The organism is Frigoribacterium sp. VKM Ac-2530 (assembly GCF_015350835.1).
Lineage (GTDB): Bacteria > Actinomycetota > Actinomycetes > Actinomycetales > Microbacteriaceae > Frigoribacterium.
Map to the genome: position 1 here is coordinate 1,076,924 of NZ_JADKSE010000002.1, position 55,621 is coordinate 1,132,544.

Here is a 55,621-nt window from a genome sequence, read left to right on the forward strand (position 1 = left end):
CGATCGCCTGCAGCGCGTCGAGCAGCGCCAGGGGCTCGAGCGTCGTCTCGACGAGCGCGACGGCGTTCAGGTAGGTGGGCTTGCTCTCGTCCGGGCCGGCGAGCGTCACGGCGACCGACGACACCGGCGAGGAGGCGGCGGTCACGGTCACGCCCGGGGTCGCCGCCAGCGCGGCGACGGCGTCGCGCAGGAGCTCGTCGCGGTCTCCCAGATTCGAGCCCAGCGCGACGACGCCGCGGCGCACGACGGGCGCGGCCCCGGGTCCGTCGACGGGGGCGGCCCCGGGCGCATCGACGGGCGCGACCCCGGCCCCGCCGCTCGATCCGCTCGCGCCGCTCACGCGCGCTCCCGCACGACGGTGATCGACACGTCGCCGAAGGGCACGGTGATCGGGGCGCTCGGCTTGTGCACGGTCAGCTCGACCCGCGCGGCGGCGGGGTGGCTCAGCACGAGGGCGGCGAGGCGCTCGGCCAGGGTCTCGATCAGGTCGACGGGGTCGCGCTCGACCGCGGCCACCAGCTGCTCGGCGAGGACGCCGTAGTGCACCGTCTGCGCGAGGTCGTCGTCGTCGGCGGCCGGTGTCGTGTCGAGGTGCACGACGGCGTCGATCACGAACTCCTGCCCGTCGCGGCGCTCGTGGTCGAAGACGCCGTGGTGGCCAGTGGCGCGGACGCCGAGCAGCCGCAGCACGTCGAGCCCGACGGGTGCCGTGCGGATCGACGGCGTCTCGTCGGGCGCGCGCCCGGCACCCGCCGCGCTCACGCGTGCCTCGCTGAGCGGGCCGGGCCCGACCCGCGCTGCCACGCCTGCCAGACGTCGAGGGCCGCACGCGTCGACGCGGCGTCGTGCACACGCACCGCCCAGACACCTGCCTGCGCGGCGAGCACGCTGATGACTGCCGTGGCCGCGTCGCGGTCGCGGGGCTCGGCGCCGTCCGGCAGCAGGTCGCCGAGGAACCGCTTGCGCGACGCGCCGACCACCATCGGGTGGCCGAGCCGGCCGAGCTCGTGGAGGCTGGCGAGCACCTCCCAGTTCTGGTCGGCGTCCTTCGAGAAGCCGAGGCCGGGGTCGAGCACGATCTGGTCGCGCTCGACGCCGGCGTCGACGAGCTCGTCGACGCGGCGGCGCAGCTCGTCGCGCACCTGGCCGGCGACGTCGTCGCCCCGCATGCCCGCGGTCGCGTCGGCGAGGTGTCCCCGCCAGTGCATCGCGACGAACGGCCGGCCGGTGTCGGCGGCGACCTGCGCCATGTAGCGGTCGGCGAGGCCGCCGGAGACGTCGTTGATGACGTCGGCGCCCGCGTCGACGGCGGCGAACGCGGTGGCGGCGTTCATGGTGTCGATGCTCAGCCGGACGCCCTCGGAGGCGAGCTCCCGGATGACCGGCAGCACCCGTCGCTGCTCCTCGACCGGGTCGACGCGGCGGGCGCCCGGCCGGGTGGACTCGCCCCCGACGTCGACGATGTCGGCCCCGGCGGAGACGAGCTCCCGAGCGTGGCGCAGAGCGTCGTCGAGGCCGACGTAGCGGCCGCCGTCGCTGAACGAGTCGGGCGTGACGTTCAGGATGCCCATCACGAGCGTCCGCGAGACCGTCACGGAGCCGTGGTCGTCCCGCGCCGCGCCGGTCGGGCGCACGGAGGCGGCGGGTCGCTGGACCGGGATCGCCCGCGTCGCGACGTCGCTCGGGTCGACCTCGTGGGCGCGTCCGCGTGCCCGGCGGCGTGCCCGGGGGCCGGAGGCAGCAGGAGCCGCGGCGGCCTCGTCGTCGGCCTCGAGCCGGAGCAGCTCGGCCCGGTCCTCCGGAGGCGCGGCGTGGGAGGCGACACGGGTGCGCTCACGAGGTGGCCGGCCGGGCTCGTCGAGCTCACGCGCAGGCGCGTCGACGACGCCGGGCGCCGCGTGCGACCCGGACCGCGTGCGCGTCGCGTCGCCGCCGGGGAGCGGGCCGTCGTAGCGACCGCCGACTACGAGGCGTCGCCCGGAGACGTGCCCGGAGGCGGCCGTCGGGGCAGGTGCCCCGGACTCGGCGGGAGCCGTGGAGGTCCTGGGCGCGACGGCCGGCGGCACGCCTGGACGGGCACCCGTGGGCGGGGTCGGCACGGGCGGGTGCTGGCGGGCTGCATCCTGGGCAGCCGACGACCGCGCGGCCGGGGCCTGCGCCGTCGGTGCCTGCGCCGGCGCCGACGCGGCCGACGACTGCGTCGCCGGGGTGTGGGTCACGGGCGGCAGCTGGGCGGGCGGCCGGACGGCGGCGCGCTCGTCCAGCGACAGGGCGAGACGACGCTCGGCACCGGCGGCGGGGGCGCTGGCCGGAGGAGGCGCGTCGACGACGACCGGGTCCGGGTACCGCTCGCGACCACGCGGCCGCTTCCAGGCACGTGGCTCGGACGTTGCGGACGACGAGCGGTGGTCGCCGTCGGACGGCGAGTCGGTCACGGGACGGTTCCTCCGATCAGGGCCACGGGTCGAGAGGCAAGGCTACCGACCCGGGCGAGCGCCGTGCGCCGCCCGGATCGGCCTGCGTGCCTAGGCCGTGGCGATGCCGGGGGTGGTGCGCGGCGGGCGCTTCCGCGACGGCGCCTCCTCGGGCTCGGAGCCCACTCCGCCGTCGACGGCCTCGGCGTCGACCGGTGCCTTGGTGGGCATCGGGATCGCGGGGCGGTCCGACACGGGACGCTTGTCGCTCGAGAGCCACTGCGGGCGCTCGGGCAGCTTCTTGACGTCCTTGAAGATCACCGCGAGCTCGTCGTGGTCGAGCGTCTCCTTCTCGAGGAGCTCGGCCGCGAGGTGGTCGAGGATGTCGCGGTTGTCGTTGATGACCGCCCAGGCCTCGTCGTGCGCCTGCTCGAGCAGCACGCGCACCTCGGCGTCGACCGTCTCGGCGATGGTCTCGGAGTAGTCGCGCTGGCCCATGTCGCGGCCCATGAACTGCTCGCCGGAGCCCTGGCCGAGCTTGACCGAGCCGACCTTGTTGCTCATCCCGAACTCGGTGACCATCTTGCGGGCGGTGCCGGTGGCCTTCTCGATGTCGTTCGAGGCGCCGGTGGTGGGGTCGTGGAACACGAGCTCCTCCGCGACGCGGCCGCCCATGGCGTAGGCCAGCTGGTCGAGCAGCTCGTTGCGGGTGACGGAGTACTTGTCCTCGAGGGGCAGCACCATCGTGTAGCCCAGGGCCCGGCCGCGCGGCAGGATCGTGATCTTGGTCACGGGGTCCGTGTGCCGCATCGCCGCCGCCGCGAGCGCGTGGCCGCCCTCGTGGTACGCCGTGATGAGCTTCTCGTGGTCGTTCATGATGCGGCTGCGGCGCTGAGGGCCGGCCATGACGCGGTCGACCGCCTCGTCGAGGGCGCGATTGTCGATCAGCTGCGCGTTCGAGCGGGCCGTCAGCAGGGCCGCCTCGTTGAGCACGTTGGCGAGGTCGGCGCCGGTGAATCCGGGCGTCTTGCGAGCGAGCACCTCGAGGTTGACGGAGGCGGCGAGGGGCTTGCCCTTGCCGTGCACCTCGAGGATCTGACGGCGGCCGTCGAGGCCGGGGGCGTCGACGCCGATCTGACGGTCGAAGCGGCCCGGACGCAGCAGGGCGGGGTCGAGCACGTCGGGACGGTTCGTCGCCGCGATCAGGATGACGTTCGTCTTGACGTCGAAGCCGTCCATCTCGACCAGCAGCTGGTTGAGGGTCTGCTCGCGTTCGTCGTTGCCGCCGCCGACGCCGGCGCCGCGGTGACGGCCGACGGCGTCGATCTCGTCCACGAAGATGATGGCCGGCGAGTTCTGCTTGGCCTGCTCGAAGAGGTCACGCACTCGGCTGGCGCCGACGCCGACGAACATCTCGACGAAGTCGGAGCCCGAGATGGAGAAGAAAGGCACGCCTGCCTCGCCGGCGACGGCACGGGCGAGCAGGGTCTTGCCGGTGCCGGGAGGGCCGTAGAGCAGCACGCCCTTGGGGATGCGGGCGCCCACGGCCTGGAACTTCGCGGGCTCCTTGAGGAACTCCTTGATCTCCTCGAGCTCCTCGATGGCCTCGTCCGCGCCGGCGACGTCCGTGAACATCACCTGCGGCGTCTCCTTCGACGCGAGCTTCGCCTTGGACTTGCCGAACTGCATGACCTTGCTGCCGCCTCCCTGCATGGACGACAGGAGGAACCAGAAGATGACGCCGATGATGAGGAACGGCAGGAGCACGCTGAGCAGCGACACGAACCAGCTGGTCTGCGTGACGGTGTCGTCGAAGTCCTTCAGGTCCGCGTCGTTGATCGCGGTGACGACCTCGTCGCCGCGGGGCGTCGAGTAGTAGAACTGCTGCTGCGCGTCGCCGTCCTTGAGGACGAGGTCGACCCGCTGCTCGTTGCTGAAGATCGTGGCCGACGAGACCTTGTCGTCGTTCAGGGCCTTGAGCCCCTCCTGCGTCGACACCTGGGTCGTGCCGGAGGCGCTGATGACGCTCCAGCCGATGCCGATGCCGATCACCGCGATCACGATGTAGATGATCGGTCCGCGGAACAGTTTCTTGAAGTCCATGTCAGTACGGGCGACGCCCGACACCTTTCTGCAGGAAGAACGTGAGCGAAAGGCTACAACGGGCCGCCTAGGGGCCTCATGGGTGTTCGCTCATAGCGGGCTGCCCGCTCCCGTACTGGGGTGATCGACGCCACGCCGCGTCGCACCCCGCAGTGGACGATGCACCCCGACGTTTCGAGGTGCATCGTCCACTCGAGGGTGCACGGTGCCCCCCGGGCGAGCCGATTCAGCTGTAGACGTGGGGTGCCAACACCCCGACCCCGCGCAGGTTGCGGTACTTCTCGGCGAAGTCGAGGCCGTAGCCGACGACGAACTCGTTGGGGATCTCGAAGCCGACGTACTTGACGTCGACGTGCACCTTGGCGGCCTCGGGCTTGCGCAGCAGCGCGAAGATCTCGACGGAGGCGGCGCCGCGGCTCTTGAGGTTCTCGAGCAGCCACGAGAGCGTGAGGCCCGAGTCGATGATGTCCTCGACGATGATCACGTCGCGGCCGTGCAGGTCGGTGTCGAGGTCCTTGAGGATGCGGACCACGCCCGACGACTTCGTGCCCGAGCCGTAGGACGAGACGGCCATCCAGTCCATCTGCGCGTTCAGCTTGAGCTCGCGCGCGAAGTCGGCCATGACCATGACGGCGCCCTTGAGCACGCCCACGAGCAGCGGCTCGCGCCCGGCGTAGTCGACCTCGACCGCACGGGCGACCTCGGCGATCGCCGCGTGGATCTGCTCCTCGGTGTACAGGACGCTGGTCAGGTCGCTCTCGATGTCGCTGAGTTCCATGGTCGGGCGTTCTCCAGTCGTGAGGGGGAGGGAGGGGCGGGGCCTCAGGAGGCGGCGGTCGCGGCGAAGTGCAGCGCGCCTCCGGTGCGGACAACTGTAACGCCCGGCAGGGACACAGCCCCCTGGCCGTGCCAGTCGGTCACGAGCCGGGCGACCTCGAGGGTCTGCGCGCGGCTCAGCGTCAGGGCGAACTCGCTCTCGACGGCCAGGCGGATCAGCCGCTGCCGCAGCGCCGCGGGGTTCGCGGCCAGCGACCGGACGTCGAGCGAGATGCCGGCCTCGGCGTGGTCGGCCATCTCCTCCGCCTGCTCCTCGGCGAAGTGGTCGAGCGCCTCCGAGTCCTCTCGCAGCTGCGCCGCGGTGCGCACGAGCGCCTCGGCGACGCCGGGCCCCAGCTCGCGCTCGAGCACGGGCAGCACGGTCGTGCGGACGCGCACCCGGGCGTACGCGGGGTCGTCGTTGTGCGGGTCGTCCCACGGCTCGAGGCCCAGGTCGGCGCAGGAGGCGCGGGTCGCCTCGCGCCGGACCGCCAGCAGCGGTCGTCGCCACCGCCCCGACGCGGCCTCCATGCCCTGCAGGCTCGTCGGGCCGCTGCCGCGGGCGAGGCCGAGCAGCACCGTCTCGGCCTGGTCGTCGAGGGTGTGCCCGAGCAGCACGGCGACGGCGCCCGTCTCGGCGGCGACCGCCGTGAGCGCGGCGTAGCGGGCCTCGCGGGCGGCGGCCTCGGGGCCGCCCTCGCCGCCGACGTCGACCCGCCGGACGACCACGGGCGCGAGCCCCAGGGCCGAGGCCCGGGCAGCGGCGGCCTCGGCCACCTCGGCCGAGCGCGGCTGCAGGCCGTGGTCGACGACGACCGCACCGGCCGTGAGCCCGGCGCGAGGGGCCTCGAAGGCGGTGGCCGCGGCGAGCGCGAGCGAGTCGGCGCCGCCGCTCAGCGCCACCAGCACCAGGTCGCCGGTCACGAGGCCTGCGAAGGAGGCGCGGACGGCACGTCGGACGTCGGCGACGGCTGGGGTCAGGCGCGGTCTCTCGGGCATCTTGTAACGTTACCGGCAGCCGCCGACCGGCCTGGTCGGCGTGCCCCCGAGACTGAACCAGGAGCACCCATGGCCGCGTACGACGCCGTGATCGAGATCCCCAAGGGAAGCCGCAACAAGTACGAGGTCGACCACGAGACGGGTCGCGTCTACCTCGACCGCGTGCTCTTCACCGGCTTCGTCTACCCGACCGACTACGGGTTCTTCGAGAACACGCTCGGGCTCGACGGCGACCCTGTCGACGTGCTCGTGCTGCTCGACTACCCGCTGTTCCCGGGGGTGGGCGTCAAGGTCCGTCCCGTCGGCGTCTTCAACATGACCGACGACGGCGGCAGCGACGCCAAGGTCATCGCGGTCCCCGCGAAGGACCCGCGCTGGGAGCACATCCAGGACGTCACCGACGTGCCCGAGTTCCTCCGCAAGGAGATCGAGCACTTCTTCGAGCACTACAAGGACCTCGAGCCCGGCAAGTGGGTCAAGACCGAGGGCTGGGGCGACGCCGCCGAGGCCGAGGCCATCGTCGAGGCCGGCATCGTCAAGCTGGCGGCCGAGGGCCACTGACCCGCGCCTCCCGCACACGACGAAGGGCCCGACGCACGAGCGTCGGGCCCTTCGTCGTCGCCCGTCGGGCTAGAGGCGGATGCCCCGAGCGGACATGAACGGGACCGGGTCGGCCGCGACGCCTCCCTGCCGCGTCTCGAAGTGCAGGTGGCAGCCGGTCGAGTTCCCGGTCGAGCCGACGGTGCCGATCCGCTGGCCGACCTCGACGCGCTGGCCGACGGACACCATGATCCCGCCGTTGACCTGGTGGCCGTAGCCGGTGCTGACGCCGCCGCCGTGGTCGATCTGGACGAAGTTGCCGTAACCGCCCATCCAGCCCGCGTAGCTGACCGTGCCCGCGGTGGCGGCGAAGATCGGCGTGCCGCAGGCGGCGGCCAGGTCGGTGCCGGCGTGCAGCACGTACGCGTGGGTCACAGGGTTGACGCGCATGCCGAAGCCGCTGACGACGTTGCCGCCGGAGGGGCGGGTCCAGCCCGCGCTCGAGATCACGCCGGCCGGGGTGCCGTTGGTCGGGCTGCCGTACTTGGCCGCCTCGGCTGCCGCGGCGGCCTCGGCCGCCTTGCGCGCCTCCTCGCCCGCCTGGAACTCGGCCTCGGTGGTCTGCAGGTCCTGCTGCAGGATCGCGAGCTGCGCCTCCAGCCGGGCCTTGTTGTCCTCCTGCTCGGCGAGCGCGTCGGCGGCGGCCTGTGCTGCCTCGTTCGCGGCGGCCAGGGCGACCCGTGCCTCGTCGGCGAGCTCCTCGAGGGCGGCGGCCGCGACGGCGGCCTGGTCGCTGAGCGACTGCGCGGTGTTCCTGTCCTGCGTGGCCTGCGAGTAGATGCCGTCGGCCTGCTCGGTGAGCTTGCTCATCGCGCCGAGCTTGTAGAGCAGCTGGCCCGCGTCGCCCGGGTCGGCGATGAGGCTGCTGCTGATGCCGTCGTTGCCGCCGGACCGTCCGAGCTGGGCGGCGAGCTGGCCGGCCCGCTCCTCGCTGGCGGCGGCGACCTTCGCGGCGTCGTCGGCCTGGGCCTGCAGCTGGGCGGTGCGGAACTGCGCGTCGTCGTAGGCGGTCTGCGCCGCCTGGAGCGCGTCGCCCTTCTGTCGGGCGTCCTCGTTCTTCGCGTCGAGATCGGCGTCGAGCTGGGTGAGCAGGGCCTGGAGCGTGTCGATCTCCCCCTGCTTCGCGGTCGTGTCGCCGCGGGCGGCCTGCACGTCGGCCCAGGACGGGTAGTCCGCCGCGTGGGCGGCCTGCGGCGACGCGACGCCGGCGCCGACGAGCAGGGCGACGGCCGCGAGGGCGGCGGCGACGCGCGCGCCGTGCGTGCCGCGGTGGACGGCGAGGGCCGAGGAGGCGCGGTGGCGGAGGGTGCGGCTGGAGGTCATCGAGGTTCCGATTTCGTCGTGCACGAGGTCGAGCTCGCCCGGGAGGCCCGAGCCGTCCGATCGTCCGCCGATCTCGCGACCGACGAACTGTGGAGTACAGGTCGAAGGTAGACGGCCCCGTGCCGACCCGCCAGCAGGTCGCGCCCGGCGGCGAGTCGTGTCGAGCAGCGGCCAGCACGGGGCCCGTCGAGACCGTTTTGCGCGGAGGGTCTCCGATCTGTATGCTTGCTCCTCGGTTGCCTGTGGTTCCTCGTGGACCACTCGGCCCCATCGTTTAGTGGCCTAGGACACCGCCCTTTCACGGCGGCAGCACGGGTTCGAATCCCGTTGGGGTCACGGTCCGACCGAGAAGCTCCGGTTTCTCCTTCTGACCAGGTCCAGGTAGTGTCTGTGACACGACGCAACATCAGCACCACGCAACATCAGAATCACCAGTTTGGCCCTGTAGCGCAGTTGGTTAGCGCGCCGCCCTGTCACGGCGGAGGTCGCCGGTTCAAGTCCGGTCAGGGTCGCCAAGGCGAGTCACTCGTCTGGAGGGCACGTCCCTCCGAGAGACCAGCTCACGAGCTGGACTCCACGGCTGGGTAGCTCAGTTGGTAGAGCGTTCGACTGAAAATCGAAAGGTCCGCGGATCGACGCCGCGTCCAGCCACATCACGAAGCCCCCGGTGAAGCCGGGGGCTTCTTGCGTCGCTCTCCGGTCGTGGACGCCGTGGTGGCCAGCAGTCCCGGACGCCAGGACGATACGCTCGAGACAGATGCTCGACAGCACGCACTCTCCCACCGCACCGACTGACGATCGAGAGGTCCACGGATCGATGCCGTGCCCCGCCACGCAGGCCTCCGCGACAGAGGGCCGCGCACAGGCAGGACCCGTGTCGCCTGAGGGCCCGGCGTCGCCGATCGATCCGGCGTCGCTGACCCGTCCGGCGTCGCCCCTCGGCTCGGCCTCGGCAGGAGCCGCGTGAGCATCGGCCACGACCCGGCCGTCGTCCCCTCGCGCAGCCGCTGGCTCGACCCGCTGCTCGCCGGCGTCGCGGCGCTGGTCGTCGGGTTCGCCGCCGCCTGGGTCCCCTCCTACTGGAGCGACGAGGCGACCACCCTCCAGGCCGCGCGCCTCCCCCTGCCTGCCCTGCTCGCGTTCCTCGACCAGCGCGACCTCGTGCACGGCGCCTACTACGTCTTCATGCACTTCTGGACGGGCCTGCTCGGCGAGAGCACGCTCGTCACCCGGCTGCCGAGCGCGGTCGCGGTCGGCGTCGTCGCGGCCGGCGTGCTCGTGCTCACGCGCATGCTCACCGACCGCCGCACGGCACTGCTCGCCGCCGGCATCTCAGCGGTGCTGCCTCGCCTCACGCTCGAGGCGACCGAGGCACGCCCGTACGCGCTCACCGCGGCCGTGGCCGTCTGGCTCACCGTGCTGGTGCTCGTCGCCTCCCGCCGGCACCAGAGGAGGTGGTGGATCGGCTACGGGGCCGCCCTCGCCGGCGCGATCGTCACCTTCGTCCCGCTCGGGCTGATCGTCGTCGTGCACGGGGTGTTCCTCGTCCTCGCACCGGCCCAGCGCCGGCGTCGGGGAGCCCGCCACCGCCTCCTCGGCTGGTCGATCTCGACCGGGTCGGCCCTGCTCGCCTCGGCGCCGGTGATCGGCACCGTGCTCTCCGAGCGGACCAGGCTGCTGACGGCCGACGACCCGTCGACGGGCTCCGACATCACCTGGTACAGCGTGCTCGTCGAGCCGTGGTTCGCGACGTCGGTGACGTGGGCCGCCATCGCCGTCGTGCTGCTGATCCTGCTCGGCACGCGCCTGCGGGACAGGTCGCGCACCCCCGGCAGCGTCGTGCTGCTCGGGGCGCTCTGGGCCGCGATCCCCGCGGGCCTCCTGCTCGTCCTCGGCGTCGTGCTCTCGCCCGTGTACCAGGCACGGATCGTGACGTGGTCGTCACCCGGCATGGCCCTGCTGCTCGCCGTCGCGATCACCGGGTTCCGGCGTCGGCGGATCAGCATCGCCCTCATCGCGCTGCTCGTCGTGGCCTCCGCTCCGACCTGGGTCGCTCAGCGGCTGCCGGCGGCCAAGGGCGGCGGTGCGGACCTCGCGCAGCTCTCGACGTACATCGAGAGCCAGGCCCGACCGGGCGACGCGTTCCTGCTCGACGCCACCGGGACGGTCTCGACGAGGCCGCGTCAGGCCCTCTACGCCTACCCCCAGCGCTTCGACGAGCTCGACGACCTGGCCTTCGTCCGCAGCGGCATCCCTGAGGGGCGCTTCACCGACGTCACGCTCGACCTGGAGGACGCCGACGACGCCGTCGTGCTCCGCGAGCGCCTCGACGGCGTCGACCGGCTCTGGATCGCCCGGCTGCAGACCGACGCGCTCGACGACGCCGACCGGCGCACGCTCGGCGGTCTCGGCTTCACGAACGCCCAGGAGCACCGCACGGCGCGCAGCGTCGTCTACCTCTTCGTCACGCCGACCGGCCGCGGCTGAGGCGCGCGCTCAGCCCCGGCGCAGGTCGCGCAGCACCGAGCCGAGGGTCGACACGAGCTCGTCGACCTCCTCCTCGGTGATCACGATCGGCGGCGCGAGCCGGATGGTCGAGCCGTGCGTGTCCTTGGCGAGGACCCCGCGGCGCATCAGCTCCTCGCAGACCTCGCGGCCGGTGCCGACGGCCGGGTCGATGTCGATCCCCATCCACAGGCCGGCCCCGCGCACGGTCACGACGCCCGAGCCGACCAGGGCCTCGAGGCCGTCGCGGAGGCGCGTGCCGAGTCGCGTCGCGCGCTCCTGCCACTCGCCGGTCGCGAGCATCCGCACCACGGCGAGGCCGACCGCCGCGGCGAGCGGGTTGCCGCCGAAGGTCGAGCCGTGCTCGCCGGGCCGCAGCACCCCGAGGACGTCACGGTCGCCGACCACGGCGCTGACGGGGACGATCCCGCCGCCGAGGGCCTTGCCCAGCAGGTACAGGTCGGGCACGACGTCGACGAGGTCGCAGCTGACGGTGGCGCCGGTGCGCCCGAGCCCCGACTGGATCTCGTCGGCGACGAAGAGCACGTTGCGCTCCCGGGTGATCCGGCGCACCTCGGGCAGGTACGACGCGGGCGGCACGACGACGCCGGCCTCTCCCTGGATCGGCTCGATCAGCACGGCGACGGTGTCGTCGTCGATCGCGGCCTCGAGCGCGGCGGAGTCGCCGTAGGGCACCGTCACGAAACCGGGGGTGTAGGGACCGAAGTCGGCCCGCGCCTCCTCGTCGTCGGAGAAGCTGATGATGGTCGTCGTGCGCCCGTGGAAGTTGCCCGCGGCGACGACGATCTTCGCGGCCCCGGGCCGGACGCCCTTGACCCGGTAGCCCCACGCACGGGCGACCTTGATGCCCGACTCGACGGCCTCGGCGCCCGTGTTCATCGGGAGCACCATCTGCTTGCTGAGCAGGGCGGCGAGCTCGGCGGCGAAGGGGCCGAGCTGGTCGTTGTGGAACGCCCGGCTCGTCAGGGTGACGCGGTCGAGCTGCTCCCGCGCCGCCGCGACGAGCGTCGGGTGGCCGTGGCCGAAGTTGACGGCGGAGTACGCCGCCAGGCAGTCGAGGTACCGGCGCCCCTCGACGTCGGTCACCCAGGCGCCCTCGGCCGTCGACACGACGACGGGCAGCGGGTGGTAGTTGTGCGCCAGCGAGGCGTCCTCGACGGCGATCGCCGCGGCGGTGGACGAGGAGGTGCGGGTCGTGTCGGTCGTCATCGTCGCAGCTCCAGGGTGCAGCACTTCACGCCGCCCCCGCCGAGCAGCAGCTCGGACAGGTCGACGCCGATCGGGTTGTAGCCGCGCTCGCGCAGCTGGCGCTCGAAGCCGGTGGCGGCCGCGGCGATCACGACGTTGCAGCCGTCGCTGTACGAGTTGAGCCCGAGGATGGAGGCGTCCTCCTGGCCGACGAGCACGGCGTCCGGGAACCGTTCGCGCAGCACCGTGAGCGACGGCTCGTCGAAGGCGCTCTCGAGGTAGGCGATGTTGTGGACGCCGTCGACGGGCTCGGGGTCGAGCACGGCGATCGCCGTGTCGAGGTGGTAGAAGCTCGGGTCGACCAGGGTGAGGCCGACGACCTCACGGCCGAAGACCCGGGCGACCTCGGCGTGCGAGTCGGACGCGCTGCGGAACCCGGTGCCGGCGAGGACGACGTCGCCGACGAGGAGGAAGTCGCCCTCGCCCTCGTTGACCTCCTCGGGCACGACCACCTCGAAGCCGGCCGCGGCGAACCACTCCATGTAAGCCGGCCCCTCGGGCTGGCGCTCGGGGTAGGTGAAGCTCGCCCCGTAGGCCTTGCCGTCGAGCACGAAGCCGCCGTTGGCCGAGTAGACCATGTCGGGCAGGCCCGGCAGCGGGTCGATCAGCTGCACGTCGAAGCCGAGCCCGAGGTAGGTCTCGTAGAGTGTCTGCCACTGCTCGACGGCGCGTAAGGTGTCGGTCGGCACCTGCGGGTCCATCCACGGGTTGATGCGGTAGCTGACGGTGAAGTGCTCGGGCCGGCACATCAGCACGCTGCGGTGCGACGCGCGTCTGGTCGGCGGCTGCGGGGCCTCGGGAGAGGGCTGGACGGTCTCGGCGGCGATGCTCACGGAGTTCAGTGTCACACCGACAACGCGCACGTTGGCTGCTCTCCACGCAATGATCGTGCGCCTGGACCACCCTGCGCGCAAGAAAATAGCGTACAGTGCCCGATGTGGACAATCTCGACTACGGCATCATCGACCTGCTGAGGCAGAACGCCCGCGCGGGCTACGGCGACATCGGGTCGTCGGTGGGCCTCAGCGCCTCGGCCGTCAAGCGCCGCGTCGACCGCCTGGTGGCGGACGGCGTCATCAAGGGGTTCACCGTCCAGGTCGACCCGGCCGTCGAGGGCCTCGGCACCGAGGCGTTCGTCGAGCTGTTCTGCCGCGGCACGGTCTCGCCCGCCGAGCTGCAGCGCATCCTCAGCACGGTGCCCGAGGTCGTCGACGCCGGCACCGTCACGGGCAGCGCCGACGCGATCGTGCACATGCGCAGCCGCGACATCCCCTCCCTCGAGGAGGCTCTCGAGCGGGTGCGCAACGCCCCGAACGTCGACCACACCCGCAGCGCCATCGTGCTGTCGAAGCTGATCAGCCGCCGCACCGCCTGAGGCCCCGCGACCTGGCCCACCGCCCCCGGGCCCAGGCCGCTCAGATCCTCAGGTCGCGCAGCTCGGGGTCGACGAGCCCCGACCGGTGGGCCGTGACGGTCACGCTCTGCTCGCGCACGAACGTCAGCAGCTCGACCCGGCCCTCGTCGGTGACGTCGCCGCCGTGCACCACGACGTCGACGCTGCCGCCGACCGCGCGGGCCAGCGCCCGGGGGTCGCCCCCGATCAGCCGCACGTGCAGGTCGCGGTACGCGGCGACCGCGACGTCGTCGGGCGGGGGGACGTCGCCGTCGCCGTCGCCCTCGACCTCGGCGGCCGGGTCGCGCGACCCGGTCGCTCGGGCGAGCAGGCTGAGGTCGTCCAGCTCGTGGGTCGCCTCCCGCGCCTGGAGCAGACCGGCGGAGGCGCGGGCCAGGAAGGCCCGGTCGCCCTCGACCACGACGGCGCCGACCCGCATCGGCGACGCCGGCGAGTGCAGCAGCTGGACCAGCGAGGCCGGCACGGGCACGGCCGAGCTGACCGTCACGGGCGCGCGCACCCGGGCCGCGGCGACGAGGAGGCGCACGAGGTCGGACAGGTCGGCGTCGGACGACAGGCGCAGGAGCACGGGCCGCGGCCGGTAGCGTGTCACGTTGCGCTCGACCCGCAGGTCGGAGTCGTCGTGCGCCACACCGACGTGGGCCTGCCAGGCGCGCTCGTCGCTCACCGCGCCCGACCGGACGCGGTCGAACTGCTCGAACGACAGGGACGACCGGGCCGCCTCGATCACGGGCACGACCACGTCGGGGACACCGGTGAGGCGCAGCGACGGGTGGGGCTCACGCGACAGCCGCCACCACGAGCCCTGCGCGAGCAGGCCGTCGGGACCGCCCGGCGCGACCGCGGGGCCCACGACGGAGCGCCCCCACGAGGCGGCCGGTCGACGACGCACGACCATCGGCGACGTGGGTCGCCCGACCACGAGCGTGCCCGCCCGCACGCGCCGGAGCCACGTGTCGACCTCGTCGACGTCGAGGCTGTGGAGGGCGGCCGAGCCACCGGCGCTCAGGCTCTGCTGCAGCTCGATCGCGGCGTCGAGGTCGTCCACCTCGACCAGGCAGAGCACCGGCGCGGCGGCGGCAGCGGTGCGGGCTGCCCCCTCGGGCGTCACGCCGACCTTGACGCCGGGCGACCACAGGCCGCCGTCGTCGTCGAGCTGCCGGGGCTCGACGAGCCAGCTCTCGCCGGGCGCCAGGACCGTGAGCGCCTCGAGCACGGCGCCCTCGGCCGGGTCGATCAGGGGGCCGACCTGCGTCGTCGCGTCGTCCGGCCAGCCGGTCCGCAGGCTCGTCGCCGCGTCGGCGAGCTGGCGACGGAACCGCTCGGCGTGGGCGACCGAGCCGACGAGCAGCGCGGTGCGCGACGCCGACGGGGCCTGGCCGGCGAAGCGGAAGGCGCCGGCCACGAGGTCGGCCGCCGCGAGGTCGGCGTCCGCGCTCGGGGTCACGACCGCGACGGCGGCCACGGCCACCTCGGCGACCAGGTCGAGGTCCGGTCGCCACGACCGCAGCTGACGTGCCTGGTCGAGCGAGCCCGTCAGCCGCACCCAGTCGACGGCAGGGTGGCCCACGAGGCGGCGACCCGCCTCGGAGTCGAGCTCGAGGTCGACGAGGACGAGCAGCGATCGCGGCACCCCCGCGCCCCAGAGCACCTCGGCCAGGACGGCCGCGGTGCGGCGCGACTCCCGGACCGGGCAGAGCACGACCGCGCTGCCCGCGGCGAGCGCGGCGAGGACGGGCTCCGCCGCGGAGACGAGGGGCGCACGCCACGAGGGGACGACGACCGTCAGTCGAGGAGGCGCGTGCCGGGCGCCGAGGAGGCCTGCCTCGCCGCGGGCGAGGCCTGCGTGGTGCCGCGCCGAGTCGACCGCGGCGCTGACCTCGGGGTCGGCGCCGTCGAGCACGGAGCCGGTCTCGCTGACGAGCACCTCGATCAGGGCGGCACGCTGACGTGCGACGCCGTCGGCCGCGAGCTCGAGCAGCTCGGCGCGCGTCGCCGGGTCTTCCCGGCCCCAGGCCGCACCGGCCTGGGCGGCGTCGGTCACGAGCTCGTCGACGAGGGCCGCGCCGTCGTCGCCGTCGACCTGGGCGGCCTCGATCGCGTCGAGACCGGCCTCCGACCGCCGGGAGGCGGCGAGCACGCGCCGTGCCCACGCACGGTTGCCCTCGAGCCCGGGATCGGTGTCGGGCTCGTTCCGGAACGAGGACGAGCCGTCGAGGTCGAGGTCGGCCTCGGCGAGGTGGGGGCGGGAGCGGTCCTGACGACGGGCGGGGGGCGGCACGTCGCCCTCGTCCGCGGCCTCCGCCGTGGCGGCCGCCTCGCGGTAGCGCACGGCCTCACGGTCGAAGGCCGCCCCCTGGGGGGCGAGGTCGGCCGTCGCGGCGAGGGGCGAGCCCGGTGCGGCGACCTCGGCGAGGCGCCGGACGACGTGGTCGGCCGCGGCCTCGAGGTCGCCGTGCTGCACGATCGGGGCCCGCACGACCAGGTCGCCGACCTCGGCCCGCACCGCCCGGAGGAGCCCCCGCGACGTGCCGAGGGGCATCTCGATCGTGAGGTGCTGCGTCACCTCGCGCCGCTTCGCCAGCGTCCAGGCGTGGGCCACGACGAAGGGGTCGTCGGTGACGAGCCCGAGGTGGGCGAACTCGGCCGACACCGGACGGAGGGCGTGGTCGAGCACCCGGAGGAGCGCCGCGTCGGCCTCGGCCCTCGACGTGTGGGTCGCGACCGGCCAGTCGTGCAGCGCGGCGTCGACGGCCTCGAGCGCGACGCCGCCGACGGTCAGCCGGACGCGGATGGGCGATCCGCCGCGGGCGACGCGCCCGCGAGCCCAGTCGGTCAGCAGCCGCAGGGACGCCAGGGCGTCGGGCACGTCGGCCTGGATCTCGATCCCGGCCTCGAGGTCGGCCAGCTGCGGCTGGTCGAGGAGCCGGGTGAAGACGTCGATGGCGAGGTCGAGGTGCCGGTGCTCGCCGACCTCGAGGTCGATCGTCTTGGGCGGGTCGGACGCGAGCGCCAGCTCGTACAGCGGGGTGAGCGCCTCGACCGCGGCGGCGGCGCGCTCGTCGGCGCCCCAGGCCGCGCCCGTCCCGACCGCGGAGGCGACGGGCACGGAGACGTGGCGCACGTCGTCCCGCTCGAGCAGGGCACGAGTCGCCTCGACCCTGCGGCGCGCGGCAGCCTCGCCGAGCACGGGCTCGCCGAGCAGGGCGAGGTCGAGGCGAGCGCCGTCGGCCGCGGCCGCGAGGGCCGGGCCGAGCTTGTCGGGGGCCGCCTCGACGACGAGGTGCTGCACGAGCCGACGGAGGGCCCTCCGCGCGACGGGCACGACGGTGCGCGGCGCCAGCGGGCCGAACCCGCCGCCCGCGGCGACGGCGGCCTTGAGCTGCCACGGCAGCGACGCGGGCATGTCCCGGCTCAGGCGGTCGAGCTGCCGTGCGGCCACCGCAGGGTCCTCAGGACGCACCACGCGGTCCGCGAAGGCCACGGCGAAGGCGAGCCCGTCGGGGTCGCGGAGCAGCGCCGCGAAGCGCTCGGCCGCGGCGTCGCCGGGGACCGAGGACGCGACGACCAGCCACCGACGCACCGTGTCGACGACCTGGGAGGTGAGATCGGCGGCGCGCACATCGGACATGGGTCGAGGATAGGCCGGACCCCCGTCCCTACACTGGGCGAATGGCCGAGCGACTCTCCGACGACGAGTGGGCCGTCTGGGACGCCTTCTACTCGATGCGCCGGCGGCTCGACCGTGCCCTCGAGCTGCGGCTGCACGACGACTCCGGCGTCTCGGCGCCCGAGTACGAGATCCTGGTGGGCCTCGGCCGCAGCGACGACCGACGGCTGCGGGTGCGCGACATCGCCGAGCAGATCGGCTGGGAGAAGAGCAGGGTCAGCCACCAGGTCACGCGCATGGAGAAGCGCGGCCTGGTCCGCCGCACCGACTGCGCGTCCGACGCCCGGGGCACCTGGGTCGAGCTCACCGCCGACGGGCGCCGGGCGATGCTCGCGGCGACCCGGGGGCACACCGCCGCGATCCGGCGCTACTTCGTCGGGGCGCTGGACGACGACGCCGCGACCCTCGAGTCGTTCTCACGGCGCGTGCTCGAGGCCATCGGCGACGACGCGTCGCCCGACCACGCCGCCTCGCCCGACCACGCCGCGTCGGGGGACGACCCCGGCGTCGTGGCCCGCGCCTCCTAGTCCGCACCCGGGCCCGACCTCGCCTGCCGGGCGGCTCAGTGCCGGCGGTGGTCCTGGATCGTCATGCGGGGCCCGAACCTCGGCTTCGCGAAGCCGCTGGCCCCGATGAGGCGGACGACCCGCTCGCGGTGCCCGCGCCACGGCTCGAGCAGCTCGAGCATGCCGTCGTCGTCGACGGGCCGGCCGATCAGCGCCCACCCCACGAGGGCGGGGAGGTGGTAGTCGCCGACGCTCGGCGAGTCGGCGTCGCCCAGCGCGCGCTGCGTGGTCTCGGCCGAGGTCCACACGCCGACGCCCGGCACCGAGCGCAGCCGGGCCTCGGCCTCGGGCCCGCCTCGGCCCAGGTCGACCACCCGCTCCAGCGAGGAGGCGACGGCACAGACCCGCATGACGGTCGCGGACCGCTGCGGCCCCACCCCCGCCCGGTGCCACTCCCAGCTCGGCACACGACGCCACGTCTCGGCCGACGGCGGCACGACCATCCCCTCGGGGGCCGGCCCCGGGGCAGGGTCGCCGTGCGCCCGGACGAGCTGGCGCCAGGCGCGCCACGCCTCGGTGCTCGTCACCTTCTGCTCGAGGACGGCCGGCACGAGCACCTGCACCACCTGGCGGCCGCGGGTGAGCCGCAGCCCGGGCGACCGCCGGAGGGCCTCACGGAGGAAAGCGTTGCCGGAGACGTCGAGGCCGCCCCAGTCGTCGCCGTGGCCGAGCAGCTCGGGAACGCCCTCGATCAGCCACTCGGCACCCGGGCCCCACGCCGTCGCGCGCACCTCGGACCGTCCGCCCGCGAGGCACAGCGTGCCGGGGCCGGAGGGCGTCCGGACGGCACGCCACACGCGCTCGCCCTCGACGCGCCAGGCAGGGTCGCCCGCTCCCCTCGCCAGCGTCCGCAGGGTCGCCCGGACGTCGACGGGGTCGGCCGGTCGGTAGACCGTCTCGACCGGTCGGAGGGGGGCGGCGCCGACGGACGCCTCGGGGACCAGGACCACCCGGCGATGCTAACCCGCGCCTCCGTCAGCCCTGGTGGCGGCGCACGCCCGTGTGATATTTTGCGTACTCCACATTGGAGGAACATGCCTGTGCCGGCCTACGCCACCCGCCATCCTCGACGTCTGCTGCGCGACCTCACGTTCGAGACGATCCGCGACGCCATCGTCGACGGCACCCTGACCCCGGGCGAGCGGCTCTTCGAGGACGACCTCGCCGCGTGGCTCGGCGTCTCCAAGACGCCCGTGAAGGAGGCCCTGGCCCGGCTGTCCGCACAGGGCCTCGTCCAGATCGAGGCCAACCGCTTCACCCGAGTCGCGACCGCGGACGACCTCGACCTGCTCGACACGCTCGAGCTGATCGGCGTCCTGCACGGCGAGGCCGTCCGGTCGCTGCCGCGCGCCGCCTCCGAGGGGGCCGCCCAGCGCGCCGACCGGGCGCTGGCCGTCCTCGACGCCGGCCCGACCTGCCTCGGCCTCGTCGAGGCCAGCGGGGCGTTCCTCGAGCTGGCCCGGAACCCGCTCGTGAGGCGCGCGGCCGAGCCCCTCGACATCCGGGCCGCGTTCCTGTGCCGCCACCTCGCCGTCGACTGGTCGCGCGCCTCCCTCGCGGGCCGCCTGGCGGACCTGAGCCGGTCGCTCGGCTCCCGCGACTGGCCGGGCACCGCCGACGCGCTCCAGCGCGTCTTCCGCAGGTCGTCGCTGCACGACGCGATCATCGCCCTCCCGGCCGCGCCCCCGCCGGTGGCCGACGAGGCGGGCGGTCAGCGCGCACGACCCGGGGGCCCCGGCGCCGTGGCCACCACCTGACTCGTCAACCTCGAGACCACCTCGCCCCACGCGCGGACGTCACGCCCCGAGAGGGCCGCGGCCGCCGACCCCACGAAGTCGTCCCACACGGACAGCTCGAGGACGCATCGTCGCGACAGCAGACCGTGCGCGAGGCGCAGCTCTGCGTCGTCCAGCGCCGCGGTCAGGACCTCGCCCGGCGATCTCGCCGCGAGCCCGCCGACGGCGACGCCCAGGCAGCACAGCAGCGCCGCGGTGACGGGACGACCGGAGGCGCGTCGCACCACGGGCCGGACTGCGCCGAGGCCCGAGACGATCGCGTCCAGGGACCCCGGGGCGAGCCGCGGCAGGACCACGGCGGCGGCGACGCCGTGCAGGGAGGCGACCACCGAGGCGCTCTCGCCCAACGACGAGTCGTCGAGACGCCGCACCCTCGTGTAGCGGTTCGCCGAGAGCTCGACGAGGCCGACGCCGCACAGGCGGTCGAGGGCGCTGCGGATCGGCGTGCGAGAGACGCCCAGCCAGCCCACGAGCTCGTCGTCGCGAAGACGCTCGCCGGGCTCGAGCGTGCCGTCGAGCACGGCGTCGCGGAGCACGCGGAACGCGTCCTCGCTGAGGAGCCGGCGTTCGTCGACGACGGCGAGCAGGACCGGCGCGGAGGACGTCACCGTCGCCACCAGGACGGGCGCGGCACCTCGAGGGCGGGGCGCTCCGTCGCCGTCCGGCGTGCGAGACCGTCGATGGCGGAACGCAGGAGGCGTGGGTCGCCGGCGACCACGGCCGCGTCCACCTCGGCGAGGCACGCGGCCAGCGGGCCGACGTCGAGGCACCGCCCGAGCACGGCCGCCTGGTGGTGCAGCCGCGCGCCGAGGTCGCGGAGGAGCTGCCCCGTGACCTCGGGCAGCTCGCCGCCCTCGAGCTGCGCCACGCAGGCGAACGCGGCGTCGACGACGGCGCGGGAGTCACCGGCCCGAGGGCTCGGCGACTCGCGGAACGCCGCGACGGCGGCGGCGCAGCGCTCGAGCGCACGGCGCGCGTCGTGCGACGCCCCGGGGGCGAGGAGCCCGCGCCCGGGGTGAGGCAGCTCGCGCCAGAGCCCGCAGAGCACCACGACGAGCTCGGGGACGACGGACGGGCGGAGCCGGGCCACGCGCGTCCAGCGCTGAGGGGACGCCTCCACGAGGCCGATCTGCTCGAGCCGGACCAACGCGGAGCGGATGGGCGTCCGCGACACCCCCAGCCACACCTCGAGGTCCACGTCGCGCAGCCGGGCGCCGGCGGGCAGGTCGCCCGAGAGGATCGCGGCGAGCAGCCTGTCGTGGACCTCGTCCTTCTGCAGGCGGCGGGCGATGAGCTGCTGTCGTTCGTGCGGAACGGGCACGACGCCTCCTCGTGTGTGGTGTGTGACGTGTACAACACTAGGGCACAGATGCCCTGACGAGGAGGCGCCGCGCTCGTCCTGCCGCACCGGTCCCGTCGACTACGATCCAGCGGTGTCCGTCTCGAAGATCGTCCTGTTCTACGTGTTCGTGCCGCTGGCCGACCCCGACGCCGTGCGGCTCTGGCAGCGCGACCTGGCCGAGTCGCTCGGCCTCCGGGGCCGGGTGCTGCTCTCGCCGGACGGCGTGAACGGCACCCTCGGCGGCGAGATGTCCGCCGTGAAGCGCTGGCTCCGCAAGACCCGGGAGTACGCCCCCTTCCGCGACCTCGACGTCAAGTGGAGCGACGGCGGCGTCGACGACTTCCCGCGGCTCTCGGTGAAGGTCCGCGACGAGATCGTGACGTTCGGCGCCCCCGACGAGCTGGTCGTCGACGGGTCGGGCGTCGTGGGCGGCGGCACGCGCCTCACGCCCGAGGAGCTGCACGAGCTGGTCGCGCGCGAGGACGTCGTCTTCCTCGACGGCCGCAACGAGTTCGAGTCGCGCATCGGCCGGTTCCGCGACGCCGTGGTGCCGGACGTCGCGACGACCCGCGAGTTCGTGGCCGAGCTCGACAGCGGCCGGTGGGACCACCTCAAGGACGAGACCGTCGTCACGTACTGCACGGGCGGCGTGCGCTGCGAGGTCCTCAGCTCGCTGATGAGGTCGCGGGGCTTCGGCAGGGTCTACCAGCTCGACGGCGGCGTGGCGCGCTACGGCGAGCGCTACGGCGACGACGGCCTGTGGGAGGGGTCGCTCTACGTCTTCGACCGGCGCGGCTCCGTCGAGTTCAGCGACCACGCCGCGGTCGTCGGCCGCTGCTCCGTCTGCGGGGAGGCGACCAGCCGGATGCAGAACTGCTCCGACCTGCAGTGCCGCGAGCAGCTGGTCGTGTGCGAGCCGTGCGCGGGACGCGACGTCGTCCTCTGCGACCCGCACCGCGCCTCCGGCGACCGGACCCCTCCCCGGGCCCCCGGCGTAGCGTCTCCCGCATGACTGAGACCAACGACATCTCCCGCGTCGCCGAGGTGCTCGACGCCGGGCGCATCGGCATCCTGACCACCCGCAGCGGCCACGGCCGCCTCGTGAGCCGTCCGCTCGCGATCGTCGACCGCGACTTCGACGGCAGGGTGTACTTCTTCACCCGCGACCCCTCCCCCAAGGTCGACGACATCAAGGCCCACTCGCAGGTCAACGTCGCCGTCGAGACCGGCAAGGGCTGGCTCTCGCTCGCCGGCGAGGCGTCGGTGACGAAGGACTCCGCGCTGGTCGACGAGTTCTGGACGGCCGGCGCCGAGGCGTGGTTCGACGAGGGACGCGACGACCCCACCGTCGCGCTGATCGAGGTCGACGTCGACACGGCCGAGTACTGGGTCAGCAACGAGCCGAAGGCCGTGACCCTGCTGAAGTACGCCAAGGCGGCGCTGACCGGCGGGCACCCGAAGAACGTCGCGGACACGGGCACCGTCCAGCTGTAGCCAGGGTGCCGGGCAGCGCCCGGCGCACCCCGACGGGCGCACGGTCAGCCGCAGGTGACCGTGCGCCCGTCCGCGTCGACGTAGTCGCCCGGGCCGAGCTGGGCGCAGGTCGACGAGAGCCGCGTGACGTAGTCGAGGGCGGAGATGCCCCACACGAGGGTCGCCACGACCACCACGCCCGAGATGACCATGCCCACCAGCGCCAGGGTCGGGGCGTGGCCCGCCTGTCGCGACCGCCGCGCCGAGATCAGCCCGAACACGAGGCCGAGGGGGGCGGCGAAGACGCCGAAGACGACCGAGGCGATCGCGAGGCCGCGACCCGGGTCGTCGCTGCGGGGAGGCCGGCTGTCCCAGAGGTCGTCGTCGTCGAACGACGTGAAGAACGAGCCCTGGCCGCCTGGGGCGTGGGGCGAGGAGGCGCCGGCCGACGGGCTCGTCGGCTGCGGTGCCCAGAGGCTCGCCTCGTCCGACGGGGCCGGCGCCGGGGCAGGAGGCCAGGCCGCCTCGGGGGCGGCGGCGGCCTCGTGGCGGGCCCGCGCCTCCTGGTGCAGGGTCGGAGGCGGCCCCACGACGGACTGCCCACGCTGCTCGCCCGGCACCGGCCGTGCGAACCGCGCCCACGGCGACGGGGGCCGCGGCGGGGGATGGTCGGTCATGCACCGAGGGTAGTACGCGGGCTCGCGGCGCCGGCCGCGCGGGGGCGGGCGCGTGCGCAGGGACCCGCGCACGCAGCCCCGTGCGCCATGATGGGACGCACCTCGGCCCGACCCCGGGCCCGACATGCGACGGAGCGACACGATGCGGATAGGGATCCTCACCAGCGGCGGCGACTGCCCCGGACTCAACGCGGTCATCCGAGGGGCGGTGCTCAAGGGGACGCAGATCCACGGCCAGGAGTTCGTCGGGTTCCGCGACGGCTGGCGCGGGGTCGTGGACGGCGACGTCATGCCCCTCACCCGCAAGGAGATCCAGGGCATCGCGAAGCAGGGCGGCACGATCCTGGGCACGAGCCGCACCAACCCCTTCGAGGGCGCGGGCGGGGTCGAGCGCATCACCGAGAACCTCGAGCGCTTCGGCATCGACGCCATCATGGCCATCGGCGGCGAGGGCACGCTCGCGGCCGCGAAGCGCCTGACCGACGCCGGCCTGAAGATCGTCGGCGTCCCCAAGACCGTCGACAACGACCTCGGCGCCACCGACTACACCTTCGGCTTCGACACCGCCGTGCAGATCGCGACCGACGCCATGGACCGCCTGCGCACCACCGGCGACTCGCACAGCCGCTGCATGGTGGCCGAGGTGATGGGCCGGCACGTCGGGTGGATCGCCCTGCACTCGGGCATGGCCGCCGGCGCGCACGCCATCCTCATCCCCGAGCAGGCCACGAGCATGGACCAGATCGTGGCGTGGGTGCAGTCGGCCTACGACCGGGGCCGCGCGCCGCTGGTCGTCGTCGCCGAGGGCTTCGTGCCCGACCACGAGAGCGACGCGCACTCCGAGCGCGGCCTCGACGCGTTCGGCCGCCCGCGCCTCGGCGGCATCGGGGAGGCGCTGGCGCCGATCATCGAGGAGCGCACGGGCATCGAGACGCGCGCGACCACCCTCGGCCACATCCAGCGGGGCGGCACCCCCACCTCCTACGACCGCGTGCTCGCGACCCGCCTCGGCATGGCGGCCAGCGACTCCGTCGTCGAGGGCCGCTGGGGGCGCATGGTCGCCCTGCGCGGCACGGACATCGTGCACGTGTCGTTCGAGGAGGCGCTCGACAGCCTGAAGACCGTGCCGCAGCACCGCTACGACGAGGCCGCGATCCTCTTCGGCTAGGGCGCGGGTCGCTCCTCCCCCGGGGTCGCGAGGCGTCCGTCCGTCCGTGCTCCGCCGCGCAGGCGATGCGCGAGGCGTCCGGACCTGTCAGTCTCGACGCATGATCACGTTCATCGTCGTGGGGGCGGTCGGGCTCGTCGTCCTCCTCGCCAGCATCGTCGTCGGCGACCTGCTCGACCTGTTCGACGTCGGCGACGGCCTCGTCTCCGGCGTCGCCCTCGGCGCCGCCCTGTCGATCTTCGGGCTGGCCGGGCTCGTGACCACCCAGGCCGGTCTCGACACGGTCTGGACGTACGTGGTCGCCGTGCTCGTGGCGGCGGCCGCGCTCGTGCTCGTGCAGCTCTTCGTCCGCCGGGTCACCCGACGCGAGAGCGGCGGCCACTGGTCGCCCGTCGGCTTCACCGGCACCACCACCGAGGCGACCACGCCGAGCGGCGGCGAGGTCCGCCTCGACGACGTCCGCGAGCTCGAGCGGCGCCTCGCGTACAGCGACGCCCCGATCGCCCGCGGCGTCCGCGTCCGGGTCGTGGCCGAGGCCGGGCCCCGCGTGCAGGTCGAGCCCGTCGACGCCGCAGGCCCCGTCGCCCCCTAGGCCCGTCGCCCCGAAGCCCCGCCGCGCCGCAGCCGCGGGCCTCTCCTCGCCGCACCGGCGCACCCCGACCAGCACCGCTCCAGCCCTGCACCACCCCGCCCCTTGGAAGGAAGCCCTGTGGACTTCATCACCGGAAACACCAGCGTCGTCGCGGTCGTCGTCGCCGTCGTCATCGTGCTCGCCCTGCTGTCGTTCGTCGCCAGCCGCGTGCGCCGCGTCCCGCCCAACGAGGCGCTGATCGTCGTCGGCCGCGGGGCCGAGCGCTCCGAGGGCGGCGGCATCTCGAGCCCCCAGAAGGTGATCATCGGCGGGCGCACGTTCGTCTGGCCGATCTTCCAGGAGGGCTTCACGCTCTCGCTCGAGCAGTACCAGACCCCGGTCGAGGTGCAGGCGATCGACGCCAACTACATCCGCACCGCCGTCAAGGCCACCGTCAACTTCAAGGTGACCGGCACCGAGGACGGCGTCCGCCGGGCGGCCCAGCGCTACCTGCTGCAGCAGCAGCAGCTGCCCGTGATCGTCCAGCAGTCGCTCGAGGGCTCGATCCGCGGGCTGATCGGCGGCCAGCCGGTCGACGACCTCGTCAAGAACTTCTCGCGCCTGGCCGCGGACGCCGTGAACGAGACGAAGGGCGAGCTCGCCGAGCTCGGCCTGCAGATCGAGACCATGAACATCCGCGAGATCGAGACCCCCGGCAGCACGTACCTCGCCGACCGCGGGCGCGCGGAGGCGGCGGTCGCCAAGCAGAACGCCGACGTGGCCGAGGCGGAGGCGGAGCGCATCGCGGCCCTGGCCCGCATCGGCAACACGCAGCAGACGGCCGAGCGCCAGCTGCAGCTCGACGTGCGCCAGGCGCAGATCAAGGCCGAGACCGACCGTGCCAACGCCGAGGCGTCGGCCGCGGGCGAGCTGGCCCGCGCCACGCAGGACAAGCTCGTCGCCGAGCAGGAGAGCATCGCCGTCGCCGAGCAGGCGAAGGTCAACCAGGAGCGCCTCAACATCGACGTGCGCCAGCCCGCCGAGGCCGCCGCCTACGCCTCCGTGCAGAACGCCGAGGCCGAGCGCGACGCGGCCAACGCCGCCGTCGAGGCCGAGGCCTTCCGCCGCACCCAGCTGGCCGACGCCGCCCGTGCGGCCGCCGAGAACGAGGCCGCCGCCGTCGAGGCCGCCGGTCGCGCCGAGGCTGCCGCGATCAGGGCGAAGGGCCTCGCCGAGGCCGAGGCCGTCGACGCGCTGGCCGAGGCCCAGGGCAAGTTCGGCCAGGCGGCGCTCGCGTCGCAGGTCATCTCGCGCCTGCCCGAGATCGCCCGCGAGATGGCCGCCCCGATGGGCAACATCGACGCCCTGACGGTCGTCTCGACCGACGGCGCGAACCAGCTCACGAAGTCGGTCGCGAACAACATGACCCAGCTGCAGGACGTCGTGAAGGCCACCACCGGGCTCGACCTCGTCGGCGCCCTGGGCGGGTTCCTGGGCGCCCAGTCCGGCGCGTCCGCCGCGGCGTCACCGCGCACGACGACGCCGCCGGTCGACCAGCCGTAGGGCGCCGAGGCCGCGTAGCGTGACGGCATGCGTGCCGTCGTCGTCGAGAAGGGTCGGCCTGCTGCCCTGCAGCAGGTCGACCGGGCCTTCCTCGGGCAGGGAGACGTCGTCGTCGACGTCGCCTGGTCGAGCCTGAACTACAAGGACGGCATGGCCCTCTCGGGCGATCCCGGCATCGTGCGGACGAGTCCGCTCGTGCCCGGCATCGACCTCGTGGGCACCGTCGCCGAGTCGTCCTCACCCGACTGGTCGCCGGGCGACCAGGTTCTGCTCAACGGCGCCGGCATCGGCGAGGGCCGCCACGGCGGCTACGCCGAGCAGGCCGTCGTCGACGCCGCGTCGCTCGTCGCGGTGCCGCCGGGCATCTCGCCCCGGCAGGCCGCCGCCGTCGGCACGGCCGGGTTCACCGCGATGCTCAGCGTCCTGCGCCTCGAGCGCGACGTGCGTCCCGGCGACGGCGACGTCGTCGTGACCGGCGCCGCCGGCGGCGTCGGGTCGGTGGCGATCGCGTTGCTGAGCGGTCTCGGGTACTCGGTCACCGCCTCCTCGGGGCGGGCCGACGAGCAGCGCGACTACCTGACGCGCCTCGGCGCCGCGGACGTGATCGACCGCGGCGAGCTCGACCAGCCCGGCCGGCCCGTGCAGTCGGCCCGCTGGGCCGGCGGGGTCGACTCCGTCGGCAGCCACACCCTCGCGACCGTGCTCGCACAGACGGCCTGGGGCGGCACGGTGACCGCCTGCGGGCTCGCCCAGGGCAGCGACCTGCCCACGACGGTGCTGCCGTTCGTCCTGCGCGGGATCTCGCTGGTGGGCGTCAACTCGGTCGACGCCCCCGTCGAGCTCCGTCGCGAGGCCTGGCGGCGCCTCGCCGCCGACCTCGACCTGGGTCTGCTCGACGAGCTCACGACCGAGGTCGCGCTGGCCGACGTGGTCGACCACGGTCCGCAGATCGTCGCAGGATCCGTGCGCGGCAGGATCGTCGTGGACGTCCGCCGCTGACCTCCCGGGGGCCGCGTCGCTGTGGTCCCCGTCCACGCACCGCCGCTAGACTCGCATGATGTATCGGAATGTCCGATGCGTCCCCGCAGCACCCCCAGCACTCTGCAGCACCCCGCCCACCACGGCGGCACAGCGCCAGGCACAGGGAGCCACGCCGTCCGCCCCTTCTCTCGACATGGAGCAACCCGGATGCCGATCCCGAAGACGACCGACCAGCCGCAAGCACCCCGTCGCCTCCTGCGCGACGTCGTCTACGACAAGATGTTCGCGGCGATCATCGACGGCACCCTCGAGTTCGGGGAGCGCCTCAACGACGACCAGCTCGTCGCCTGGCTCGGCGTCTCCCGCACCCCCGTCCGCGAGGCGATCGCGAAGCTGGCCGAGCAGGCGCTCGTCGACATCGAGGCGAACCGGTACACCCGCATCGTCGACCCCACCTTCGACGAGTTCGTCGACACGATGGACGTCGGCTACGCCGTCTGGTCGCTGCTGCTCGAACGTGCCGTGCCGAAGCTCACCAGCGCCCAGCGCGACGAGATCGTCCGCCTCCTCGACGCCCGTGCCGACGCCTTCGCCGCCGAGCAGGACGAGGACGTCGCGGGCATCGTGCGGATGAACGCGATCCTCCTCGAGGCGGCGGCCAGCTCGTCGCTCGTCCGCCTCTGGGCCAGCGGCGGGCCCCGCCTCCTGCTGCTCTCGCGCCGCCCGGTCGCGAACGCGGTCTTCGACCACGCGCAGGCACGCGCCTTCACGGTCGAGCTGCGCGACGCGGTGCGCGACGGCGACGCGGACGCGGCGGCCGCGGCCGTCCGCCTCCAGCCGTCCCACCTGCAGGGCTGGTTCGACGCCGTCCGCGAGGCGGGCGTCTACCGGGCATGACGTCGAGCGCGTCGAGCGCGTCGCGCTCCGTGCTCGACGTGCGCCCCGTGCTCGACGTGCGTTCCGTGCGGGTCGTGCGCCAGGGGCGCGACCTGCTCCACGACGTCTCGCTGCGGGTGCGGGCCGGCGAGCACTGGGCACTCCTCGGTCCGAACGGCGCCGGCAAGACGACCTTGCTGGCGCTCTCCGGCGCGCAGGGCCACCCCACCTCCGGCACCGTCGACGTGCTCGGCCGGCGCCTCGGCCGGGTCGACCTCCGCGAGCTGCGCCAGCACGTCGGCCACGTCGACCCACGTCACCGGATGCTCGGGGACAACACCGTCCGCGAGGTCGTCCTCACCGGCGCGACGGGCAGCAGCGACCCCGCGATGCGGTGGACGCCGACAGCTGCGCAGGTGGCGCGTGCCGACCAGCTGACCGCCTCCGTCGGCCTCGGGGCGCGCCGCGACAGCCGCTGGAGCGTCCTCTCCCAGGGTGAGCGCGGCCGGGCGCTCATCGCCCGGGCGCTGCTGGTCGAGCCGGCCCTGCTGCTGCTGGACGAACCGGCCACCGGCCTCGACGTCGCCGCCCGCGAGCACCTGCTCGACACCGTCGACGGTCTGCGCCGAGAGCGCCCCGAGACCGCGTCGGTCACCGTCACGCACCACCTCGAGGACCTGCCGGCGAGCACCACCCACGCGCTCCTCCTGCGCGACGGGCGCGTCACGGCCTCGGGCACGGCCGAGTCCGTGCTCACGTCGGAGCTCGTCTCGGCGGCCTTCCACCACCCGTTGACGATCGACCGCGTCGACGGGCGCTGGCTGGCGCGCACGCGCCGCCGCTGAGGGCGTCGCGGCCCGAGAGCCGCGGCTACGCGCCGGGGGCCGTGGCCGCCGCGGCCGCCCGCGCCGCAGCCGGCACGGCGTCGAGGATCCGCGACACCGTGGCGTCGTCGTGCGCGGCGGTGACGAACCACGCCTCGTACACCGAGGGAGGCAGGGCCACCCCGGAGTCGAGCATCGAGTGGAAGAACGCCGGGTACCGCCAGGTCTGCTGCGCCCGCACGTCGTCGTAGTCCCGCGGCGGGGTCGCCGTGAAGGCGAACGAGAACAACGAGCCCGCGTGCTGCACGCTGTGCTCGACGCCCTCGGCCGACAGGGCCGCGGAGACCTCGCGCGACAGCGTGTCGGCGACGGCGTCGAGCCGGGCGTAGATCTCGGGGGTCGCCAGGCGCAGGGTCGCGATGCCCGCCGCGACGGCGACGGGGTTCCCGCTCAGCGTGCCGGCCTGGTACACCGGGCCGGTGGGGGCGAGGTGGTCCATCACCTCGGCGCGGCCGCCGAGCGCGGCGAGGGGCATGCCGCCGCCGATCACCTTGCCGAAGGTGACGAGGTCGGGCTGCCAGCCGGCGCCGTCGGGCACGACCTTCGACGCCTCGAGGCCCCACCAGCCGGCCGGGCCGACGCGGAAGCCCGTGAGCACCTCGTCGACGATCAGCAGCGCGCCGTGGCGGCTCGTGATCTCGGACAGGCTGCGGTTGAAGCCACGGTCGGGCGCGACCACTCCCATGTTGGCGGCCGCCGCCTCCACGATGACCGCCGCGATGCGCGGGCCGTGCTCGTCGAAGACGGCCCGGACGGCGTCGAGGTCGTTGTAGGGCAGCACCAGGGTCTGGGCGGCGGTCTCGGCGGTGATGCCGGCCGAGCCGGGCATCGAGAGCGTGGCGACGCCGGACCCGGCCTCGGCCAGGAGCGAGTCGGAGTGGCCGTGGTAGTGGCCGGCGAACTTCACGAGCAGGTCGCGACCGGTGTAGCCCCGGGCCAGGCGGATGGCCGTCATCGTGGCCTCGGTGCCGGTCGACACCATGCGGATCTTGCCGATCGGGCGGGCGTCGCCGACGGCCACGCGCTCGCGCACCAGCTCGGCGAGCTCGGTCTCGGCGGGCGTCGACGCGCCGAACGACAGGCCGCGGGCCGCCGCCTCCTGCACCGCGCGCACCACCTCGGGGTGCGCGTGCCCCAGGATCGCGGGGCCCCACGAGGCCACCAGGTCGACGTACTCGCGCCCCTCGGCGTCGGTCACGTGCGGCCCCTTCGCCCCGACGAGGAACCGAGGCGTGCCCCCGACGCTGCCGTAGGCGCGCACCGGGGAGTTCACCCCGCCCGGGATCGACTGCTTGGCGCGGGTGAAGAAGTGCTCGTTGGCGTGGTCGCCCATCAGATGTCTCCCTTGCGCAGGCGGGTGGCCAGCTCGGTGGCCCAGTAGGTGAGGATCGCGTCGGCACCGGCGCGCTTGATCGACAGCACGCTCTCGTACGACGCGGCGTCGAGGTCGATCCAGCCGTTCGCGGCGGCGGCGTGCATCATCGAGTACTCGCCGCTGATCTGGTATGCCCAGACGGGCACCGGGCTCATCGCCGCGGTCTCGGCCAGCACGTCGAGGTAGCTCATCGCCGGCTTGACCATGACGATGTCCGCGCCCTCGGCGATGTCGAGCTCGACCTCGCGGATGCCCTCGCGACCGTTGGCCGCGTCCTGCTGGTAGGTGCGCCGGTCGCCGACGAGCGTCGACTGCACCGCCTCGCGGAACGGGCCGTAGAAGGCCGAGGCGTACTTGGCCGCGTAGGCGAGCAAGGCCGTGCCGCCGAAGCCGGCGTCGTCGAGGGCCTCGCGGGCCGACCCGATCTGGCCGTCCATCATGCCGCTCATGCCGATCAGCTGCGAGCCGGCCTCGGCCTGCACGACCGCCATCTCGTCGTAGCGGACCAGCGTCGCGTCGTTGTCGACCGAGCCGTCGGCGGCGAGCACGCCGCAGTGGCCGTGGTCGGTGAACTCGTCGAGGCAGAGGTCGGTCTGCACGACGAGGGCGCCCTGCGCCGCGTCGACCGCCACGCGCGTGCCGACGTTGAGGATCCCCTCGGGGTCGGTGGCGCCCGACCCGACCGCGTCCTTCTCGAGCGGCACGCCGAACAGCATGACGCCTCCCACCCCGGCCGCGGCCGCCTCCTCGACGGCACGCGGCAGGCTCGAGAGGCTGTGGTGCACGACGCCCGGCATCGAGCTGATGGCGACGGGCTCGTCGATGCCCTCGCGCACGAACATCGGCAGCACGAGGTCGGCCGGGTGCAGGCGCGTCTCGGCGGTCAGGCGGCGGAGGGCAGGGGTGGCGCGCAGCCGGCGGGGCCGCACGCGGGGGAACTGGGACATGGTCCTTCTCGGGTCGTCGATGGTCGTCGATGGTCGTCGATGTCGGGACCCCGGCACGGTCGAGCCGAGGAGGCGCGGTGCGGGCACCGCGGGAGGGTCGCGTCAGCGACCCCCTCCGTACGCGTCGTCGAGGTCGACCTGGCCGCCCGCGACGGCGTTCTCGACCACCGCCTCCACCAGGGCCGCGGCGGAGCGCGTCTCGGCGATGAGGTGGACGGGCAGGCCGGCCGCGCGGGCGTCGAACGCGGTGCGCGGGCCGATGCAGGCGACGACGGTGCTCTCGGGCAGGGGCGCCAGCTGCGCGGCGATCTGGCGTGCGACGCTGCCCGAGGTCACGAGGAGCACGCTGATGTCGCCGGAGGCGACGTCGCGCACCACGTCGTCGGTGACGGGCACCCCCACGGTGCGGTAGGCCGAGACGAACTCGGCGTCGAAGCCCCGGGCGGACAGGCCGGCGACCAGGGTCGGCTCGGCGATGTCGGACTGGGGCACGAGCACGCGCCCGGCCACGAGCTCCGACGGCCACTCCTTGACGAGGCCGCGGGCGGAGTTGTCGCCCTCGGGGACGAAGTCGACGTGGTAGCCGGCGAGCGTCAGGGCCGCGGCGGTCGTCTCGCCGACCGCCGCGATGCGCGTCGCGGGGATGGGCCGGATGCCGTTGCCGACGAGCACGTCGACCGTCGTGGCGCTGGTGACGACGAGCCACTCGTACACACCCGCCTGCAGGCGTGCCAGGGCGGCGGCGAGCAGCTCGGGCGTCTCGGCGGGCGCGAAGTTGATGAGGGGCGCGATGACGGGCGCCGCGCCGTACGAGCGGAGGGACGCCGAGACGCCGTCGCCCCACTTGCCGCCGCGCGGCACGAGGACGCGCACGCCCTTGAGCGGCTTGGCGGCGGTCACGACGCGCTCCCCAGGGGGTCTCCGCCCGAGGGCCCGCCGCCGATCGGCGCGAGCTCGGCCGCGCCGAGCTCGAGCAGCTCGTCGACGACGCGGCCGGCCACCTCGTGGACGTCGGCGAGCTGGGCCGTGACGGGCCCCTCCTCGAGCGACACCGCGTGCGACGAGCTGATGCGGCGCGAGCCGTCGGGGCTGTAGACCGTGGCGCTGAGCAGCAGCAGGCCGGCGTCGACGACGGCGGTCGCGCCGATGGGCGCCGAGCAGCCGGCCTCGAGCCCGGCGAGGACCTCGCGCTCGGCGGTGACGACGAGACGGGTCTCGACGTGCTCGATGGCCCGGAGCCCGCGGGCAAGGTCGTCGCTGGGGTCGCCCTCGCGCACCTCGACGGCGAGCGCTCCCTGGCCGGGGGCGCTGGGCCACGGGCCGAGGCCGAGCAGGTCGGTCACCGAGGCCGAGCGGCCGAGGCGGCCGAGGCCGGCGGCGGCGAGCACGACGGCGTCCAGGTCGTCCTCGAGGCGACGGAGGCGGGTGTCGACGTTGCCGCGGATCGGCACGACCTCGAGGTCGGGACGCCGGGCGAGCAGCTGGGCCACGCGACGCGGCGAGCCGGTGCCGACCCTCGCGCCCTGCGGCAACGTCTCGAGGGTGAGGCCGTCACGGGCGCAGAGCGCGTCGCGGGCGTCGGCCCGGCCCGGGATCGCCCCGATGTGCAGCCCCGGGTGGGAGGCGGTGGGCAGGTCCTTGAGGGAGTGCACCAGCACGTCGCACTCGTCGGCGAGCAGCGCCTCGCGCAGCGCGCTGGCGAACACGCCCGTGCCGCCGAGCGAGAGCGACTCGCCCGTCGCCTGGGTGCGGTCGCCCTCGGTGTGCACGCGGACGAGCTCGACGTCGTGGCCGGTCGCGGCCGCGAGGCGCTCGGCGACCGTGGTGGACTGCGCGACGGCCAGGGCGCTGGCCCTGGTGCCTACTCGGAGCGTCGCCACGCTCCTACGGCACCAATCCCGAGACGGCGGGCTTGAACCCGAGGCGCACGTTCTCGCAGCAGCCCGGACGGCACACGTCGTACCAGGGGCCGATGTCGGTGAGGTGCGGACGGTCGTCGACGGGGGTGCCCTCGACGCGCTCGAGGACGAGGTCGACGAGGCCGGTCACGTAGTTCGGGTCGATGCCGGGGGTGGGGGTGCGAGTGGCCCAGAAGCCGTTCTTCTCGCTGGTCTCGAGCGCCTCCTCGTCGAGGTCCCACATGACCTCCATGTGGTCGCTCACGAAGCCGAGCGGCACGATGACGACGGCCCGCGTCGGGCCGCCGGCGAGGTCGTCGATGGCGTCGTTGATGTCGGGCTCGAGCCACGGCATCGAGGGCGGGCCGCTGCGCGACTGGTAGACGAGCTGCCAGGGCACGGTCGTGCCGCCGCCGGCGGGCAGGTCGAGCCCGAGACCGGCCTCGGCCGCGGCCATGACGACCTCGGCCACGGCCTTGTGCTGGGCCGCGTACGCGCCCTCGTCGTCGAAGCCACGCGCCTCGGGACCGCTGCGGGCGGCGTCGGTCGACGGGATCGAGTGCGTCGCGAAGAGCACCTGCACCTGGGTCGCGAGGTCGAGGTCGGCGTTCTCGGCGCGGGCCTTCTCGAGGCCCTCGCGGACGCCGTCGATGAAGGGCTGGACGAAGCCGGGGTGGTCGAAGAACTGACGCACCTTGTCGATCATGATCTTGCCCTCGAGCCCGGTCGCCTCGAGCGCCATCGCGAAGTCCTCGCGGTACTGGCGGCACGAGCTGTAGGACGAGTAGGCGCTGGTCGCGACCGCGATGAGCTTGGTGAAGCCGCGCTCGTCGGCCTCGCGCACGGCGTCGGCCATGTACGGGTCCCAGTTGCGGTTGCCCCAGATCACGGGCAGGTCGATGCCGCGCCGCGACAGCTCGCCCTCGAGGGCGGCCTTGAGCTCGCGGTTGTGCTCGTTGATGGGGCTGACGCCGCCGAAGTGGCGGTAGTGCGTCGCCACCTCCTCCAGGCGCTCCTCGGGGATGCCGCGGCCGCGCGTGACGTTGCGGAGGAACGGGATGACGTCGTCCTGGCCCTCGGGCCCGCCGAAGCCGGCGAGGAGGATCGCGTCGTAGTCGGTGGGCACGCTGACGTGCTCGGGCCCCTGCGCGGCGGCGGGGGTGGCAGCCCGGACGAGCTGGCCGTTGGTGATGCCGGTGGTGTCGGTCACGACAGGACCTCGATGATCTCGGTGGTGGTGATGCGACGGCCCGTGTAGAACGGGATCTCCTCGCGGACGTGTCGGCGGGCCTCGGTGTAGCGGAGGTCGCGCATGAGGTCGACGAGCTGCACGAGCTCGGGCGCCTCGAGGGCCAGGATCCACTCGTAGTCGCCGAGGGAGAAGCTGGCCACCGTGTTGGTGAGCACGGCGCGGTGCTCGGAGCCCTGCTTGCCGTGGTCGGCGAGCATCTGACGGCGCTCGGCCTCGGGCAGCAGGTACCACTCGTAGCTGCGGACGAAGGGGTAGACCGTGAGCCACGCCTCCGGCTCCTTGCCGCGCATGAACGCGGGGCTGTGGCTCCGCGAGAACTCGGCGTCGCGGTGCATGCCCATCGCGTTCCAGGTCGGCAGCAGGCCGCCGAGGACGTCGGTGCGCAGGAGGCGGCGGTACGCCGACTGGATCGCCTCGGGGACCTCGCCGTGCAGCCAGATCATCACGTCGGCGTCGGCGCGGAGGGCGCTGACGTCGTAGAAGCCGCGGACGACGACGCCCTCGGAGGCGAGGGCCTCGACGAGCTCGTCGAGCTGCGCGACGTCTTCGTGCTCGGGGGCGTACGGGTTCTGGGGGTCGCGTCGGAGGACTGCCCAGAGGGTGTAGCCGAGGCGCTCGGCAGGAGGGGAATCGGACGTCGGCAGCTCGGGGACTGGCGAGTCGGCGCTGTGACTCATGGGGCCATTCTCCACCTGTACGGGCTGGGAGCCCAACCAGGTTGCGACGTCGTCGAGCGATCTCCGGCCAGCCGCCCGGGGGCCGTCCGACGGGGACGGTCGGGCGGGCTCGCGGCCTGGCTGCCGGTCAGCGCGACCGGACGGCCGCTGGTCAGCGCGACCGGACGGACGCGACGACGACGCCCACGAGCGCCAGCGCGGCGACGCCGGCGCCCGCGACCCAGGGCAGCGGGTCGCGCGAGAACGACGACTTCGCGCGGTGGCCCGCGATCCCGAGCTGCTTGGGGACGTTGAGCTTGTCCTCGAGCTCGTTGAGCGTGGCGGCCAGCTCCGCACGGGTGCGGTCGATGTGGGCCTGGATGTCGCTGCCGTCGGCCTTGTCGGCCTTGTCGCTGTTGTCGTTCTTGGCGGTGCTGTCGCTCACGGGGGTCTCCGATCGGTGCGGGCGGGAGGAGGGGTCGAGCGGGGCTCGCAGGGAGTCGCGGAGGCGGCGGCTCAGAACTCGGTGACGTCGTGCCCCGGGATGGTCCCGACGCCCTTGACGGCCTTGAGGTCGCGCTTGAGGCTCGCGATCGTCTTCTCCGGCACGGCCGGGAGGCCCTTCTTGATGCTCCTGTAGCCGAGGAACGCCAGCAGGGCGGCGACGAGGAGGAGCACGAAGGCCACGATCAGCGCCGACAGCCAGCCGGGCAGCCAGATCGCGATCAGCAGGACGATGCCCGTGAGCAGCACCCCGAGCATGGCGAACACGAAGACCAGCGCGCCGACGAGGAACCCCGCGCCGATGCCGAAGGCCTTGAGCGTGCCGATGATCTCGTACTTGAGCAGGGCGAGCTCGCCCTTGACGAGGTCGGTGACCAGGCTCGGGACGTCCTGGACCAGGGCGAAGAACGAGCGCGACTTGGAGCCGCGTCGGACCTTGTCGCTCCGGGTGGAGTCGGTCACTTCTTCTTCTTCCCGCCTCCGACGGCCTTGACGGCCACCGTCTTCACGCCGTTGACGACCGCGTCGACCGCGTCGGCGGCCTTGGCGCCCGCGAAGTCCTCGGCCTTGACGACCTGACGCTGCACGGCGCGGCTGTTCCACAGCTTCGACGAGTTCGCGGCGATCTGCTCGTAGCGCTCGTGGCCGGCGCGAGCGCCCAGCACGAATCCGACGGCTGCTCCGGCGACGAAGATCAGTTTGCCTCGCATGTCGCTCCATTCATGTGTGGGGGCGCACGGACCGGTGCCCGATGCGCTGTCCCAATGTAGCCCGGTGCCGCCCGCCGCCGCCCGGACGCGCCCGTGCTCGGCCGCCGCGCCGGCCGAGTTGCCCCGAACGGCTGTCCTGGGGCCTCCCGCGCGACCGTTCGGGGCGACTCGAGAGCGAGCGCGAGCGCGAGCTCGGGCGACCAGGTCAGCGGGCGACCAGGTCAGCGGCCGACGAGGTCGGCGGCGACGCGACGCGCGTGGGCGATCACGGCGGCGAGTCCCCGGCCCGCCACGGCGCCGCCGACCCGGACGACGCCGTCGGGCAGCGACGAGGAGGCGCCCGCCGCCTCCTGCGGGAGGGGCGCGGACCACTCGACGCGCGCCGCGTCCTCGACGGCGGCGGGGTCGAGCGACAGCCCGAGCAGCACCGAGGCGTCGGCGAGCGCCGTGGAGCGCAGCTCGTCGTCGGTCGTGGCCGCCGTGACGACCGGGGAGTCGTAGCTGAGCCGGAGGACGTGCCGGCCGTCGGCCCGCTCCGCGAGCCACGGCCACTTCGCCGTGGCGTGGGTGAGCGCCTTGGCGCGCACGCCGTCGGCGCCGGGCGCGACGAGGACGCCGGTGCCGCGGGGAGCCGCGTCGAGCCGGTCGTCGCGCAGCACGAGCGTCGCCAGCGTGATGAGGCCCGCGGCGTGGGCGGGTCGCCCGCCGAGCACGCGTCCCGCTCCGTCGCCGACCGCGAGCACGACGACGTCGGCCTCGAGGCGCTCGGGCGTCGCGCCGTGCTCGTCGTGAGCGACGTCGTCGCTGCCGGTCAGCGTCACCGAGCGGGCGTCGAGCACGGCGACGTGGGCGCCGAGCCGCACCTCGACGCCGAGGCGGTCGAGCTCGGCGACCAGCGTCTCCGCCAGGCTCGCCATGCCGCCGCGCAGCCCGGCGACCGCGGACCCCGCCGGCGCGAGCGCGCGCACGCTGAGGACCGCCGCGGCCAACGAGCCCTCCCGGCGCAGCGCCGCCCGGAGGCCGGGGGCGACCCGGTCGACGGAGAGCAGGTCGGGGTGCACCGAGTGGACGCCGCCGATGATCGGGGTGACGAGCCGGTCGAGCACGGCGTCGCCCATGCGGACGCGGACCAAGCCGCCGACCGAGGTCTCGTCGGCGCCGACGTCGCCCGGCGCCGTGTCGAGCCGTGCCGCCTCGGCCGTGCCCGTGATGCCGACGACCGCGACGACGTCGTCGGCCGTCAGGTCGCCGGGGATGCCGAGCAGGCCCGTGCGGGGAAGGGGGAAGGCCTGTCCGGCGCCGTGCTGCACCCAGGCCCCGCGGGGGTCGGGCAGCACGACGTCGCCGCCGAGCCCGAGCTCGTCGAGGTACGCCTGCACCGTGCCGCCGCGCGTCGCGAAGCTCTCGGCGCCCGCGTCGAGGGGCAGGCCGCCGACGACGTGGCGGCCGACCTCGCCGCCGAGCCGGTCCGAGGCCTCGACGAGCGTGACCGCGACGCCGGCCGCCGCGAGGTCGCGCGCGACGACGAGGCCGGCGACGCCGCCGCCCACCACGAGGGCACGCTGCGCGGCCGCCCCGGAGGAGCGGGTCGCCTCGGTCACGGTCGCGCGCCTCCTACAGGGTGTGGGCCAGCGCGACGATGCGGGTCAGCACGTCGGGGTCGGTGTCGGGTCCGACGCCGTGGCCGAGGTTGAGGACGTGCGCGGGGGCGGCACGGCCCCGACGGACGACCTCGCGGACGTGCGCCTCGAGCACCGGCCACGGCGCCTGCAGCATCGCCGGGTCGATGTTGCCCTGGACGGGCACGCCGCCGCCGAGTCGCCGCGAGGCCTCGTCGAGCGGGATGCGCCAGTCGACCCCGACCGCGTCGACCCCGACGCCGTGCATGGCGCTCAGCACCTCGCCGCTGCCGACGCCGAAGTGGATGGTCGGGACGTCGAGGTCGGCGACGTGCGACAGCGCCCGCGCCGAGAACGGCGCCACGTGCTGCTCGTAGTCGGACAGCGACAGGCTGCCGACCCACGAGTCGAAGAGCTGGGCGGCGCTGGCGCCGGCGAGCACCTGGGCGCGGAGGAACGCCCCCGTCACGTCGGCGGCCCAGCCGAGCAGGGCCTGCCAGGTCTCGGGATCGCTGTGCATGAGGGCGCGGGCGCGGATGTGGTCCTTCGACGGGCCGCCCTCGACGAGGTAGGCCGCCAGCGTGAAGGGGGCACCGGCGAAACCGATCAGGGGGGTGTCGCCCAGCTCGGCCACGGTGCGGGCGACGCCCTCGGCGATCGGGGCCAGCGCCTCCTGCTCGAGCGGACGCAGCGCGGCGACGTCGTCGGGCGTGCGGATCGGCTGGTCGAGCACGGGACCGCGCCCGGCGACGATGTCGACGCCGACCCCCGCGAGCTTGATCGGCACGACGATGTCGCTGAAGAAGATGCCGGCGTCCACGCCGTGGCGACGGACGGGCTGCAGGGTGATCTCGCTCGAGAGCGCCGGGTCGAGGCAGGCGTCGAGCATCGCGGTGCCGACGCGCAGGGCCCGGTACTCGGGCAGCGAGCGTCCGGCCTGGCGCATGAACCAGACGGGCAGCACCTCGGGCCGGTCGCCGCGCAGGGCACGGACGAGCGACGAGGAGGCGGTGCGGCCGGAGAGGAGCGGGTGCGTGTCGGGCAGGGTCACGTGCCCCAGTGTCCCACCCGCCCGCTGGGCAGCGCCGGGATCGAGGTGACGCGGCCGAGGGGTGCGCGTCGGACGCACTCCCCCGGAGCGTCACCTCGAGGTCGGACCGAGGTCAGACCGAGGTCAGACCGCGACGACCATCTTGCCGACGTTCTCGCCGCGCATCAGGCCGGTGAACGCGTCGAAGGCCGAGTGGATCCCCTCGACGACGGTCTCGTCGTGCACGACCTCGCCGGCCGCGAGCCACGGGCCCATCTCGGCCTGGAACGCGGGAGCGACGTGGCGGTAGTTCCCGAGCGTGAAGCCCTTGAGCATCAGGCCGCGGGTCACGATGTTCGTGGTGCCGGTGATGCCGACGGGTGCGCCCGTCGCGTTGTAGCCGGCGATCGAGCCGCAGAGCGCTGCCCGGCCGCCGTCCTTGAAGCTGGCCAGCGCGGCGGACAGGTGGTCGCCTCCCACGTTGTCGAAGTAGAGGTCGATGCCGTCGGGCGCGGCCTGGGCCAGCAGCTCGGCGACGTCGCCGTCCTTGTAGTTGAACGCGGCGTCGAAGCCGTACTTCGAGGTGAGCAGCTCGACCTTCTCCGCGCTGCCGGCGCTGCCGATCACGCGGGAGGCGCCCTTCAGCCGGGCGATCTGGCCGACCATCGTGCCGACCGCGCCCGCGGCGCCCGAGACGAAGACGACGTCTCCCTCGCGGATGCCCGCGATCTCGGTCAGCCCGACGTAGGCCGTCAGGCCGGTGAGGCCGAGCACGCCGAGGTAGGCGGAGAGCTCGACGCCGGGCGCCGGCTCGACGGCCCGGAACGACGAGGAGGCGGCCTGCGCGACGTCGCGCCAGCCCAGGTCGTGCTGCACGACCGTGCCGACGGGCAGGTCGTCGGAGGCGGACGCGACGACCCGGCCGATCGCGCCGCCCGTCATCGTCTCGCCGAGGGCGAAGGGCGGCACGTACGACTTCACGTCGTTCATCCGGCCGCGCATGTACGGGTCGACCGAGAGGAACTCGTTGGCCACGCGCACCTCGCCCGCCGCGAGCGCGGGCAGCTCGACCTCGACCTCGCGGACGTCGTCGGCGGTCGGCTCGCCGTGCGGGCGGGCGACGAGCTGCCACTGGGTGCTCGTGGCGGTGCTGCCGGCGTCGGTGGTGCTGGTGGTGCCTTCGGTCATGGTGGTGCTCCTCTGGTCGTGCGGGGCCTCGATGATGCGAGGCCGTCTGCCAGGCTGACAGGCGCCTCCTGAACGCGCGCTGCGGAATGTGCAGCCTGTGCACAGATCGCCTGTGCACAGCCTCGACATCGAGGCAACCCCCGGGTTCGACCGGCGCATGAGAGTTATCATCGACGGGTGCTCATCTGCCTCACGGCGTCCCACCGGAACGCCAGCTTCGACCTCCTCGAGAAGTTGAGCATCGGCGCACCCTCCGCGGCGAGCACCCTGGTCGACGCGAACGACTTCGTGGGCGGGGCCGTCGTGCTCGCGACCTGCAACCGGTTCGAGGCGTACGTCGACGTGGAAGAGCCGCTGACGGCCGCCGCCTCCGTCGCGGTCGAGGCCACCATCAGCACCATGAGCGAGGCCAGCGGCATCGACGCCGACGAGATGCGCGACAACGTCCGCGTCATCACCGGCGACGAGGTCGTCGAGCACCTGTTCGCCGTGAGCTCGGGCCTCGAGTCTGTCGTCATCGGCGAGGACGAGATCTCTGGCCAGGTCCGCCGGGCCCTCGAGGCCGCCCGCACGCGCGGCACGACGTCGCGCGACCTCGAGCGCCTGTTCCAGAAGGCGTCCCAGACCTCGCGCGGGGTCAAGAACCGCACCAACGTCGGCGGGGCCGGCCGCTCGCTCGTCCGCCTCGCCCTCGAGCTCGCCTCGTCGCGGGTGACCGACTGGTCGCAGGCGCGCGTGCTCATCGTCGGCACCGGCCAGTACGCGGCCACCACCGTGGCCGCGCTGCGCGACCGGGGCGCGGGCGACATGGCCGTGTTCTCGGCGTCGGGACGCGCCTCCTGGTTCGGGCTCAAGCACGACCTGCGCCCCTTCGACGACCTGGCCGAGGCCATCTCGTGGAGCGACGTGCTCATCACCTGCACCTCGACCACCGAGCCCGTCGTCGTCCCCGAGGTCGTCGACGCCTCGCGCCGCCTCGTCATCGACCTCGGCCTGCCCCGCAACGTCGACCCCCTCGTCGCCCGCGTGCCCGGGGTCGAGCTGCTCGACCTCGAGACGATCAGCCTGCACGCCCCGATGGCCGAGCTGACCGCGGCCGACGACGCCCGCGCACTGGTCTCGAGCGCCGCCGCCGAGTTCCACGCCGTCGCCGCTGAGCAGTCGCTCACCCCGGCCGTCGTCGCGCTGCGCCGCCACGTCTTCGACCTGCTCGACGCCGAGATCGAGCGGGCCCGGTCGCGCGGCGACTCGTCCGAGCGCACGGAGTCGGCGCTGCGCCACCTGGCCGGCGTGCTGCTGCACACCCCGTCGGTGCGGGCCCGCGAGCTCGCCCGCGAGGGGCGCGGCGAGGAGTTCCGCGACGGCCTCGAGTCGCTGTTCGGCCTGACGGACACCCGCGCGGCCGCCGTCGAGCCCGCCGTGCTGCGCCCTGCCGACGACGAGCGGCTCCGCCACCGCGACGTCGGCTGACCCGCCTCCGCGTCATGCTCCGCGGCACCTCCTCCTCCATCGCGACTCCTCTTCAGCGCTCCTCCGTGGCCGATGTCACCCCACAACGGATGCTGCTCTCCGCCGTCTCGCCGCAGAACCCGACCTCGGCCGCTGGCATGACGGGAGATCCAGGCCTTGCAGCTCATCTCGACCCGAGATAGTCGGCATTTGCGGGTGCGGGTGCGTGATGCCTGAGGATGGGGTGATGGACCCGATCGTCGTCAGTGCCCTCGTGCTGGTGCGCGACCGGCGCCTCCTCATGGTCACGGCTCGCGGACGCGACGTGCTCTACCTCCCCGGCGGCAAGCAGGAGGCAGGCGAGACCGGCGAGGACGCCCTCGTCCGCGAGACCCGCGAGGAGGTCGACCTCGAGCTCGACCGCTCGTCGCTCCGCGAGCTCGGCACCGTCCGGACCCAGGCCCACGGCGAGCCCGAGGGGCGCGAGGTGCACATGCGCCTCTGGTCGGCGAGGCCGACGGACGACGGAGCCGAGCCGTCGCCCTCGGGCGAGATCGGCGCGCTGCACTGGGTCACGTCGGCGGACGCGCACCGGTGCCCTCCCGCAGGCGTCGAGACCCTGCGCGTCGCGGTCGAGCTCGGCCTGGTCGACTGAGCTGCGCCCGCCCCCGGGCCCAGCCCTGCCCCTGGCGCTGCCGCTGCCGCTGTAGCCGGAACTGCAGAACCCGACCTCGAGTGCTGCAATGACGGGAATTCCCCGTGTTGCAGGGCCTCCGCGGGCCGAACGGTCGGCATGTGCTGGTCGGCATGTGCCGGACGGCACGTGCGAGGCGCGGGTGGGCCGGGACGGGCCGCGCGTCAGCGGACGCGCGCGAGCAGGTCGACGCCGACCGCGCGGGCCGCGGCGAGCACCCGGAGGCGGCGGTCGAGCGTGAGGTCGTCGAACGTCATCGTCACGGCGTAGGCCACCCCGCCCCGCGGCCCACGCAGCACCCCGAGCTCGGACCGCACACCGCGGTCGCTGCCCACCGCGTTGACGAGCTGCAGGTCGTGGTCGGTCCGGCGGTGCGAGACGGGGTCGAGGCCGAGGGGCGCCGCGACGAACGACAGGTCGACCCCGAGCGACAGCCAGCCGAGCACCCGGCTGCTGACCGCGGACCCGACCACCTGCCCCTGCGCGAGCAGGGCCGTCAGCTGGGCGAGTTCCCGGGTCGAGCCGACGGAGGGGGCAGGCGCGTCGTCGGGACCGCGCTCGGACCGGATCTCGTCGAGCAGTGCGGTGTTCCTCACGCCCAGGTCGTCGGCCCTGGCCCTGACCGCCTCGAGCCCGACCCTCGCGAGCAGCGCGTTGACGGCGGCGGGGTCGCGCACGGCCCCGACGAGGGCGGCCGCGTCGGTGACGGCCAGCCGACGCCGTTGCAGGTACGACCAGATGCCGCCGCCGCCGAGGGCAGCCCGGCTGCCCGGACCGGCGATGCGCTCGAGCTCGTCGAGGGCGCCGAGCTGACCTGCCTCGATCTGGGCGCTGACCTCGATCAGCAGCAGCACGGCCCCGAGCTGTCCGACGGGCAGCACGACGCGGTCGTCCACGGCCAGGAGCTCGGTGCCGTCGTCGAGGTCCCAGACCGACGCGGAGACCCGCACGCCCTCGGCCGCGACGTCGCCCAGGGCCGTGAGCGCGCGCCCGAGACCGGCCGGCGGCGAGGGCGGCGCGTGCCGCCCTGCCTCGACCACCTCGTCCGCCCGGCTGCTGTGCCGACCGGACCGACCATCCCGACCCGGGTCACCCCGACCGGGCTGCCCCTCGCGACCGGGCAGCCCCTCGTGGCCGGGCAGCCCCTCCTGGCCGATCGGGCCCTCCGCGGGCGGCACGGCTACCAGATCGTGACGCGCTGCTCGGCGGGGAGCCAGAGCGCGTCGGACTCCGTCAGCTCGAACGCGTCGTAGAAGTCGTCGATGTTGCGCACGATCTGGTTGCAGCGGAACTCGTTGGGCGAGTGCGGGTCGATCGACAGCAGCCGGATCGCCTCCTCGTCGCGGAGCTTGATCTGCCACGCCTGCGCCCAGCTGAGGAAGAAGCGCTGCGCCCCCGTCATCCCGTCGATCACCGGCGCCTCGGCGCCGTCGAGCGAGATCAGGTACGCGTCGTAGGCGATGGACAGCCCGCCGAGGTCGCCGATGTTCTCGCCGATCGTGAGCGCGCCGTTGACGTGGTGCTCGGGCACCTGTGCCGGGGAGAGGGCGTCGTACTGCGAGATGAGCGAGGTCGTGAGGCGCTCGAAGGCCTCGCGGTCCGCCGGCGTCCACCAGTCGGTGAGCTTGCCGTCGCCGTCGTACTTCGAGCCCTGGTCGTCGAAGCCGTGGCCGATCTCGTGCCCGATCACGGCGCCGATGGCGCCGTAGTTGGCCGCGGCGTCGCGGCTCGCGTCGAAGAAGGGGAACTGGAGGATGGCCGCCGGGAACACGATCTCGTTGAAGCCGGGGTTGTAGTACGCGTTGATGGTCTGCGGCGTCATGAACCACTCGTCGCGGTCGATGGGCTGGCCGATCTTGCCCAGCTCGCGGTCGAAGCCGACGACGGCCGAGGCGCGGACGTTGCCGACGAGGTCGCCGGGGTCGACCTCGAGGGCCGAGTAGTCGCGCCACGTCACGGGGAAGCCGATCTTGGGCGTGAACTTCTCGAGCTTGTCGAGGGCCCGCGCCCGCGTCTCGTCGGTCATCCACGACAGGTCGGCGATGCTGCGACGGTAGGCCTCGACGAGGTTCTCGACCAGCACGTCCATCGCCTCCTTCGCCTCGGGCGCGAAGTGGCGCTCGACGTAGATGCGGCCGACGGCCTCGCCCATGGCGCCCTCGACGAACGAGACGCCGCGCTTCCAGCGGGCCCGCTGCACGGGGGTGCCCGTCAGGGTGCGGCCGTAGAAGTCGAAGTTCGCCTCGACGAAGGCCGACGACAGGTACGCGGCGAACGAGCGGACGACCTGCCAGCGCAGCCAGTCCTGCCAGGCCGGGAGGTGCTCGTCGGTCATCAGCCCGGCGAGGCCCGTCACGAACGAGGGCTCGCGCACGACGACCTCGTCGAAGACGCCGGCGGGCGCGCCCACCGCGTCGCGCCACACGTCGAGGTCGACGCCCTCGGCGAGCGCGGCGGCCTCGGACCAGGGCAGCAGGTTGTAGGTCGCGTCGCTGTCACGGGTCGCGACGTTGTCCCAGTGGTGCGACGCGACGGCGGTCTCGAGCTGCATCACGCGCGAGGCCCGCTCGTCGGCGTCGTCGAGGCCCGCGAGCCCCAGCATGCGCGAGACGAAGGCCACGTAGGAGGTGCGGATCGCCTCGCTCTTCTCCTCGCGGTAGTACGACTCGTCGGGCAGCCCCAGGCCGCCCTGCTCGACCTGCACGACGTACCGCGTGGGGTCGCCCGGGTCGTTGTCGACGAAGAGCTGGACGAAGCTCGCGACGCCCTGCTTCTCGAAGGCGCCGACGAGGCGGAGCAGCCCGGGCACGTCGTCGACGGACGCGACCGTCTCGAGGAGCGGGCGCAGCGGCTCGGCGCCGAGCGCCTCCACCCGGGCCTCGTCGGTGAAGCTGGTGAACAGGTCGCCGACCTTGCGCGCCTCGGTGCCCGGCTCGGCCGACTGCGACTCGTGCACGATGTCGCGGACCGCCGCCTCCGCCTCTTCTGCGAGGAGGTAGAAGGAGCCGTAGCGCGCCTTGTCGTCGGGGATCTCGGTCCGCTCGATCCACCGCCCGTTGACGTGGCGGAACAGGTCGTCCTGAGGGCGCACGCCCGCGTCGAGCTCGTCGGTGGTGATGCCGGAGGACAGTGCGTCGGTCGTCATGTCCGCCAGCCTAGGCGGGGCCGGCGACGCCGCGCCCGACGCGACGGGGCCTGTGCAGAGCGCCCTGCCCCTCCACAGGCGCGGCGCAGGAAACGAGCAGGAAACAGCGCGCCGCTACAGTTCTGCCCATGGCACTCCCCTGGGCACTGCACGGCGACGGCAAGACGGTCGACTCCACCGAGATCGTCGCCCCGGAGGAGCGGCTCACCTGGCCGCGCACCATCGGCCTGGGCGGTCAGCACGTCGTCGCCATGTTCGGCGCGACGTTCCTCGTGCCGATCATCACGGGCTTCCCGCCGAGCACGACCCTGCTCTTCTCGGGCATCGGCACGCTGCTGTTCCTGATCATCACGAAGAACAAGCTGCCGAGCTACCTCGGGTCGTCGTTCGCGTTCCTCGCGCCCATCGGCGCCGCGACGGCGGTCGGCGGGATCCCGCTCGCGCTCAGCGGGATCATCGTCGTCGGCGCCCTGCTGGCGATCGTCGGCGTCGTCGTGCACCTCGCCGGCACGCACTGGATCAACGCGCTGCTCCCCCCGGTGGTCAGCGGTGCCATCGTCGCCCTGATCGGCTTCAACCTGGCCCCGGCGGCGAGGGACAACTTCGCGCAGGCGCCGCTCACCGCCGTCATCACGCTCGCCGCCGTCGTGCTCAGCGCCGTGCTCTTCAAGGGCCTGCTCGGCCGCCTGTCGATCTTCGTCGGCGTCGTCGTCGGCTACGTCGCCGCCGTGCTGCTCGACGAGGTCGACTTCAGCGCCGTCGGCGACGCTGCCTGGATCGGGCTGCCGACCTTCACGGCGCCCGCGTTCGACCTGGCCCAGCTGCCGATCTACCTCGGGTTCCTGCCCGTCGTGCTCGCCCTCATCGCCGAGAACGTCGGCCACGTGAAGGGCGTCGGGCAGCTGACGAAGCGCGACCTCGACCCGCTGACCGGCCGCGCCCTCTTCGCCGACGGCCTGAGCACCGTGCTCGCCGGCCTCGGCGGCGGCTCGGCGACCACCACCTACGGCGAGAACATCGGCGTGATGAGCGCCACGCGCGTGTTCTCGACCGCCGCCTACTGGGTCGCGGGCGTCGTCGCGATCCTCCTCGGCCTCTCGCCCAAGATCGGCGCCGTCATCTTCACCATCCCGCCGGGGGTCCTCGGCGGCGTGACGACGGCGCTGTACGGGCTGATCGGCGTCATCGGGATCCGCATCTGGGTCGAGAACAAGGTCGACTTCAGCCGCCCGAAGAACCAGCTGACGGCCGGCGTCGCCCTGATCATGGGCATCGCCGACTTCACCTTCGCGCTCGGCGGCGCGAGCTTCGGCGGCATCATCCTCGGCACCGTCGCCGCGATCGTCGTCTACCACCTGATGACCGTGGTCGGCCGCCTCCGCGGCACCGACTAGACGTGCGCCTCCGGTCGCCGCTCGACCGCGAGATCCTCCGCCTGGCCGTGCCCGCGCTGGGCGCGCTCGTGGCCGAGCCGCTGTTCCTCCTCACCGACACGGCCCTCGTCGGGCACCTCGGCTCCGTGCCCCTCGCGGGCCTGGGCGTCGCGAGCGTGATCCTGCAGACGGCCCTCGGCCTGCTGATCTTCCTCGCCTACGCGACGACCCCGACCGTCGCTCGGCGCCTGGGCGCGGGCGACCGCCGCGGAGCGATCCGCGCCGGCGTCGACGGCCTGTGGTTCGCCCTCTTCGTCGGCGTCGCGATCGCCGTGGCGGGCGCGTTCGTCGCCGAGCCGCTCGTCGGCCTCTTCGGGGTCGACGGCGACGTGGCCCGCGCCGCGACGACGTACCTCTCCGTCTCGCTGATCGGCCTGCCGGGCATGCTGGTCGTCATCGCGGCGACGGGCCTGCTCCGCGGCCTGCAGGACACCCGCACGCCGCTCGTCGTCGCCGGCGTCGGGTTCGCGGCGAACGCCGCCCTCAACGCGTTGTTCCTCTACGGCTTCGGCTGGGGCATCGCCGGCTCCGCGGCGGGCACCGTCGTCGCGCAGTGGGGCATGGCCGCCGTCTACGTCGTCATCGCCGTCCGGGCGGCGCGCGACGTCGGCGCCGACCTCCGTCCCGGCCTCGCCGGTGTGGGCCGGACCGCCCGCTCGGGCGCGTGGCTCCTGGTGCGGAACGCGGGTCTGCGGGCCGCGCTCGTCGCGACCGTCGCGGCCGCCGCCTCCTCGGGGGTCGCCGGGCTCGCCGTGATCCAGATCGCGCTGACGCTGTTCAGCACGCTCGCGTTCGCCCTCGACGCCCTCGCGATCGCGGGGCAGGCGATGGTCGGGCACGCGCTCGGCCAGGGCGACCGCGAGCGCGTGCGGGCGATCACTCGGCGGCTGATGCTGTTCGGCGTCGGCGGCGGCGTGCTGCTCGGCGCCCTGCTCGCCGCGCTCGCGCCGGTGCTCGCGCCCGTCTTCAGCAGCGACGAGGGCGTCCGGGCCCTGCTGCCCTCGGTCGTGGTCGCGATGGCCGTCGGGATCCCGCTGGCCGGCTTCGTCTTCGTGCTCGACGGGGTGCTGCTCGGCGCCGGCGACGCGCGGTACCTCGCCGTCGCGAGCGTCGTCAGCGTGCTGGTCTACCTCGCGCTGCTGCTCCCCGTGGAGGCGCGGGTCGGCCCCGACACGGCCGGTGCGGTCGCGCTCTGGCTCACGTTCGGCCTCGGCTACATCGGCGCCCGCGCGGTCACGCTCGGCCTGCGCGCCCGCACCGACCGGTGGATGGTGGTCGGCGCCCGCTGACCGGCGACCGCGGCATCAAACGCGCGTCACTCTCCATCTTCGGGGTCGACTTGCCCCGAACTGTCGCCCGGCGGGCTCGCGAGCAGCCGTTCGGGGCAACTCGAGATGCCGGTGCTCGGAACGAGCCGGAGACCGCGGCGTCAGGCGCGCGGCGGAGCCGTTGTCGAGCCCGGGCGGAACACGCTCGTGAAGATCGTGCCCGTGGCGGCCTCGCCGGCGAGCAGCGCGAGGACGGCGCGACCGGCCGCGCGGCCCTTCTCGACGGCGGGCTGCACCACGGTGGTGAGGTCGGCGGCCCGGGGGTCGTCGAGCCGCACCCCGTCGTAGCCCACGACGCTGAGGTCGCCGGGCACCGAGAGGCCGAGGTCCGCCGCCGCGGCGATGACGCCCGAGGCCAGCAGGTCGCTCTGGGCGATGATCGCCGTCGGGCGCTCGGACGCGGGCACGTCGAGCAGCTGCGTGCCGGCGCGGTGCCCCTCGGACGTCCAGCTGCCGCGCGTGACGAGCCCGCCGGCGTCGGGGTAGACCAGGCGCGTGCCGCGCAGTCGCTCGAGGGCCGGCCAGGTCGTGCCCGCCGCGACCCTCGCGTCGGTGATCCCACCGGTCTCGCGGCCCGGCCCCAGCTCGAGCGCGACGACGGCGACGCGGCGGTGGCCGAGGTCGTGGAGGTGCTGCGCCAGCAGACGGGACGCGCCCACGTTGTCCTCGCCGATGTCGAGCACGCCCTCCATCGGCGGCGCCTCGATCGACACCAGCGGGATGCCGCGGCGTCGCACCGTCGACACGGAGGCGTCGAGGCGCGTGCTGCAGCCGAACAGCACGAGCGCGTCGACCGGGGCGTCGAGCAGGCGGGTGTGCTCGCCCTCGGTCTCGGTGAGCAGCAGCAGGCTGTTGTCGGCGGGGCCCGTGACGTCGGCGATGCCGTCGAGCATCGCCACGTTGATCGGGTCGCGGAAGGCGTTGCTCAGGGTGTCCTCGAGGACGGCGCCGACGATGCCCGAGCGGCCGCGGCGCAGCGACCGCGCACGGGGGTCGGGCCCGCCGTAGCCGAGGTCGGCGGCGACGGCCAGCACGCGGCTGCGCGTCTCGTCCGAGACGGGGCCGGCGCCGCTGAAGGCCAAGGAGGCGGTGCTCGCGCTGACCCCGGCCGCCCGCGCGACCGCGGCGAGGGTCGGCCTCGCGGCGACGTCGCCCTCTGCCCGGCTCATGGGCCGCAGCCTAGCCGACGGAGCCGGGCCCACGGCCGTCGGCCGCCGCGCCCGCGACCGGGCCCGCCCGGCCCCTGGCGGTCCCCGCCCCGACGCCCTACGCTGGCGATCGAATCGATTCGAACACCGACGTCCGAGGTGACACAGCCATGACCGCCGCCCCCGCCGACCAGCGCACCTACGACGGCGGGCTCACCCGTCGGCAGGTGGTCGCCTGGCGGAACGCCCTCTTCGTCGTCTTCGGCCTGTCCGGCCTGGGCATCGCGACCTGGCTCGGCCGCGTGCCCGCCGTCCGCGACGCGCTCGACGCCAGCACGCTCGAGATGGGGCTGCTCGTCACCGGGCTCAGCGTCGGGTCGATCGTGGGCATCACGCTCTCGAGCCACGTCATCGCGGCCGTCGGCGCCCGGCGTGCCGTGCTCGGCTCGCTCGTCACGGCGGCCGCGGGCCTGGTCGCCGCAGGCCTCAGCGTCGACCTCGGCGCGGGGTTCCTCGGCATCGTGGTCGGCCTCGCGGTCTTCGGCCTCGGCAACGGGCTGTGCGACGTCGCGATGAACGTCTCGGGCGCCGCCGCCGAGCGGGTGCTCGGCCGCACGGTCATGCCGCTGTTCCACGCCGCCTTCAGCCTCGGCACGATGGTCGGCGCGCTCCTCAGCGCGGCGGCGGAGGCCGCCGGCGTCCCCGTCGCCGTGCACGTGTCGCTGCTCGCCGTCGTGCTCGCCGGCGTCGCCGTCGTGGTGACCCGGCAGATGCAGTCGGAGGACCTCGGGCACGCGACCTCGGACGACGAGCCGGCGGGCGCCTCCTCGGGGTGGCGCTCGCGCCTGGCGGTCTGGACGACGCCGGGCACCGTGCTGATCGGCCTGATCGTGCTCGGGATGGCGACGGCCGAGGGGTCGGCGAACGACTGGCTCGCCCTCGCGATGGTCGACGGCCACGGCCTCAGCAACTCGGGCGGGGCCGTCGTGTTCTTCGTCTTCGTCACGGCGATGACCGTCGCCCGCGTGGCGGGGTCTCCGCTGCTCGACCGCTTCGGACGCGTGGTGATGCTGCGACTGTCGGCCGTGGCCGCCGTCCTCGGGCTCACCCTCGTCATCGTCGCCCCCGCGCCGTGGCTCGCCGTCGTCGGCGTCGTCGCGTGGGGGCTCGGCTCGGCGCTCGGGTTCCCCGTCGGGCTGTCCGCAGCGGCGGACGACCCGCGCGTCGCCGCCGCACGCGTGAGCGCCGTCGCCACGATCGGCTACGTCGCGTTCCTGGCGATGCCGCCCCTGATCGGCTTCCTCGGCGAGCGCCTCGGCCTGCTGAACGGCCTCTGGGTCGTGCTCGCCCTCATCGCCGTCGCGGGGGTCGCCTCGGGCGCTGCTCGCGAGCCCGCCCGCCGCTGACGCGGCCCCGCCCGGCCGGACCGTAGGATCGTCGGGTGCGTCTCGTCATTGCCCGCTGCTCGGTCGACTACGCCGGCCGGCTCAGCGCCCACCTCCCCCTCGCCACCCGCCTGCTCATGGTCAAGAGCGACGGCAGCCTGCTGGTCCACTCCGACGGCGGCAGCTACAAGCCGCTGAACTGGATGAGCCCGCCGTGCACGCTGACCGTGCTCGAGCCCGACGCCGACCAGCAGGAGGCGGGGGTCGTCGAGCTCTGGAAGGTCACGCAGGCGAAGACCGCCGACATCCTCGTCGTGTCGATCCACGAGGTGCTGCACGACTCGTCGCACGAGATGGGCGTCGACCCCGGGCTCACGAAGGACGGCGTCGAGGCCGACCTGCAGAAGCTGCTCGCCGAGCAGATCGACCTGCTGGGCGAGGGACACGTGCTCGTCCGCCGCGAGTACATGACCGCGATCGGGCCGGTCGACATCCTCGCCCGGGACGCCTCGGGCGCCGCCGTGGCCGTCGAGCTCAAGCGCCGCGGCGACATCGACGGGGTCGAGCAGCTGACGCGCTACCTCGAGCTGATGAACCGCGACCCGCACCTGGCACCCGTCACCGGCGTCTTCGCCGCACAGGAGATCAAGCCGCAGGCCCGCACCCTCGCGCACGACCGCGGCATCCGCACCCTGCTGCTCGACTACGACGCGATGCGCGGGCTCGACGACTCGCACTCGCGTCTGTTCTAGCGGCTCCGCCCGCGCCCGGAGCTCCGCGGCGCTCGTAAGCTGGAGGGGATGACTCCCTCCTACACGGCCGTCCTGTTCGACCTCGACGGCACCATCGCCGACTCGGCGCCGGCGATCACGGCCAGCCTCGCGCACACCATCGCCTCGCTCGGCCTGCCCGTGCCCGAGCAGTCCGAGCTGATGGCGTGGGTCGGCCCGCCCCTGCCGCAGAGCTTCGAGGTGCGCCTCGGCCTGACCGGAGACCGCCTCGCGGAGGCGATGCGCACCTACCGCGCGCACTACCTCGCGAACGGCGCCCTCGAGGGCGAGATCTTCCCGGGCGTCCGCGACCTGCTCGCCAGCGTGCACGCCGCGGGGCTGCCCACGTCGACGGCCACCTCGAAGCCCGAGACGCCGGCCACCAAGATCCTCGAGGCGCACGACCTCGTGCAGTACCTCGACCTGATCACCGGGGCGTCCGACGACGAGGTGCGCAACACGAAGGCCGACGTCGTCGCCGAGGCCCTCCGCCGCCTGCGCGAGCGCGGCGCCGACGTCTCGCGCCCGGTGCTGATCGGCGACCGCCACCACGACGTCGAGGGCGCCGCCGAGCACGACGTGCCGACCATCCTCGTGACCTGGGGCTACGGCGAGCCCGCCGAGCACGTCGGTGCCGTGGCCGTCGCCTCCGACGTGCGCGAGGTGGCCGACCTGCTCGGCGTCGAGCTCGTCGCGGCGCCCGTGCGCGGCGCGGCGTGAGGCAGGCCAGCTCGGCCGCGGTCCGCTCGCCCGCCGCCTGGCTGCTCACCCTCGCGATCGTCCTCATCGCGCTCAACCTGCGCGGCCCCATCGTCGCCACGGCGCCCGTGCTCGGCCAGATGAGCGCCGACCTCGGCCTCACCGCCGTCGTCGCGGGGCTGCTGACCAGCATCCCGGTGCTCTGCTTCGCCCTGGCGAGCCCGCTCGCCTCGAGCCTGATCGTCAAGGTCGGCGCCGAGCGCGCCGTCAGCATCGGCCTCGCCGGGGTCCTGCTCGGCACCGTGCTGCGCGCCCTCGGCACCTCGTCCTGGCTCTACGTCGGCACGATCGTGATCGGCATCGCGATCACCGTCGGCAACGTCGTGCTGCCGGTCATCATCCGGCGCGACTACACGCCCGAGCGCGCGGGCTTCGTCACGGGCATCTACACGTCGGCGCTCAACGTCGGGTCGATGATCACGTCGCTGGCGACCGCGCCGATCGCCTCGGTCGTCGGCTGGCCGGCCGCGCTGGTCGGCTGGGGGCTGCTGGCCGTGCTGGCGGTGGCCGTGTGGGCCGTCGCCGTCGGGCCGCGGGTCGCGCTCGGCGTGGGGGCACGGGCCGGGAGCGGGGCGGTCGACGCAGGAGGCGCCTCCTCGGCCGACGTCATGACCGGCGGCATCGACGTCGTCGAGGCCGCCGCCCACGAGGCCGACGCGGAGGCGCGGCGCCGGCCGCTGCTGCGCCGCTGGACCACCTGGGGCCTCACCCTCGCCTTCGCCGGCCAGGCCTTCGCCTACTACGGGCTCACCGCGTGGATGCCCACGCTGCTCGGCGACGAGATCGGCCTGACCCGCGAGGCCGCCGGGGCGAGCTCGTCGGTGTTCCAGATCATGGCGGTCGTCGGGGCGCTCGGCGTCCCGCTGCTCGCCCTGCGCTGGCGTCCGTCGGCCGTCATCGCGCTGATCGGCGTGCTCTGGACGGCCATGCCGCTCGGCCTCTTCTTCGCGCCCGAGCACTGGCTGATCTGGTCGATCTTCGGCGGCGCGGCCCAGGGCGGGGGCATCACGATCATCTTCATCGTGATCGTGCGGATGGCCACGACCGGCGACGACGCCCGCCGCCTCTCGGCCCTCGTGCAGGGCGGCGGCTACGCCATCGCCTCGCTCGGGCCGCTGGCGATCGGCGGGCTGCACGACGCCTCCGGCGGGTGGGAGCTGCCGATGGTCGGGATCTTCGTGTCGGTGCTCGTGCTCGGGGTCAGCGGCGTGCTGTCCGCGCGACGCGTCCGCTGAGCCGGCGGGTCGCCGTCACCAGCACGTCGCCGTCGGCAGCTCAGGCGCCGCGCGCGCCGAAGAGGGTCTCGATCGTGAGCGGGTCGTGGCCGGTGAGGTCGCGGACGTCGGTCGTGACGCGGGACACCTCGCCCGACGCGATCGACGTGTACGTGCTGACCCACGCATCGGCCTGCCACGGCTCGGGCTGCCAGCGCTGCCGTGACGCGTACGCCTCGTCGAGCGTCTCGTCCACGAACGAGAACGGCCGGCCGAGCGCGCCGGCCAGGCGTGCCGCGGCCTCCTCGAGGCTGACCGCCTCCGAGCCGGTCAGCTCGTAGGTCGCACCGGCGTGCGCCGACGGCTCCTGCAGCACGGCCGCGACGACGTCCGCGACGTCGGCCCGCGCGACCGCGGCGACGCGCCCCGACCCGGCGGGCCCGCGGAGCACGCCCTGTTCGTCCGCGAACTCGGGCAGCACGTCGAGGTAGAAGGAGTCGCGCAGCAGGGTGACCTGCATGCCCGACGAGCGCAGCGCCTCCTCGGTGGCCCAGTGGTCGCGGGCGAGGGTGAACACCGCGTCGGGCGCCGCGCCCTGGAACGACGTGTAGACGACGTGGCCCACGCCGGCCTCGGCGGCCGCCGCGACGAAGTCGAGGTGCTGGGCCCGCCGGTCGGGCGCCTCGGCGGCCGAGACCATGAAGAGGACGTCGACGCCGCGCAGCGCCGCGACGGACGCCTCGTGGTCGCCGTAGGTCGCCTCCGCCACCTCGGCGCCGTCGAGCTGCGGCGCCCTCGAGGCGTCGCGGACGACCAGGCGCTGCCGGACGCCGGCCTCGGCGAGCGCCGCCGCGACACGGCCTCCGACGGCGCCGGTCGAGCCGGTCACGCCGACGAGCGGCCCCGACGAGGAGGAGCGGTGGACGGAGGAGGAGGAGGTCTCGGTCATGACGCTCCCAACGACCGAGGTGCCTCCTGTGTTCCCCCTCCCGGCCCGGGTCGCGCAGTCGGGAACGATCCTCGTCATCGACTGGCTCGCGCACCTGTCGAGCGTCGGTCGCCGCCGGTAGGGTCGACGACGGCCGGCACCCGGCGGGCCGACCGGGTGACGTGAGGAGCGACGCATGGGCCACGACCACGCGCACGGGCACATGGCCGCCGACGGCCGTCGCCTGCGCCTCGCGATCGGCGTCGTCGCCCTCGGCCTCGTCGCCCAGCTCGTCGGCGCGGCCCTCTCCGGCTCGCTCGCCCTGCTCGCCGACTCCGGGCACATGGCCTCCGACCTCGCCGGCCTCGTCATCGCCCTGCTGGCGACGATCGTCGCCGCCCGCCCCGCGAGCGGCCGTCAGACCTACGGCTACCGACGCGCCGAGGTCTTCGCGGCGCTGATCAACGGCCTCGTGCTCGTCGCCGTCTCGCTCTCGGTGGCCGTCGCCGCCGTGTCGCGGCTCCTCGACCCGAGCCATCTCGAGGTGCTGGGCCTGCCGATGCTCGTCGTCGGCCTCGTGGGCGGGGCCACCAACGTCGTGGCGTTGCTCGTGCTGCGCGGCGGGGCCTCCCACTCGATCAACATGCGCGGCGCCTACCTCGAGGTGCTCGGCGACCTGCTGGGGTCCGCGGCGGTCGTCGTCGCCTCGGTCGTCGTGCTGACGACGGGCTTCGCCCAGGCCGACTCGGTCGGCTCGCTGATCATCGCGGCCATGATCGTGCCGCGGGCGTGGTCGCTGCTGCGCGAGGCCGTGCGCGTGCTCTTCGGCTCGGCGCCGGGCGACATCGACCTCGCGGCCGTGCGCGCGCACATCACCGACACGGCCGGGGTGGTCTCCGCCCACGACGTGCACGCCTGGCAGATCACCAGCGGCGCGACCGTCTTCTCGGCGCACGTCGTGGTCGAGCGCGACGTGTTCTGCGACATGCGCGTCGACGAGACGCTCGACGCCCTCGACAGGTGCCTCGCCTCGCACTTCGAGGTCGAGCACGCGACGTTCCAGCTCGAGCCGGCCGACCACGCCGAGCACGAGCGCGCAACGCACGACTGAGCAAGAGGCGCCGCTACAGCTCGTCCTCCCACGGCAGCGCCTGCGTGCGGGCCACGGGTGCGAGCGGC

General features: G+C 74.1%; 54 protein-coding genes and 3 tRNA genes (2 of these 57 cut by a window edge). 26 read left to right on the plus strand and 31 right to left on the minus strand.

All coding sequences use genetic code 11. The features are described from left to right. The 6 genes from folK to tilS form a co-directional block, all read right to left on the minus strand. Nucleotides 1-340 carry the 5' portion of a 2-amino-4-hydroxy-6-hydroxymethyldihydropteridine diphosphokinase gene (folK, locus tag ITJ48_RS14025; protein WP_194614124.1) on the minus strand. It extends 395 nt beyond the left edge of the window, so only the first 340 of its 735 coding nucleotides appear in the window; the start codon lies at nt 338-340; its stop codon lies beyond the left edge, outside the window. Continuing rightward, nucleotides 337-762, minus strand: a complete 426-nt coding sequence (folB, locus tag ITJ48_RS14030) for a dihydroneopterin aldolase (protein WP_370544935.1) — start codon at nt 760-762, stop codon at nt 337-339. The genes folK and folB overlap by 4 nt, the downstream gene beginning before the upstream one ends. Next, a complete protein-coding gene (gene folP / locus ITJ48_RS16785; RefSeq protein ID WP_370544936.1) occupies nt 759-2,435 on the minus strand; it encodes a dihydropteroate synthase in 1,677 nt (558 codons plus the stop codon). Before folP ends, folB begins: the two co-directional genes overlap by 4 nt. Nucleotides 2,436-2,525: 90 nt before the next feature. After that, nucleotides 2,526-4,517, minus strand: a complete 1,992-nt coding sequence (gene ftsH / locus ITJ48_RS14040; protein WP_123547462.1) for an ATP-dependent zinc metalloprotease FtsH — start codon at nt 4,515-4,517, stop codon at nt 2,526-2,528. Between the two features lie 226 nt (nt 4,518-4,743). Then, nucleotides 4,744-5,295 (minus strand): hypoxanthine phosphoribosyltransferase, encoded by a 552-nt coding sequence (gene hpt, locus ITJ48_RS14045; RefSeq protein ID WP_123547461.1) that lies wholly within the window; start codon nt 5,293-5,295, stop codon nt 4,744-4,746. Between the two features lie 44 nt (nt 5,296-5,339). Further along, on the minus strand, nt 5,340-6,332 hold the full coding sequence (gene tilS / locus ITJ48_RS14050; RefSeq protein ID WP_194614125.1) for a tRNA lysidine(34) synthetase TilS: 993 nt from the start codon (nt 6,330-6,332) through the stop codon (nt 5,340-5,342). A gap of 69 nt (nt 6,333-6,401) precedes the next feature. On the opposite strand from tilS, the gene ppa reads away from it, so the two are divergent. Next, nucleotides 6,402-6,893 (plus strand): inorganic diphosphatase, encoded by a 492-nt coding sequence (ppa, locus tag ITJ48_RS14055; RefSeq protein ID WP_056057947.1) that lies wholly within the window; start codon nt 6,402-6,404, stop codon nt 6,891-6,893. A gap of 69 nt (nt 6,894-6,962) precedes the next feature. Here the strand turns inward: ppa and ITJ48_RS14060 are convergent, their stop codons facing one another. Beyond that, on the minus strand, nt 6,963-8,255 hold the full coding sequence (locus tag ITJ48_RS14060; RefSeq protein WP_194614126.1) for a peptidoglycan DD-metalloendopeptidase family protein: 1,293 nt from the start codon (nt 8,253-8,255) through the stop codon (nt 6,963-6,965). Nucleotides 8,256-8,518: 263 nt separating this feature from the next. Here ITJ48_RS14060 and ITJ48_RS14065 point away from each other — a divergent pair. The 4 genes from ITJ48_RS14065 (at nt 8,519) to ITJ48_RS14080 (ending at nt 10,742) form a co-directional block, all read left to right on the plus strand. Beyond that, a tRNA-Glu gene (locus ITJ48_RS14065) sits at nt 8,519-8,591 on the plus strand. Nucleotides 8,592-8,693: 102 nt separating this feature from the next. After that, a tRNA-Asp gene (locus tag ITJ48_RS14070) sits at nt 8,694-8,770 on the plus strand. Nucleotides 8,771-8,833: 63 nt separating this feature from the next. Then, nucleotides 8,834-8,906 (plus strand) — tRNA-Phe (locus ITJ48_RS14075). Between the two features lie 312 nt (nt 8,907-9,218). Continuing rightward, nucleotides 9,219-10,742 (plus strand): glycosyltransferase family 39 protein, encoded by a 1,524-nt coding sequence (locus ITJ48_RS14080; protein ID WP_194614127.1) that lies wholly within the window; start codon nt 9,219-9,221, stop codon nt 10,740-10,742. Between the two features lie 9 nt (nt 10,743-10,751). Here ITJ48_RS14080 and rocD read toward each other — a convergent pair whose 3' ends face one another. Together rocD and ddaH are read right to left on the minus strand one after the other, a co-directional pair. Beyond that, the gene (rocD, locus tag ITJ48_RS14085) at nt 10,752-11,990 is read right to left on the minus strand and encodes an ornithine--oxo-acid transaminase (RefSeq protein ID WP_194614128.1); all 1,239 of its coding nucleotides are present in this window, start codon (nt 11,988-11,990) and stop codon (nt 10,752-10,754) included. Continuing rightward, nucleotides 11,987-12,778, minus strand: a complete 792-nt coding sequence (gene ddaH / locus ITJ48_RS14090; protein WP_194614505.1) for a dimethylargininase — start codon at nt 12,776-12,778, stop codon at nt 11,987-11,989. Before ddaH ends, rocD begins: the two co-directional genes overlap by 4 nt. 188 nt (nt 12,779-12,966) lie before the next feature. Between ddaH and ITJ48_RS14095 the strand changes: the two genes are divergently transcribed. After that, nucleotides 12,967-13,404, plus strand: coding sequence for an Lrp/AsnC family transcriptional regulator (locus tag ITJ48_RS14095; protein WP_123547455.1), 438 nt, complete (start codon nt 12,967-12,969; stop codon nt 13,402-13,404). A 40-nt stretch (nt 13,405-13,444) separates the two neighbouring features. Here the strand turns inward: ITJ48_RS14095 and ITJ48_RS14100 are convergent, their stop codons facing one another. Further along, entirely contained in the window at nt 13,445-17,074 is a 3,630-nt protein-coding gene (locus ITJ48_RS14100) for a proline dehydrogenase family protein (protein WP_194614129.1), read from the minus strand. A 41-nt stretch (nt 17,075-17,115) separates the two neighbouring features. On the opposite strand from ITJ48_RS14100, the gene ITJ48_RS14105 reads away from it, so the two are divergent. After that, on the plus strand, nt 17,116-17,640 hold the full coding sequence (locus ITJ48_RS14105) for a MarR family winged helix-turn-helix transcriptional regulator (protein WP_194614130.1): 525 nt from the start codon (nt 17,116-17,118) through the stop codon (nt 17,638-17,640). A gap of 35 nt (nt 17,641-17,675) precedes the next feature. On the opposite strand, the gene ITJ48_RS14110 is transcribed toward ITJ48_RS14105, so the two are convergent. Beyond that, nucleotides 17,676-18,629 (minus strand): DNA-3-methyladenine glycosylase, encoded by a 954-nt coding sequence (locus ITJ48_RS14110; protein WP_370544937.1) that lies wholly within the window; start codon nt 18,627-18,629, stop codon nt 17,676-17,678. Between the two features lie 84 nt (nt 18,630-18,713). On the opposite strand from ITJ48_RS14110, the gene ITJ48_RS16325 reads away from it, so the two are divergent. Further along, on the plus strand, nt 18,714-19,436 hold the full coding sequence (locus tag ITJ48_RS16325; protein WP_228506915.1) for a GntR family transcriptional regulator: 723 nt from the start codon (nt 18,714-18,716) through the stop codon (nt 19,434-19,436). Here the strand turns inward: ITJ48_RS16325 and ITJ48_RS14120 are convergent. Together ITJ48_RS14120 and ITJ48_RS14125 are read right to left on the minus strand one after the other, a co-directional pair. Continuing rightward, the gene (locus ITJ48_RS14120; protein ID WP_370544938.1) at nt 19,391-20,083 is read right to left on the minus strand and encodes a GntR family transcriptional regulator; all 693 of its coding nucleotides are present in this window, start codon (nt 20,081-20,083) and stop codon (nt 19,391-19,393) included. The genes ITJ48_RS16325 and ITJ48_RS14120 overlap by 46 nt on opposite strands. Further along, nucleotides 20,080-20,796 (minus strand): GntR family transcriptional regulator, encoded by a 717-nt coding sequence (locus ITJ48_RS14125; RefSeq protein WP_194614131.1) that lies wholly within the window; start codon nt 20,794-20,796, stop codon nt 20,080-20,082. The genes ITJ48_RS14120 and ITJ48_RS14125 overlap by 4 nt, the downstream gene beginning before the upstream one ends. Before the next feature lie 112 nt (nt 20,797-20,908). Between ITJ48_RS14125 and ITJ48_RS14130 the strand changes: the two genes are divergently transcribed. Then, nucleotides 20,909-21,829 carry a rhodanese-related sulfurtransferase gene (locus tag ITJ48_RS14130; RefSeq protein ID WP_194614132.1) on the plus strand — a complete coding sequence of 307 codons (921 nt, stop codon included), beginning with the start codon at nt 20,909-20,911 and terminating at the stop codon, nt 21,827-21,829. Beyond that, nucleotides 21,826-22,311 carry a pyridoxamine 5'-phosphate oxidase family protein gene (locus ITJ48_RS14135; protein ID WP_194614133.1) on the plus strand — a complete coding sequence of 162 codons (486 nt, stop codon included), beginning with the start codon at nt 21,826-21,828 and terminating at the stop codon, nt 22,309-22,311. Before ITJ48_RS14130 ends, ITJ48_RS14135 begins: the two co-directional genes overlap by 4 nt. Nucleotides 22,312-22,355: 44 nt before the next feature. Here ITJ48_RS14135 and ITJ48_RS14140 read toward each other — a convergent pair whose 3' ends face one another. After that, on the minus strand, nt 22,356-22,967 hold the full coding sequence (locus tag ITJ48_RS14140) for a DUF4190 domain-containing protein (protein WP_194614134.1): 612 nt from the start codon (nt 22,965-22,967) through the stop codon (nt 22,356-22,358). Between the two features lie 142 nt (nt 22,968-23,109). On the opposite strand from ITJ48_RS14140, the gene ITJ48_RS14145 reads away from it, so the two are divergent. From ITJ48_RS14145 to ITJ48_RS14170, 6 genes are all read left to right on the plus strand, one after another. Continuing rightward, a complete protein-coding gene (locus ITJ48_RS14145; protein WP_123548256.1) occupies nt 23,110-24,135 on the plus strand; it encodes a 6-phosphofructokinase in 1,026 nt (341 codons plus the stop codon). A 100-nt stretch (nt 24,136-24,235) separates the two neighbouring features. Next, entirely contained in the window at nt 24,236-24,727 is a 492-nt protein-coding gene (locus tag ITJ48_RS14150; RefSeq protein ID WP_194614135.1) for an NfeD family protein, read from the plus strand. A gap of 117 nt (nt 24,728-24,844) precedes the next feature. Further along, on the plus strand, nt 24,845-26,269 hold the full coding sequence (locus ITJ48_RS14155) for an SPFH domain-containing protein (RefSeq protein ID WP_123547445.1): 1,425 nt from the start codon (nt 24,845-24,847) through the stop codon (nt 26,267-26,269). Nucleotides 26,270-26,296: 27 nt separating this feature from the next. Next, complete coding sequence (locus ITJ48_RS14160; RefSeq protein WP_194614136.1) at nt 26,297-27,268, plus strand: MDR family oxidoreductase; 972 nt, start codon at nt 26,297-26,299, stop codon at nt 27,266-27,268. A 189-nt stretch (nt 27,269-27,457) separates the two neighbouring features. Continuing rightward, entirely contained in the window at nt 27,458-28,147 is a 690-nt protein-coding gene (locus tag ITJ48_RS16330; RefSeq protein ID WP_228506917.1) for a GntR family transcriptional regulator, read from the plus strand. Next, nucleotides 28,144-28,971, plus strand: a complete 828-nt coding sequence (locus ITJ48_RS14170) for an ABC transporter ATP-binding protein (RefSeq protein WP_194614137.1) — start codon at nt 28,144-28,146, stop codon at nt 28,969-28,971. Before ITJ48_RS16330 ends, ITJ48_RS14170 begins: the two co-directional genes overlap by 4 nt. Before the next feature lie 25 nt (nt 28,972-28,996). Here the strand turns inward: ITJ48_RS14170 and hemL are convergent, their stop codons facing one another. The 12 genes from hemL to ITJ48_RS14230 form a co-directional block, all read right to left on the minus strand. Then, nucleotides 28,997-30,343: a glutamate-1-semialdehyde 2,1-aminomutase gene (gene hemL, locus ITJ48_RS14175; protein ID WP_194614138.1), complete on the minus strand. Its 1,347-nt coding sequence runs from the start codon at nt 30,341-30,343 to the stop codon at nt 28,997-28,999. Beyond that, a complete protein-coding gene (hemB, locus tag ITJ48_RS14180; protein ID WP_133739101.1) occupies nt 30,343-31,332 on the minus strand; it encodes a porphobilinogen synthase in 990 nt (329 codons plus the stop codon). The genes hemL and hemB overlap by 1 nt, the downstream gene beginning before the upstream one ends. Before the next feature lie 102 nt (nt 31,333-31,434). Beyond that, nucleotides 31,435-32,232, minus strand: coding sequence for a uroporphyrinogen-III synthase (locus ITJ48_RS14185; protein ID WP_194614139.1), 798 nt, complete (start codon nt 32,230-32,232; stop codon nt 31,435-31,437). Next, on the minus strand, nt 32,229-33,212 hold the full coding sequence (gene hemC / locus ITJ48_RS14190) for a hydroxymethylbilane synthase (RefSeq protein WP_194614140.1): 984 nt from the start codon (nt 33,210-33,212) through the stop codon (nt 32,229-32,231). Before hemC ends, ITJ48_RS14185 begins: the two co-directional genes overlap by 4 nt. 4 nt (nt 33,213-33,216) lie before the next feature. After that, nucleotides 33,217-34,440 (minus strand): ferrochelatase, encoded by a 1,224-nt coding sequence (locus tag ITJ48_RS14195; RefSeq protein ID WP_194614141.1) that lies wholly within the window; start codon nt 34,438-34,440, stop codon nt 33,217-33,219. Beyond that, nucleotides 34,437-35,159: a hydrogen peroxide-dependent heme synthase gene (gene hemQ, locus ITJ48_RS14200; RefSeq protein WP_194614142.1), complete on the minus strand. Its 723-nt coding sequence runs from the start codon at nt 35,157-35,159 to the stop codon at nt 34,437-34,439. The genes ITJ48_RS14195 and hemQ overlap by 4 nt, the downstream gene beginning before the upstream one ends. A gap of 151 nt (nt 35,160-35,310) precedes the next feature. Next, a complete protein-coding gene (locus ITJ48_RS16335) occupies nt 35,311-35,583 on the minus strand; it encodes a DUF3618 domain-containing protein (RefSeq protein ID WP_370544939.1) in 273 nt (90 codons plus the stop codon). 71 nt (nt 35,584-35,654) lie between these two features. Then, a complete protein-coding gene (locus ITJ48_RS14210) occupies nt 35,655-36,104 on the minus strand; it encodes a phage holin family protein (RefSeq protein ID WP_223269453.1) in 450 nt (149 codons plus the stop codon). Continuing rightward, entirely contained in the window at nt 36,101-36,352 is a 252-nt protein-coding gene (locus ITJ48_RS14215) for a hypothetical protein (RefSeq protein WP_123547434.1), read from the minus strand. Before ITJ48_RS14215 ends, ITJ48_RS14210 begins: the two co-directional genes overlap by 4 nt. 221 nt (nt 36,353-36,573) lie before the next feature. Next, on the minus strand, nt 36,574-37,953 hold the full coding sequence (locus tag ITJ48_RS14220; RefSeq protein ID WP_370544940.1) for an NAD(P)/FAD-dependent oxidoreductase: 1,380 nt from the start codon (nt 37,951-37,953) through the stop codon (nt 36,574-36,576). Between the two features lie 13 nt (nt 37,954-37,966). Then, the gene (gene hemE / locus ITJ48_RS14225; protein ID WP_194614143.1) at nt 37,967-39,022 is read right to left on the minus strand and encodes a uroporphyrinogen decarboxylase; all 1,056 of its coding nucleotides are present in this window, start codon (nt 39,020-39,022) and stop codon (nt 37,967-37,969) included. Nucleotides 39,023-39,145: 123 nt separating this feature from the next. Beyond that, nucleotides 39,146-40,189, minus strand: a complete 1,044-nt coding sequence (locus tag ITJ48_RS14230; protein ID WP_194614144.1) for an NADP-dependent oxidoreductase — start codon at nt 40,187-40,189, stop codon at nt 39,146-39,148. A 177-nt stretch (nt 40,190-40,366) separates the two neighbouring features. Here ITJ48_RS14230 and ITJ48_RS14235 point away from each other — a divergent pair, with 177 nt between their 5' ends. Continuing rightward, nucleotides 40,367-41,659 (plus strand): glutamyl-tRNA reductase, encoded by a 1,293-nt coding sequence (locus ITJ48_RS14235; protein WP_194614145.1) that lies wholly within the window; start codon nt 40,367-40,369, stop codon nt 41,657-41,659. A 226-nt stretch (nt 41,660-41,885) separates the two neighbouring features. Continuing rightward, nucleotides 41,886-42,293, plus strand: coding sequence for an NUDIX domain-containing protein (locus ITJ48_RS14240; RefSeq protein WP_194614146.1), 408 nt, complete (start codon nt 41,886-41,888; stop codon nt 42,291-42,293). A gap of 203 nt (nt 42,294-42,496) precedes the next feature. Here the strand turns inward: ITJ48_RS14240 and ITJ48_RS14245 are convergent, their stop codons facing one another. Beyond that, nucleotides 42,497-43,372, minus strand: coding sequence for a serine hydrolase (locus tag ITJ48_RS14245; protein WP_194614147.1), 876 nt, complete (start codon nt 43,370-43,372; stop codon nt 42,497-42,499). A 140-nt stretch (nt 43,373-43,512) separates the two neighbouring features. Beyond that, nucleotides 43,513-45,477: a M13 family metallopeptidase gene (locus ITJ48_RS14250; RefSeq protein WP_194614148.1), complete on the minus strand. Its 1,965-nt coding sequence runs from the start codon at nt 45,475-45,477 to the stop codon at nt 43,513-43,515. A gap of 128 nt (nt 45,478-45,605) precedes the next feature. Between ITJ48_RS14250 and ITJ48_RS14255 the strand changes: the two genes are divergently transcribed. Both ITJ48_RS14255 and ITJ48_RS14260 read left to right on the plus strand, forming a co-directional pair. Further along, nucleotides 45,606-46,871, plus strand: a complete 1,266-nt coding sequence (locus ITJ48_RS14255) for a uracil-xanthine permease family protein (protein ID WP_194614149.1) — start codon at nt 45,606-45,608, stop codon at nt 46,869-46,871. 2 nt (nt 46,872-46,873) lie between these two features. After that, on the plus strand, nt 46,874-48,199 hold the full coding sequence (locus ITJ48_RS14260; protein ID WP_370544941.1) for an MATE family efflux transporter: 1,326 nt from the start codon (nt 46,874-46,876) through the stop codon (nt 48,197-48,199). Between the two features lie 140 nt (nt 48,200-48,339). Here the strand turns inward: ITJ48_RS14260 and ITJ48_RS14265 are convergent, their stop codons facing one another. Then, a complete protein-coding gene (locus tag ITJ48_RS14265) occupies nt 48,340-49,407 on the minus strand; it encodes a LacI family DNA-binding transcriptional regulator (RefSeq protein ID WP_192170118.1) in 1,068 nt (355 codons plus the stop codon). 149 nt (nt 49,408-49,556) lie between these two features. Between ITJ48_RS14265 and ITJ48_RS14270 the strand changes: the two genes are divergently transcribed. The 4 genes from ITJ48_RS14270 to ITJ48_RS14285 are packed head-to-tail and all read left to right on the plus strand — an operon-like array spanning nt 49,557 to nt 53,535. After that, nucleotides 49,557-50,792 carry an MFS transporter gene (locus ITJ48_RS14270; protein ID WP_133739090.1) on the plus strand — a complete coding sequence of 412 codons (1,236 nt, stop codon included), beginning with the start codon at nt 49,557-49,559 and terminating at the stop codon, nt 50,790-50,792. Between the two features lie 35 nt (nt 50,793-50,827). Then, on the plus strand, nt 50,828-51,523 hold the full coding sequence (nucS, locus tag ITJ48_RS14275; RefSeq protein WP_123547425.1) for an endonuclease NucS: 696 nt from the start codon (nt 50,828-50,830) through the stop codon (nt 51,521-51,523). 48 nt (nt 51,524-51,571) lie between these two features. Then, entirely contained in the window at nt 51,572-52,261 is a 690-nt protein-coding gene (locus ITJ48_RS14280; RefSeq protein WP_194614150.1) for an HAD hydrolase-like protein, read from the plus strand. Then, complete coding sequence (locus ITJ48_RS14285) at nt 52,258-53,535, plus strand: MFS transporter (protein WP_194614151.1); 1,278 nt, start codon at nt 52,258-52,260, stop codon at nt 53,533-53,535. The genes ITJ48_RS14280 and ITJ48_RS14285 overlap by 4 nt, the downstream gene beginning before the upstream one ends. 40 nt (nt 53,536-53,575) lie before the next feature. Here ITJ48_RS14285 and ITJ48_RS14290 read toward each other — a convergent pair whose 3' ends face one another. Next, nucleotides 53,576-54,463 carry an NAD(P)H-binding protein gene (locus tag ITJ48_RS14290; protein WP_194614152.1) on the minus strand — a complete coding sequence of 296 codons (888 nt, stop codon included), beginning with the start codon at nt 54,461-54,463 and terminating at the stop codon, nt 53,576-53,578. On the opposite strand from ITJ48_RS14290, the gene ITJ48_RS16505 reads away from it, so the two are divergent. Together ITJ48_RS16505 and ITJ48_RS14295 are read left to right on the plus strand one after the other, a co-directional pair. Beyond that, nucleotides 54,462-54,584, plus strand: a complete 123-nt coding sequence (locus ITJ48_RS16505; protein ID WP_255524556.1) for a hypothetical protein — start codon at nt 54,462-54,464, stop codon at nt 54,582-54,584. The genes ITJ48_RS14290 and ITJ48_RS16505 overlap by 2 nt on opposite strands. 54 nt (nt 54,585-54,638) lie before the next feature. Continuing rightward, entirely contained in the window at nt 54,639-55,553 is a 915-nt protein-coding gene (locus tag ITJ48_RS14295) for a cation diffusion facilitator family transporter (RefSeq protein WP_194614153.1), read from the plus strand. A 13-nt stretch (nt 55,554-55,566) separates the two neighbouring features. Here ITJ48_RS14295 and ITJ48_RS14300 read toward each other — a convergent pair whose 3' ends face one another. Beyond that, nucleotides 55,567-55,621, minus strand: partial view of a universal stress protein gene (locus ITJ48_RS14300; protein WP_194614154.1) — the 3' portion only. 482 nt of this gene lie beyond the right edge of the window; only the last 55 of its 537 coding nucleotides appear in the window; its start codon lies beyond the right edge, outside the window — the gene reads right to left on this strand; its stop codon occupies nt 55,567-55,569.

What these genes read in the sequence shown, in the direction of transcription:
- ftsH (WP_123547462.1), bottom strand. Translation starts at nt 4,517, where the DNA reads ATGGACTTCAAGAAACTGTTCCGCGGACCGATCATCTACATCGTGATC.
- hpt (WP_123547461.1), bottom strand. Translation starts at nt 5,295, where the DNA reads ATGGAACTCAGCGACATCGAGAGCGACCTGACCAGCGTCCTGTACACC.
- tilS (WP_194614125.1), bottom strand. Translation starts at nt 6,332, where the DNA reads ATGCCCGAGAGACCGCGCCTGACCCCAGCCGTCGCCGACGTCCGACGT.
- ppa (WP_056057947.1), top strand. Translation starts at nt 6,402, where the DNA reads ATGGCCGCGTACGACGCCGTGATCGAGATCCCCAAGGGAAGCCGCAAC.
- ITJ48_RS14060 (WP_194614126.1), bottom strand. Translation starts at nt 8,255, where the DNA reads ATGACCTCCAGCCGCACCCTCCGCCACCGCGCCTCCTCGGCCCTCGCC.
- rocD (WP_194614128.1), bottom strand. Translation starts at nt 11,990, where the DNA reads ATGACGACCGACACGACCCGCACCTCCTCGTCCACCGCCGCGGCGATC.
- ddaH (WP_194614505.1), bottom strand. Translation starts at nt 12,778, where the DNA reads ATGTGCCGGCCCGAGCACTTCACCGTCAGCTACCGCATCAACCCGTGG.
- ITJ48_RS14100 (WP_194614129.1), bottom strand. Translation starts at nt 17,074, where the DNA reads ATGTCCGATGTGCGCGCCGCCGATCTCACCTCCCAGGTCGTCGACACG.
- ITJ48_RS14105 (WP_194614130.1), top strand. Translation starts at nt 17,116, where the DNA reads ATGGCCGAGCGACTCTCCGACGACGAGTGGGCCGTCTGGGACGCCTTC.
- ITJ48_RS16325 (WP_228506915.1), top strand. Translation starts at nt 18,714, where the DNA reads ATGCCTGTGCCGGCCTACGCCACCCGCCATCCTCGACGTCTGCTGCGC.
- ITJ48_RS14135 (WP_194614133.1), top strand. Translation starts at nt 21,826, where the DNA reads ATGACTGAGACCAACGACATCTCCCGCGTCGCCGAGGTGCTCGACGCC.
- ITJ48_RS14140 (WP_194614134.1), bottom strand. Translation starts at nt 22,967, where the DNA reads ATGACCGACCATCCCCCGCCGCGGCCCCCGTCGCCGTGGGCGCGGTTC.
- ITJ48_RS14145 (WP_123548256.1), top strand. Translation starts at nt 23,110, where the DNA reads ATGCGGATAGGGATCCTCACCAGCGGCGGCGACTGCCCCGGACTCAAC.
- ITJ48_RS14150 (WP_194614135.1), top strand. Translation starts at nt 24,236, where the DNA reads ATGATCACGTTCATCGTCGTGGGGGCGGTCGGGCTCGTCGTCCTCCTC.
- ITJ48_RS14160 (WP_194614136.1), top strand. Translation starts at nt 26,297, where the DNA reads ATGCGTGCCGTCGTCGTCGAGAAGGGTCGGCCTGCTGCCCTGCAGCAG.
- ITJ48_RS16330 (WP_228506917.1), top strand. Translation starts at nt 27,458, where the DNA reads ATGCCGATCCCGAAGACGACCGACCAGCCGCAAGCACCCCGTCGCCTC.
- ITJ48_RS14170 (WP_194614137.1), top strand. Translation starts at nt 28,144, where the DNA reads ATGACGTCGAGCGCGTCGAGCGCGTCGCGCTCCGTGCTCGACGTGCGC.
- hemL (WP_194614138.1), bottom strand. Translation starts at nt 30,343, where the DNA reads ATGGGCGACCACGCCAACGAGCACTTCTTCACCCGCGCCAAGCAGTCG.
- hemB (WP_133739101.1), bottom strand. Translation starts at nt 31,332, where the DNA reads ATGTCCCAGTTCCCCCGCGTGCGGCCCCGCCGGCTGCGCGCCACCCCT.
- hemQ (WP_194614142.1), bottom strand. Translation starts at nt 35,159, where the DNA reads ATGAGTCACAGCGCCGACTCGCCAGTCCCCGAGCTGCCGACGTCCGAT.
- ITJ48_RS14215 (WP_123547434.1), bottom strand. Translation starts at nt 36,352, where the DNA reads ATGCGAGGCAAACTGATCTTCGTCGCCGGAGCAGCCGTCGGATTCGTG.
- ITJ48_RS14230 (WP_194614144.1), bottom strand. Translation starts at nt 40,189, where the DNA reads ATGACCGAAGGCACCACCAGCACCACCGACGCCGGCAGCACCGCCACG.
- ITJ48_RS14240 (WP_194614146.1), top strand. Translation starts at nt 41,886, where the DNA reads ATGGACCCGATCGTCGTCAGTGCCCTCGTGCTGGTGCGCGACCGGCGC.
- ITJ48_RS14250 (WP_194614148.1), bottom strand. Translation starts at nt 45,477, where the DNA reads ATGACGACCGACGCACTGTCCTCCGGCATCACCACCGACGAGCTCGAC.
- ITJ48_RS14255 (WP_194614149.1), top strand. Translation starts at nt 45,606, where the DNA reads ATGGCACTCCCCTGGGCACTGCACGGCGACGGCAAGACGGTCGACTCC.
- ITJ48_RS14265 (WP_192170118.1), bottom strand. Translation starts at nt 49,407, where the DNA reads ATGAGCCGGGCAGAGGGCGACGTCGCCGCGAGGCCGACCCTCGCCGCG.
- ITJ48_RS14270 (WP_133739090.1), top strand. Translation starts at nt 49,557, where the DNA reads ATGACCGCCGCCCCCGCCGACCAGCGCACCTACGACGGCGGGCTCACC.
- ITJ48_RS14280 (WP_194614150.1), top strand. Translation starts at nt 51,572, where the DNA reads ATGACTCCCTCCTACACGGCCGTCCTGTTCGACCTCGACGGCACCATC.
- ITJ48_RS16505 (WP_255524556.1), top strand. Translation starts at nt 54,462, where the DNA reads ATGACGCTCCCAACGACCGAGGTGCCTCCTGTGTTCCCCCTCCCGGCC.
- ITJ48_RS14290 (WP_194614152.1), bottom strand. Translation starts at nt 54,463, where the DNA reads ATGACCGAGACCTCCTCCTCCTCCGTCCACCGCTCCTCCTCGTCGGGG.
- ITJ48_RS14295 (WP_194614153.1), top strand. Translation starts at nt 54,639, where the DNA reads ATGGGCCACGACCACGCGCACGGGCACATGGCCGCCGACGGCCGTCGC.